Origin of the sequence: Microbacterium sp. A84, assembly GCF_051842815.1 — a bacterium.
Taxonomy (GTDB): Bacteria; Actinomycetota; Actinomycetes; order Actinomycetales; family Microbacteriaceae; genus Microbacterium.
Genome location: NZ_JBPXMS010000001.1, coordinates 1,070,265 through 1,124,820, shown reverse-complemented (window position 1 = coordinate 1,124,820; position 54,556 = coordinate 1,070,265). Strand labels below are relative to the sequence as shown.

Genomic DNA, 54,556 nt, shown 5'->3' with positions numbered 1-54,556 from the left:
TTCGCGGAGCACCTGGCCGAGAAGGGCGCCGAGCATGCGGACGTCCGCACGCATCTCGTCGGGAATCCCGCGTCCGGCTTCGAAACGGCCGATAACGCGGATGGCCTCTGTGTTGGTGGGCTCGGGGGTCACCATTCGAGGTTATCCCCGGGCAGAGGGGGCTCCTGACCATGTGAAGGCCCGAAATGGTGTGATCGGCGGGCATAGCATGGGGGAGATGTCTGAATCCAGAAACCTTCTGCGCACCCAACAGTTCCCTGCGGTGCTGCTTCTGCTTGCCGCAGCGCTCGGGCTGCTTCTCGCGAATCTGCCGACTTTCGGCCCGATCGACGCGGTACTCGGATTTCACATTGCGATCCCGGGTGTCGGGATTGACCTGTCGGTCGCGCACTGGATCTCAGACGGCCTGCTCGCGATCTTCTTCTTCGTCGTCGCCATGGAGCTGCAGTACGAGCTGACCCGTGGTGAGTTGAACTCCTTCCACAAGGCGCTGCAGCCGGCGATTGCTGCTGCCGGTGGTGTGCTCGTCCCGATCGGCATCTACCTGATGATCGCTGGCGGCGACCAGACGGCATCGGGCTGGCCGATTCCGACGGCGACCGATATCGCCTTCGCTCTCGGAGTGCTCGCGGTGTTCGGTAAGGGGCTGCCGCCGGCCGTGCGCGTCTTCCTGCTCGCGCTTGCGATTCTCGACGACATCATCGGCATCATTTTCATCGCGGTGCTTTTCGCACACGACCTGAACTGGCTGTATCTCTTGCTCGCAGTGGTCGGTGTGGCCGTCTTTGCGGTGCTGTCGAGGACGCTGCCGACCAAGCGATCTTGGATCGTCGTGGCGGCGATGATCGTCCTGGGGGTGTTGGTGTGGGGGCTCGTTCTCCTGTCCGGCATCCACGCCACCATCGCGGGCGTGATGTTGGGGCTCGCCATGGCGCAATCGCCGGCGATGCCCACCCGTCACGTTCTCGAACCCTGGGTCAACGGCGCGATCCTGCCGATCTTCGCGTTCGCTGCGGCGTTCGTCGTCATTCCGGCTCTCGCACCCACTGAGCTGTCTCCGGCATTCTTCGGCATCGCCGTGGCGCTCCCGGTCGGCAAGATCATCGGAATCACCCTGTTCGGCTGGATTGCGATTCGGATCGGATCCCGGGGCCGCAAATCTGAGATGCGCGTCTTGGATCTGGTCGCGGCAGGAACCCTGGGCGGTATCGGATTCACGGTCTCGCTGCTGCTGGCGAATCTCGCGTTTGCGAACGACGCGGCCACCAAGGACCAGGCGATCCTCGGTGTTCTCGTCGGATCGCTGATCTCTGTGTTGCTGTCGGCAGTCGTGGTGTCGTCGCGTGCGGCGTGGCATCGTCGGGTGACGGCCGCGAGTTCCTGACGGGTCCTGAGGGGGAACGATGACCGATCATCCTGACGCGCTGCGCGAAGCGGCCGAGACCATGCGGGCTGTGCGCGAACGCTGCGTCTGGTCGCAGCAGATCACGCACCGAGACCTCGTGCCGTATCTGATCGAGGAATCGCACGAGGTGATCGATGCCGTCGAGAACGGCACACGAGCAGACCTGCGTGAAGAACTCGGCGATCTACTCTGGCAGGTGCTGTTCCACGCGGCGATCGCCGCTCAAGATCCGGACGATCCGTTCGACATCGACGATGTCGCAGACACTCTCACCGAGAAGATGGTGCGTCGGCATCCGCATGTGTTCGCTGATTCAGTCGCGAACACCCCGGAAGAGGTGCTGGTGCACTGGAACGCTGCCAAGGCCGCCGAGAAGCGCTCACGACTCAGTGTGCTGGACGGTGTGCCGAGGGGAATGCCGGCGCTCGCGCTCGCCCAGAAGCTCGTGGGGCGCGCCGCTTCCGTGATTCCGGCACCTGGGTCTGTCAAAGGGGTCGCACCGGCATCCGAAGCTGAACTCGGCGACGCGCTGCTCGCACTGGCCTCGCACGCCCGAGCCAACGGTTGGGATGCCGAGCGCGCTCTCCGCGAGCGCCTGCGGCTGCTGGAGTCAGAGGTCCGCGCGGCCGAGGTGGGGTGAGGCGTGTTCGGCACGGAACTCGGGCCGGCTCAAGACCTGGAAAGATAGAGCCGTGGCTACTGTGAACCCGCCGCGCGGCATGCGCGACATCCTCCCCGCCGACAAGGCCCGCCGTGAGCGTGTCCTCTCCGTCATCCGTGGACGCTATCGCGCGCATGGCTTCGACGAGATCGAGACGCCGGCGCTGGAGGAGTACTCGCGTCTGCACGCAGGCATCGGCGGCGACAACGAGAAGCTGGCCTACAACGTTCTGCGTCGCGGGATGGATGCCGAGGCGATCCGTGCGGGCGCAGATGATGCCGCCGCGCTTTCCGATCTCGGGCTCCGCTATGACCTGACGGTTCCGCTCGCACGGTTCTACGCGAGCAACCGCGGACAGTTGCCGGGTGTGTTCCGTGCGATTCAGATCGGTCCGGTCTGGCGTGCTGAGCGTCCGCAGAAGGGGCGCTATCGCCAGTTCATGCAGTGCGACATCGACATCATTGGGGATGACTCCGCGCGCGCCGAAGCGGAGTTGATGGTCGCCTCGCTCGACGTCGTCGATGCGCTCGGGCTCGAGGGCGCGACGGTGCGGATCAACGACCGCCGCGTGCTCGATTGGATGCTCGACACATTCGGCTTCACCGAGGAAGAGCGCCCCGGCGTGCTGATCACGATCGACAAGCTCGACAAGATCGGCCCGGACGGAGTTGCGAAAGAGTTGCGCGAACGCGGTGCAGCGGCATCCGCTGTCGACGCTTTCGAAGCATTCCTGAACCGCCCGCAGACCGACGAGCTCAATCCATTCGGCGAACGGCAGATCCTTAGTGCGCTGCCGGAGAATGCGCCAGACGAGATCGTCGCGCACCTGGTCGGCATTGGCGAGGCCGTTGCCGTGGGCCGGGCGATCGAGGGGGATATCCCGCTGACATTCGATCCTTTCCTCGTCCGCGGCATGGGCTACTACACCGGCACAATCTTCGAACTTACGCATCCGTCCGTTGATTACTCGCTCGGCGGTGGCGGACGCTACGACGGCATGATCGGTCGATTCCTCGGGCAACAGGTCTCTGCGGTCGGCTTCTCCCTCGGATTCGAGCGACTCGTCGACCTCGTTGCCGAAGAGGCCGGCGACGCTGCGCGGGCCGTTGTGCTCGTACACGATGCCGACGTTCCTGTCTCCGAACTCATCGCACACAAGGCTGCGCTCGTTCAGGATGGCGCCCGTGTGCGCTTGGAGCGTCGGACGAAGAACTTCAAGGCGCTTCTTGAACGTTCGGCAGCCGACGGATACACCGGTTTTGCGGCCATTTCGGCGGGCGCGGCAGTGGGTTCCCTGGAGATCAAGCCACTGAGCTGAGCACTTCCATCGGCCGAGTACACCTGTCGGCGAGAATCACACCTGTCGGTTGAAACCAGGAGTTCTGACAGGCATCCGTGAAAATCCACTGACAGGTGTACCGACGTTCATGCCGTGTTCACGGTCGAGCGATCGAATGGGTCCATGCCTCGGGTTCGCGTTGCCCTCGTAGTGGGAGCGGCGTTCGTAGCCATCGCGTTCGGAGGACACACACTGCTCACCCGCCAAGCAGCGATTGCGCGTCGGCGCATTGGCAAGCCGCTCGGCGAGGATTCTCTCGACGCCGACCGAGTGTGGACGCGTTCGCTGAACGGACAGCCGGTGGAGTTGTTGCTGCTCGGCGACTCACTGGCCGCAGGTCTCGGTGCTGAGCATCGAAAAGAGACGCTCGGCGGGCGCATAGCGAAAGCCACAGCCAAGCGGATGCAGCGGCCGGTGCGCCTGCGAACGGTCGCAGTCGTCGGATCGGAGTCATCGGCGCTCGCCAGTCAGATCGATGCTCTTTCCGACGACTACCGCGCCGACGTGGCGGTGATCGTCGTCGGCGGTAATGACGTCACGCACCTGATTCCGCCCTCCGTCGCGGCCGAGCAACTCGAGCAGGCAATCACCCGGCTTCAGGATGCCGGCACTGCCGTCGTGATCGGCACGTGCCCTGACCTCGGCACCCTGCAGCCGGTGCCGCAGCCGCTGCGCGCGCTGCTGTCGCGGATGTCACGACGCCTCGCCCTCGAACAGACGAGAGTCGCGTGGCGCACCGGTGCGGTGCCGGTTGATCTGCGTGAGGCGGTGGGGCCCGCGTTCCGCGAGCAATCGGAGGAGATGTTCAGCTTGGACCGCTTTCACCCCAGTGCGGCCGGTTACCGCCGTACGGCCGAGGCACTGCTGCCGGCGGTGGTCATGGCGCTGGAATCTCGGCCGCAGCTTCTTCAGAAGGTGCTCCTGCAGCGCTGAACACGGCGGCCCACTCCTCGACGCGCTTGGCGCTCTCTGCCGGAGACAGGTCCTCGACGCGGCTCATCAGAGACCAGCGCACGCCGAAGGGATCGCGGATGCTCGCGAAGCGATCACCTGAGACAAAATCGGATGCCGGTTCGCGCACGTGAGCGCCCGCCGCGACGGCGCGCTCGACGACAGTGTCGACATCGGTGACATAGAGGCCGAGCGAGTAGCAGTCGTCGTCGCCTGTGGGTGGCGGCACGAGCTTGTAATCCCGGGTGGGCTCGCCGATCTGGAGCAACCCGAGCCCGAAATCAAGATCTGCATGGACGACGACTCCACCCATCTCTGTGACGTCGATGACCGTAGCGCCGAAGACATCGCGGTAGAAACCGACCGCCTCGGCGGCTCCAGGGATCGCGAGAAAAGGGGTCAGAGAAGTCGCGTTGTTCGGGCGTCCGTTCGTGGTGTGAGTGCCGGTGAGGCCTGATGTCGTGTTCATGCCTTCACGCTACGGATCGGGGCCCGTGCTGCGCTTGGAGATTCGCGACACGATGTCGGACGCGATGACTATCGTCAGAGGATGATCGATGCGTGGCGGGGAATTCTGTACCCGGCGCGGCTGCCTCAGTTTCACTGGCTGCTGCCGCCGGCGGAGGCTGCGGAACTCGTCGAATGGTTCTGGATTCCGGAGTGGAACATCGAACCCGGGCGCACATCGCGTCAGCACGTCGTCGCGTACCCCGCACTCAACATCGTGGTGGACGCGGGCGGCGTCGAGCTCACTGGAGCATCCACCCGCGCATCGCATCGCGATCTCACCGGTCGAGGGTGGGCAGTTGGTGCGCTGCTGAAACCGTCAGCCGTTGCCGCTCTCATCGAGGACCCGTCCGCGCTCCGTGACCGCTCGACACGATTCGATGCGCGCGATCTGCACAGTGCTGTGGCCCAGGCGATGGATGAGGGCGGAGCTGTAGGTCGTGAACATGCCGTGACGGCTTTCAGCGCGTGGCTCCTCGAGCGTGTCGGCGAGATCGGGCCTGTCGCGCGCCAAGCCAATGAGATGTCTGCTCTGCTGATGGCTGACTCCGCGATCACCCGCGCTGAGGAAGCCGCAGCGCGGCTGTCGATGTCTGTGCGCACCCTGCAACGTCTCGCTCACCGATACGTCGGCTTGCCACCAGCGGCGCTGATCAGACGCCGACGACTGCAGGAAGCGGCTCAGTGCGTGCGGGAGCATCCGGGAACCGACCTGTCGACGATCGCCGCAGAGCTCGGCTATGCCGACCATGCCCATCTGACGAACGACTTCCTGACTGTGCTGGGCATCGCGCCCAGCGCCTACCGCGCGTCTTGACCTCGGTACCGCGGCCATGCGTGCCTGCACGCCTGCACACCTGCAGGGCGATCGTACGGATGCATGGCCATCCCGCGGCGTGTCGCCCTGCGGGTGTGCATCGGCACTGCAAGTGTGCCGGCGGGCGCCAGTCAGCGGGCCACGCGCAGCCGCAGCATCCGATACGCGACCCCGATGATCACGACTCCTGTGCCGATGAGCGACGCCAGGACCGGCAGCGTGTTCACTAGCACCAGGCAGCCAAGCGCGCCGATGACCGGGACGAATCGCGGATAGCGGCGCGCAGCTCGCTGCTGCCGGAATGCGGAGGCGTTCGCGATCAGGTAGTACAGCAGCACGCCGAAAGATGAGAATCCGATCGCATTCCGCAGATCCGCGACGAGCACGATCCCGATGACGATCAGGGCGATGACGATCTCCGCGCGATATGGCACCTGCCAGCGGGGATGGACGACCGCGAGGAAGCGGGGCAGATCGGACTCCCTGGCCATCGCCAGCGTCGTCCGCCCGATTCCGGTGAGCAATGCCAGCAGGGCACCGAGGGATGCCGCGGCCGCTGCCACCCGCACGACAGGCGCCAGGGCAGACCAGCCAGCGGCATCCACAACAGCCGCCAGCGGCGCGGTGCTCGTCGCCGCATCAGCGCCGAGCGTGAGGATCACGACGATCGCGATCAGGACATAGACGATCAGAGCTCCGGTGAGGGCAATCGCGATCGCCCGCGGAATGTTTCGTGCGGGGTTGGTCACCTCTTCGCCCATTGTCGCGATGCGGGCGTAGCCGGCGAACGCGAAAAACAGCAGACCCGCGCCCTGCAGCACGCCGTAGAGGGTGAGATCGGGCAGAGGCGCAGGTACGGCGGAGGGCGCGGCGGTGAATCCCGCGGCTGCCACGATGGCCAGACCCAACAGCGAGGCGACGACCAGGATGCGGGTGAGAAGAGCCGTGCGTGTGACGCCAAAGCAGTTCACGGCGGCGAGCGCACCGACGGCGACGATCGCGACCGGGAGTTCCCAGCCTGCAGGAGCGGCATAGGCGGCGAACGTCATCGCCATTGCGGCGCAGCTCGCGACCTTGCCGATCACGAAACACCAGCCGGCAATGAAACCCCACCAGGGGCCGATCTCTGCGCGGGCATAGGCGTAAGTGCCGCCGGCGACCGGATGCACGGCGGCCAGCTGGGCGGAGGATGCCGCGTTGCAGTATGCGACGACAGCGGCGATCGCGAGTGCGATCAGCAGGCCGGAACCGGCGACCTCGATCGCCGGACCCCACACCGAGAAGACGCCGGCGCCGATCATCGAGCCGAGGCCGATGGCGACGGCATCCGTGAGCGTCAGGCGACGAGCGAGTTCCATGCCGTCATCGTGGCACGTGCAGGTGAACGGATGGTGCTCAGCTCTGGCGAGCCGCGGTGACGCGCTTCTTCTCGCGGATGTACACCTCGCGGCGCACCTTCGCTACGACATCGCCGTCGCGGTCGGTGATCTCGGTCTCGAACCACTCCAGTACCTTCGCGCCGCCCTTGGCGCGCTCGCGGAGTTCGGCGGCTTTCTCTGGCGAGACGTGAAAGTGCGCGGTCAACATGCCGCGCCCTGGTTTGATGAACTCGATTTCGCCGCGAGTGTCCCACACGACGTAATCACGGCCGAGCTGGTGCATCACGAGCATGAAGAAGTACGGGTCGGTCATCGCCGACATCGACCCGCCGAACGCAGTTTTCACGAAGTTGCGGGTGATGAGGTTCACATGCAGCTCGACGGTGGCGTGTGTCCAGTCGTGACTGAATCGGCGGATGCGGATGCCGCTGAAGAAGTTCGGAGCCCACAGGCTCATTCCGGTCGCAAGGCGTCGGGGAGTGATCTTCATCTCGCCAGTGTGGCGGAGAGTGCACGTCGCGACAAAGTCGGTGGAGGGTTGTGACAGTTGTTCTAGTTAAACTAGAATTAGTAGAAGTTCGAATGGAAGGGAGAACGATGCTGATCAAGATCGACGTCGAAAGCTCCCGCCCGCTTTTCGAACAGGTCGCCTCCTCCGTGCGCACAGACATCGTGGCTGGGCGCCTGGCCCCGGGGCATCGGCTTCCCTCTGCCCGCGAGCTCGCTGAGGCACTCGAGATCAACCTGCACACCGTGTTGCGTGCCTACCAGCAGCTGCGCGACGAGGGGCTTGTTGATCTTCGCCGGGGGAGAGGCGCTGTCATCTCGGCATCCGCCGCTCCGCTTGCCGAACTCTCACACGACATCATCGCCCTCGTATCCCGCGCTGCGGGACTTGGGATATCACCGACCACTCTCGCCGCTCTCATCAAGGAGACACCCGTATGACTGACGACGTCCGCAGAGCCCGCGCCGCCTTTCTTTGGGTGGGGGTGATCGTGCCTCTGGCGCTCATCGTCCTCGCCACGGTCGTGATCGCTGCGTGGTTGCCGGAGATCCCGGAGCCGGCGGCCACGCACTGGGGGACAGACGGCGTCGATGGGTACGGCCCAGGCTGGACCTATCTCGTGATGCCTATCGGAATTGGCGGCGGTATTGTGGTGCTTTTTGGGGCGATGGCGCTGTTCAGCCATCGGCTACCACCCAAAGAATCCGATCGTGCGCAGGCGTGGTCGCCCCCGAGATTTCTGGGTGGGGTGAGCCTCGGCACCGCAGGCATGATCTCGCTGCTCTCGGTGGTGAGCGTCGGAGTGCAGCGAGGACTGTCGGATGCTGCAGACGCTCCCGGCATCGGCTTGTGGATCGTGCTCGGATTCATCGTGCTCGTCGGCTTCACAGTGCTGGGTTGGTTCCTGCAGCCGAAGTCGCCTCGCGTCTTCGCCCCGAACGGAGCCGCCGCGGAGCGAATCCCCCTCGCTGCCGGAGAGAAACTCGTCTGGGTCGGCACAGCGAATATGAGCCGTATCGGCGTCGTGGTGCTCCTCGCGGCCGTCGCGTTCCTGGCCATCCGGGCCGCGATGCTGATCGCCGAGAGCGACGCCGGTTGGTGGATCTACGGTGTCGCCACGGTCGTGATCGCTCTACTCGTCAGCAGCACACTGACCTTCCGTGTCCGAGTGAACGCCCGCGGCCTGTCGGCACGCTCCTTGCTCGGCTGGCCCCGCACGCAGATTCCGCTGTCTGACATCGAGCGAGTTGAAACAGTCGAAATCGATCCCTTCCGAGAGTTCGGCGGCTGGGGCTGGCGCCTCAGCATGGATGGCCGCCGAGGAATCGTGCTGCGCACAGGTGAAGCCCTGCAGGTCACACAGTCCAACGGACGCGTGTTCGTCGTCACGCTCGACGGGGCATCAGAGGCTGCCGCAGTACTCGAAACGCTCCGCACCGAACCCACTTCTTCGATGAACAAGGAACACTCATGACTCGCATCCGCCCGATCGCCACGATCGCCTTCGTCGTCCTTGCACTGGGGCTCGCCTGGCTCGTCGCCCTGCCACTGTGGCTGGACAGCGGGCTCATGAACCCGCTGGCCGGAATTCTCATTCCAGTGATGATGTTCACGCCGGCGCTGGCTGTGGTGATTGTCATGCTCGTCTTGCGCCCAGTGCCGAAGGGGGAGCGGCTGCGTTTCCTTGGGATCTGGCCGCTGCGTCCTGCCAAGCGCGTGGTCTGGATGATGGTGCTCGGTCTGTTCGGCCCCGTCGTCGTCGTTGCCGCGAGCGTCGCCGTCGCCGCGCTGTGCGGCTGGGTCACCCTCGACCTCGTACACTTCTCCGGCTTCGCCGAGCAGCTGGCAGCTGGCCTTCCTGCCGGTGTTGAGGCGCCGCCGGCGATCGTCGTCATCCTCTCCCAGCTGATCGCGATTCCGTTCGCTGCCGCGACGATCAATGCGTTCCTCGCCTTCGGAGAAGAGCTCGGCTGGCGTGGATTCCTGCTGCCCGCGCTGCGTCCACTCGGCACCTGGCCGTCGTTGCTCATCAGCGGTGCGGTGTGGGGACTGTGGCACTCGCCGGTCATCCTGCTCGGCTACAACTTCGGCCTCACCGACATCACCGGCGTTCTGCTCATGACAGCAGGATGCGTGGCGTGGGGCGTGCTGCTCGGCTGGCTGCGACTGCGCTCGGCGTCGCTGTGGCCTGCCGTCTTCGCCCACGGTGCAATGAACGCGGCCGGCGCCATGATCTTGTGGTTCTATGCGGCGGGGACGACTTTCGACATGGCACTTGCGGGCCCACTCGGAGTCGCCGGCTGGATCACCTGCGCGATCGTCGCGGTCGTGCTGGTTCTCACCGGGCAGTTCCGTCGTCAGCCGGAACTGGACGGCGCTGTCGGACGGATGCTCTCGGCACCGCGCCGCTGAGAGGCATTCCGCCCGGACCCGCGGGTGACTAGTTTTGGTGACACCGAACTCCGGGAGGTCGCCATGGCACGCACCGCGTCACGCGCATGGCTCGTCGCCTCTGCGATGGTGTCATTGATGCTGCTCAGCGCCTGTACGTCGTCGCCCGAGCGTAACGCGCCGGATGGCGTGACTGTCTCGCTCGTCCAGGGACGCACGGACATCGCCAGCGGACTCGTGTCGATACGGGTGCAGAACGACGGTGAGGAGACCGTTCGTGTGCTGACGGCTTCGTATCTTGACCCGCGTTTTGCAACGGGTGCGGAATGGGATCGCGCGACCGACATTCCGGCAGGAGCCGCACGGGCACTTCGCGTCGAGGTGCCACCGCCCGACTGCGACGTGGGCATCGAGTCGGCGTCCGGCACGGCACAGCTGACATTCTCGACATCCGAGGGTGAGACGGTCGCCGCCTATGACGTCACCGACCCGTTCGACTTCGTCTCCCCGTACATCGAGGCTGCGTGCTTCGCGAAGCAGCTCAGCGAGACGGCGACCATTGCGCTGGAGGGTGTGATGGTCGAAGCAAATGGCGAGGGCGCCGTGCTCGAGATGCGCGTCACGGCGAATTCTGAGGATGCTGTGGTGCTCGATTCGGTCGACGGCACGGTGCTGCTGGCGCCCGATGGCGGCGACGAGGCCTGGCATCCGCAGGTCACGGTCACGCCGGGAACGTCCGCGTCGGTCGAACTTCGAGTGGTCCCCACCCGGTGCGATCCCCACGCGGTCGTCGAGGACAAAGTCGGCACGCGCTTCCCCGCGTCCATCACGATTCTTTCGAGTACGCCGCGGACCGGCGTGTTCGTGATCGTCGCCGATGACGCCCAACGCGCCGCGCTGTACGGGTACGTCACGGGGCACTGTGGGAACAGCCCCTGACTGGGTAACGTGGGGCTCATGACTGAACCAACGGTGGAGAACTGGCGCCGCGCTGACGAGTTCCTCTCCGACACGCTCGTCGGACACGACCCGGCGCTGGATGCCGCCCTCGCCGCCCAGCGCGCCGCCGGTCTTCCCGACATCGAAGTCGCCCCAGTCAGCGGCAAGCTGCTGAATCTGATGGCTCGGATCAGCGGCGCACGCCGTGTGCTCGAGATTGGCACACTCGGTGGGTACTCGACCATCTGGCTCGCCCGCGCGGTCGGTGAGGGCGGCACTGTGACCACGATCGAAGCAGAGTCGGGAAACGCGGCGATCGCACGGGCCAGCATTGATGCGGCCGGTATCGGCGATCGAGTCGCGATCCGCATCGGTCGCGCCGCAGATGTGCTGCCCACGCTCGAAGGATCCGAGCCGTTCGATCTTGTCTTCATCGACGCTGACAAAGAATCGAACACCATCTACCTCGACTGGGCTGCACGGCTCGGACGCTCTGGTGCTGTGGTCATACTCGACAACATCGGCCGCGAGGGTGAGATCGTGCGTGAGGACACCACCGATCCGCGCGTCATCGGAACGCGAGACGCACTGCGGATGCTGGGGGAGGACTCGCGCTTTGACGCCACAGCTCTCCAGACAGTCGGCATCAAGGGGTGGGATGGCATCGCGCTCGCAATCGTCATGTGACGAACGGATGCCGCGGTCTAGACTGAACACGGATCGACGACGCTCCACAACCACCTTTTCTCTGAGCAAGGAGCACATACGTGGCACTCATTGAGGCTGTAGGCGCACGCGAGATTCTGGATTCACGCGGCAACCCAACCGTCGAGGTGGAGGTGCTCCTCGACGACGGCATCGTTCAGCGCGCAGCCGTCCCCTCCGGAGCATCCACTGGCGCATTCGAGGCGTACGAGCTTCGCGATGGAGACAAGAGCCGTTACGGCGGCAAGGGTGTCCTGAAGGCAGTCGAGGCTGTCATCGACGAGCTCGGCCCGGCTATCGAGGGTGTTGAAGCCAGCGAACAGCGCATCATCGACGGGATCCTCAACGAGACCGACGGTACCGAGAACAAGCAGCGCACCGGGGCAAACGCCATCCTCGGCGTCAGCCTCGCTGTCGCCAAGGCCGCCGCTGACAGCGCCGACCTGCCGCTGTACCGCTACCTCGGTGGCCCGAACGCGCACGTTCTGCCTGTGCCGCTGTTCAACGTCATCAACGGTGGCGAGCACGCCGACAATGGCATCGACATGCAGGAGTTCTTCATCGCACCGATCGGCGCGGAGAGCTACTCCGAGTCGCTGCGCTGGGGCGTGGAGACCTACCACGTACTGCGTGGCGAGCTGAAGGCTGCCGGCTACGCCACTGGCCTCGGCGACGAGGGTGGCTTCGCTCCCGACCTGCCCAGCAACCGTGAAGGTCTCGAGTTCCTGATCAAAGCAATCGAGAAGGCTGGCTTCACCCCGGGCAAGGACATCGCCCTCGGCCTGGACGTCGCGGCGACCGAGTTCTTCAAGGATGGTGTCTACCGCCTTGACAACAAGAACTGGTCAGGCCCCGAGCTGATCGAGTACTACGTCGGCCTGGTCAACGACTTCCCGATCGTCACGATCGAGGACGCGCTCGCCGAGGACGACTGGGACAACTGGAAGCTCCTCACCGATGCCCTCGGCTCGAAGGTGCAGCTCGTTGGCGATGACCTGTTCGTCACCAACCCGACACGTCTGGCCGACGGCATCAAGCGAGGCGTTGCCAACTCGCTGCTGGTCAAGGTCAACCAGATCGGTACGCTCACCGAGACGTTCGACGCTGTCAGCCTTGCCCAGCGCTCGGGCTACACGGCGATGCTCTCGCACCGTTCAGGCGAGACCGAAGACACCACGATCGCCGACCTTGCTGTCGCAACGAACGCTGGCCAGATCAAGACAGGTGCGCCCGCCCGCAGCGAGCGCGTCGCGAAGTACAACCAGCTTCTGCGCATCGAGGAAGACCTCGCTGAGGCCGCGGTGTTCGCCGGCCGCTCGGCGTTCCCCCGTTTCCAGGGCTGAACACTGACTGCGCAGAGCGACTGAAGAACTGAGACGAGAAGGGGGAGCCATGACGAGACGTCCGGCTTCCCCTTCTGGATCACAGGCTTCTCGATCACAGGCCTCTCGATCACAGGCTTCTCGACCTCAGGTTGACGTTCGGGAATGGGCCTCCGGCATCCGGCTGTCGGGATTCATGGTCATCATGCTCTCGCTCGTCGTGTTGGGCGCATGGGTACTTGTGCCGACGCTGGGCACCTACATCGATCAGCGTCAGAAGATCGCGGCGCTCGAAGCGTCCGTGCAGGTGAGTGCTGGCGAGATCAAGGCGCTCGAGCAGGAGCGCGAGCGCTGGGAAGATCCGGCGTACATCACCACTCAAGCGCGCGAACGCCTGTACTACGTCAAACCGGGGGAAGTGGTCTACCTCGTTGACAATGACCTCGATCCGGCGGCCCTGCCTCAAGAGCAGGCTCCGGTGAGCGATGAGCTCACGCAGACACCGGCCGATTGGATGCCGCAGCTTCTGCGCACGATCGCAGGCGCGGGTCTCGCCCAGACCGCCAGCGAAGCGCCGTAGGGGTTTCCACAGGATCATCTCCCGTAGGCTTGGATCGTGACGACACCGCCTTTCGACCCTCCCACATCTGCCGAGATCGACGTCGTATCGGCGCAGCTCGGTAGGCAGGCGCGCGGTGTGATCGGTATCGCTGCGCGGTGCGTCTGCGGCAACCCCACGGTCGTCGCCACGAGCCCGCGTCTGCCAGACGGCTCGCCGTTTCCGACGTTCTATTACCTGACTCACCCGGCAGCGACTGCCGCGATGTCGACGCTTGAGGCCACCCTGGTGATGCCTGAGCTCGCAGCCCTCCTTGTAGAGGATGAGGCGGTCGCGGCCGCCTATCATGCCGCGCATGAGGCGTACCAGGCAGACCGCGCGCAGTTCGGTGAAGTGCCCGAAATTGACGGCATCTCCGCCGGTGGCATGCCCACACGCGTGAAGTGCCTGCACGCACTTGCCGGCCATGCACTCGCGGCCGGTCCCGGAGTGAACCCGATCGGCGATGCCGCGCTCGAGCGTTCCTCGTGGTCTCCCGAGCGCTGCCAGTGCGATGAGCCAGGGGCAGCGATCGCATGACGCTGATGCGGACGCTGCGTGGCACCGTCGCGATTGCGGCAGTGGCGGCATCCGTCTTGCTCACTGGTGCTGCCGGCACACCTACGCCCGAGCCGTCTCCCACGCCGACGCCGACACCGACAGTGGCACCACCACCCGTCGCTGACGACCCGTCCGACCCAGTGCGCGCGAAGGAGTACTGGCTCGACGGCGCTGGTTTCCGCGAGGCCTGGTACACGACGCGCGGCAAGGGTGTGACGATCGCGATCATCGACACCGGCGTCGGCAAGGTACCGCTCACCTTCGGTGAAGCTGTCACCGGGGGCATAGACGTCTCCGGAAGCGGCACGCCAGACGGACGCTCGGCCGTCGGCGCCGTAGACCCCGACCACGGATCCTGGGTCGCCTCGCTCGCGGCAGGCCGAGGCAAAGCCGACGGCACCGGAATGATCGGCGTTGCACCCGAGGCGAATCTGCTCTCGATCTCGGTGGGCTTCGGCGACGCAGCTGTCGTGCCGTTCGTCGAACAGGTGGCAACCGGCATCCGCTGGGCTGTCGACAACGGTGCAGACGTCATCAACATGTCGTTCACGACGAACACGTTGGACTGGGACCAGAGCTGGGACGAGGCGTTCATGTATGCCTACGAGCACGACGTCGTCGTCGTGGTCGCGGCAGGCAACCGCGGTAGCGGCACCTCGGTCGTCGGCGCCCCCGCCACCATTCCCGGTGTGCTCACCGTTGGCGGTGTCGACCAGACCGGCACAGCAAGTCGTGAGGCCTCCACCCAGGGCATCACGATCGGCATCTCGGCACCCAGCGAGGGACTGCTCGGCATCTCCGCTGACGGCACTCTGAAGCCGTGGTGGGACGGCACGAGTGGCGCCGCCCCGATCGTGGCGGGTGCGGCCGCGCTGGTCCGGGCTGCGCACCCAGAGTTGGATGCTGCGAACGTGATCAACCGCATCATCAAGACGGCGATCCAGGTGGAAGAGATCACGGAAGTTCCGGACCCGAACTACGGCTATGGACTTCTGGACGCCTCTGCTGCGGTGTCAGCATCCGTTCCCCTCGTGGACGCGAACCCGATGGGGGATCTCGCGGAGTGGATCCGGCTGTTCCGCCGCGCGGACGCAGAACCGCAGCCAGACCCCGAGATCACACCTGTCGAAGTCGAGGCGCTTCCGGCGGCTGAGCCGCCCACAGAGCCGGGTTCGCCGCTGCTTCCGAGCGCTGAATCTTTGCGATACGGTACCCTGCCGCTCATTGCACTCACTGTGCCTGGTATTCTTGTGGGGCTAGGCGTCACCGCAGCTGCCCGGCTCATCCGATCGGCGCGCAGTAAACGCACGCCAGCAGCCTGACTAGGAGTTATCCCTCTGTGCCTGAGAACAGCACTGTGCCCAAGATTCTGATCGTCGGCGGCGGCTACGCGGGTTTCTATACAGCGTGGAAGCTCGAAAAGCAGCTCCGCAAGCGTGAAGCCGAAGTCACCATGGTCGACCCGCTTCCGTATATGACTTACCTGCCCTTCCTCCCGGAGGTCGCAGCAGGATCGATCGAACCACGGCACGCGGTGGTTGCTACTCGTCGTCACCTCAAGCGTACGAATGTGGTCGCCGCGAAGGTCACCAAGATCGACCACGCGAACAAGGTTGCCACCATCACCCCGGCTGAGGGCGCGGCATACGAGTTCGAGTACGACCAGATCGTCGTCACCGCAGGGTCTGTCTCTCGTACCTTCCCGATCCCTGGCATCGCCGACAACGCGATCGGCATGAAGTCGATCGAAGAGGCCGTCTGGGTTCGTGACAAATTGCTGTCGAACTTCGACAAGGCAGCCGCAATGCCTGCTGGCCCCGAGCGCGAACGACTGCTGACAGTCGTGGTCGTCGGTGGTGGCTTTGCTGGCATCGAGACTTTTGCCGAGCTGCGATCCTTCGCTTCTGCTCTCCTCAAGCGCTACCCGCAGCTCTCCTTCGAGGAGACGCACTTCCACCTCATCGAGGCCATGGGGCGCATCATGCCCGAGGTTTCGCAGCAGACCAGCGAATGGGTCCTCAAGGACCTCGCCAAGCGCGGCGCCAATGTGCATTTGGACACTCAGGTGACCGGAGCTGTCAACGGTGACGTGCAGATCTCCACCGGCGAAGTCATCCCGAGCGACATCATCGTGTGGACGGCCGGAGTCATGGCCAACCCGCAGGTGGTACGTGCCGGCGATCTGCCCACAGAAGAACGCGGTCGCATCCGTGCCGAGGCCACGCTGCGCGTCATCGACGCTGACGGCAAGGTTGTTGAAGGCGCGTGGACCGCGGGTGATGTTTCGGCTGTTCCCGACCTGACCGGCGGCGGCGTCGGCGGCTTCTGCGTTCCGAACGCACAGCACGCCGTGCGCCAGGCCAAGCGTCTCGCCAAGAACCTCATCGCTGTGCTTCGCGGCGAAGAGCCGGTGAACTACGTGCACAAGAACCTCGGCGCTGTCGCAGGCCTCGGCCTCGGTACCGGCGTCTTCCAGTCTGGGAAGTTCGCGCTCAAGGGCTTCCTCGCCTGGATCGCACACCGTGGCTACCACGGCCTGGCCATGCCGACGTGGGAGCGCAAGTTCCGCGTGCTGTGGGGCTGGTGGAACAACCTGTGGCTCGATCGCGACATCGTGAACCTTGAGAAGGTTCAGGAACCGCGTGCGTTCTTCGAGGAGTTCGCTTCGCGTCCGCGCCCGGCATCGGATGCCTCGGCACCTGCGAAGCCTGCTGAGGCCAAGCCTGCGGCCGCGAAGCCCGCTCAGGCGAAGCCTGCTGCGGTGAAGGCAGACGAGAAGCCTGCTGAGAAGAAGCCGGTTGCTAAGAAGCCTGCCGCGAAGAAGGCCCCCGCCAAGAAGGTTGTGGCTGACAACGCCGCGGCATCGACGGCGGAGAAGGTCGCACCGGCGAAGAAGGCTCCTGCCAAGAAGCCCGCTGCGAAGACAGCCGCCGCAGAGTAACTTCCAAAACACGCAATCCGCCCTTCCCTGCACACGGGAAGGGCGGATTTTGCGTTCTCGGCGGCGTAAGCCGGTGTAGAGCGGTGTAAGACTGTGGTGCCCCCACTGGGACTCGAACCCAGACTGAAGCGATTTTAAGTCGCCTTCCTCTGCCATTGGGATATGGGGGCGTGCATTCACCAGCCTATCTGCGCAGGAGATCCTGTGACGTCGTCCCGTGACGTCGTAGGGTGGGGGAGTGCTTGACCTCACCGCGACATCGACGTCCGCAGACACCCGCTCCTGGGAACATCCTGGCCGCTGGTGGCCGCGACTGACGGATGCCACCTCTCACCTCGCGGCGCCCGTCGCCGTCATCGATCTTGATGCGCTTCGGCACAACGCGATGGATCTGCTGGTGCGCTCCGGAGGCATCCCAATCCGCGTCGCATCAAAATCTGTGCGTGTTCGCGGGGTGCTCGACGCGGTGCTGAGGATCCCCGGGTACCACGGCATCCTCTCCTTCTCACTCGCCGAGGCGCTCTGGCTCTGTGAGGCCCACGATGACATCGTGCTCGGCTATCCGACGGTCGATCGCGCGGGCCTTGAGCGACTTGTTCATGACGAGGTCGCGGCGTCACGGATCACACTGATGGTCGACGACGTGGCGCACCTCGATTTCATCGACAGCATCGCCGCTGCGGGCCAGCGTGAAACGATTCGCGTCGCCATTGATGCTGATGCGTCATGGCGATCGGCGGCGCTCGGGCACATCGGTGTGCGCCGTTCGCCCCTGTTCACCGCTGCCGAGGTCGCCCGCTTCGCTCGGATGATCACGCGGCGTCCCGGCTTTCAGCTGGTCGGTCTGCAGATGTACGAGGCTCAGATCGCCGGTCAGGGCGATAACGGTCCGGACGCGCCGCTCATTCGGATGGTGCAGGCTCGCTCCCGCAGTGAGCTGCGCACGCGCCGCGCCGAGATCGCAGACGCGCTCACCGAGATCGCGCCGCTGGAATTTCTCAACGGCGGTGGTACCGGCTCGCTGGAGTTCACCGGCAGCGATGAGTCGGTCACCGAGGCATCCGCTGGCAGCGGCCTGCTCGGCGGGCATCTGTTCGATGGTTACCGCTCGTTTCGGCCAGCGCCGGCGACCGCGTTCGCCTTTGACGTTGTGCGCCGTCCGACAGAAGACATCGCCACGGTGCTCGGCGGAGGGTGGATTGCCTCCGGCCCCGCCGTCGCCTCGCGACAGCCGTTGGCAGTATGGCCCGAGGGGCTGCGCGCACTGCCCAGAGAAGCGGCGGGCGAAGTGCAGACGCCGTTGCAGGGCGCCGCAGCACGCCATCTGAAGATCGGCGACCGGGTCTGGTTCCGGCACTCCAAGAGCGGTGAGCCCGCCGAGCACATTAATGCGTACCACCTTGTCTCCGGCGCCGAGGTGATCGACGAGCTGCCCACCTATCGCGGCGAAGGAAAGGCTTTTCTGTGACACGACCCGGCGGTACCTGGCAGAACTGGGCCCGCTCGGCCCGCGTCCGACCTGCTCGCATAGAACGTCCGCGCTCACCAGAAGGCGTGCAGCGCGCCGTGCACGCGGCGATCGCGCACAAGCTACCGATCAAGGCTGTCGGCGCGGGTCACAGCTTCACCGGCATCGCCGTGGCACCCGGTGTGCTGCTGGAACTTGATGACATGCAGGGACTGGTGTCTGTCGACTCCCCGCGCGCGCGTGTGACGCTGCTCGCCGGCACTCGCCTGCATCGAATCCCGGGACTGCTCGCTCCGCATGGGCTCGCGATGCAGAATCTCGGAGACATCGATCGCCAGTCGATATCGGGTGCGATCTCCACAGGAACGCACGGCACGGGTGCGAGGTTCGGGGGACTTGCCACACAGGTGGTCGCGGTGACCCTGATCACAGCCGACGGTGAGTTCCTAGAGATCAACGAGGAGGAGAACGCGGAGCTGCTGCCTGCCGTGGCGCTCGGGCTCGGCGCCCTCGGCATCCTCGTCGACGTCACGCTGCAATGTGTACCGGCGTTCGTGATGCACTCGATCGACGAGCCCGCGCCCATCGAGGATGTGCTGGCGACGTTGGATGAGCGTGTCGCAGCGTCCGATCATTTCGAGTTCTACTGGTTCCCACACACCGATGTCGCGCTGACGAAGCGTCAGACGCGCCTGCCGGAATCGGCCCCGCGCCATCCGCTGCCGCGCGTCGGACGCTGGATCGATGAGACTCTGCTGTCCAACGGCGTGTACCGGGTGGTGTGCGCGGCCGGGCACGTGGTTCCGGCGATCACGCCGCCATTCAGCAGGCTGGCAGTGACACTCACCGGAGATCGCGATTACACCGACCGTTCACATACGGTGCTGACGCAGAGTCGCACTGTACGGTTCCGTGAGATGGAATACGCCCTGCCTGCGGAGAATGTCGTTCCGGCGTTTCGCGCAGTGCAGAAGCTGATTGCCCAGCGTGGTTGGAAGATCGAGTTCCCGATCGAGGTGCGCTTCGCCGCTGCGGATGATCGATGGTTGTCCACTGCGCATGGTCGTGCCAGTGGCTACCTCGCGGTGCACAGATACTGGCGCGCTGACCCGACGGAATATTTTGAGGCCGTCGAACAGATCTGTCTCGAACACGGTGGGCGCCCGCACTGGGGAAAGCTGCACACGCTGAACGCGGAGCAGTTGCGCGAGCGCTATCCACGCTTCGATGACTTCGTGACGCTGCGCGACCGGATGGACCCCGAACGCCGGTTTGCGAACCGATATCTCGATCGAATTCTGGGTGCGTGACGCGTCACCCAGTTCACATGCAGACTGCGTGGATAGTATGAAAAGAAATTCGGCTCTAGGGGGTTACGCGCCATGGAATGGCTCATTCCGGTTCTGATTGTCGTTGCAGTACTGGTGCTCATCGGCATCTACTTCTGGGCGACGTATAACTCCCTCGTGCAGCTGAACGTCCGTGTCGACGAGGCCTGGAGCGGCATCACGGTGCAGCTCAAAAGACGAGCCGACCTCATCCCGAACCTCATTGAGACGGTCAAGGGATATGCCTCGCACGAGAAGGCCGTATTCGAGAACGTTACGCGCGCCCGTGCAGAGACCCTGTCCGCGGGCAGCCCCGGTGAGGCAGGCATCGCCGAAGGCCACCTGCAGCAGGCGCTCAAGAGTCTGTTCGCAGTTGCCGAGGCATACCCGCAGCTGCAAGCCAGCCAGAACTTCCTTCAGGTGCAGCATGCCCTCGTCGACACCGAAGACAAGATCCAGGCGGCTCGCCGCTTCTACAACGGCGGCGTGCGCGAGTTGAACACGAAGATCAAGGTATTCCCGAACAACCTGTTCGCCAGGGGCCTCGGCTTCAACGAGCGGGAATTCTTCGAGGTTGCAGACAGCGCAACAATCGCCGAGCCGCCGCGCGTACAGTTCTAGTTCCGCCCGTCACCACACAGACAGCACGATGTCGTCAGCGGTGAAAGTCACGTCACCGCGCAGCGCCCACGTCAGGGTGCGGTAGGTCAGCGACTTCGCCGAGCCATCGAGCGCTGTGCCGGTGACCGTCGCGACGAGTGCGCCGCCATCTGCGTGGAATGAAGTCGGTGTGAGCGCAATGGTCGGTGTGTGGTCGATGCGGTAACTGATCTCGCTCACCGCACTGAAGTCTGCAGCCCAGGGGATGACCATGCCGCAGGATGCGGGAACGTGTGCAGCGGTTGCCGTGCAGATTTTCAGATAGTCGTCGAGCTGCGCTTGCGCCAGTTCAGTGGCCTCCGGTCGAAGAGCTGCGTGCAGCTCGATCTCCTGTGAGCTCCCGGGCAGAATCTGGAGCGCGGCGTGTGCGTCCAAGAAAGCGGCAGGAACCGCGACGACCGCATACTCGGCGGGTAACAGCGACACCGCAGAATCGGCCGTCAACGCGGCATCACCGATGCTGACCGGCACGTTGAACTGCACGGCGCCCAGCGCGGACGCGGCCTCCGGCACCCATCTGCCGGCCTGGTTGATCATCGAGAGCTCGGCGGTGAACTGCTCGTCACCCAACACGTACGAGACCGTGACGAGCGTCGACGATTCATCCTCGGCCGAGGATTCGACGGTGGCCTCGCTGAGATGCGCGCTGGCGGCGAGGAAAGCGGATGCCGCCTGCTCTGACGTCTCGACACCGGAGGCCTGCACGGCCTCCAGATCGCCGTCTGCGAGCGCGTGGAAGTATGCCAGGGCCTGGTCCTCAGCGCTGCTGCCGCGCGGCAGCAGAAACCAGACCAGCGCCGCTAGTGCCACGACAGCCGCCGCCGCAGCTGCGACGATCCAGATCGTGCGCCGCTTCATGCTGACTCCCGTGCGTGTACATGGCGTTGCACGCCGCCGCGTGCGACGTGCAAGGCTGCTGCCACGGCCTCCGCCGCGTCTCCCCACCCAGATACCGACACATTCTCCAAGCCCTGCCACGTCGCCGCGAGCGCGAGCTCACGCGCGATCGGCTCGGCGTCGCCGGGGCGAGCCTGCGGCTCCCACCAGGCGGACTGCACCTGCAGCGTGGACGACGCCCGATCAGCCTTGAGATCGACTCGTGCGACGATGCGATCGCCGACGAGTACCGGCAAGGAGTAGTAGCCGTAACGGCGTTTGTGCGCCGGTACGTAGATCTCGATGCGGTAGTCGAGAGCGAATGCGCGCAGCGCCCTCTCCCGGAACCAGACGACAGGGTCGAACGGGGTAAGGATCGCGACGGCATTCACTTGGCGGGGGAGCACAGCGTCTCGGTGCAGCCATGCGGGAACCGGTCGACCGCCTCGCTCCCACCCGCGCACATCCACCGGTTGAAGGTCCCCACTGTCGACGAGCTCGTCGACAGCCTGTCGAACGGCCTTGCGATCGCGGATGCGATAGTAGTCGGCGAGATCGGATTCGGTGGCGACGCCGGTGGATCGCGCCGCGCGGTGCACGAGTTCGCGGATCGCGTCGTCGCGGGGAACCACTCGCTCGCGGGCTTCATCGGGGATCACCTGCTCTTCGAGTGCGTACTGCCGCTCGAACCCGCGGCGGCCGCTGATGGCGACGTCTCCGGTACGCCAGAGGTGCTCGAGCGCGAGCTTCACGTCATCCCAGTCCCACCAGGTGCCACGCTCGCGAGGTGCGTCTGCCCTCAGCTGCGCCGGACGCAACGGCCCACGACCACGCAGCTCGTCCTTGACCCATGCGAGTGTGCGGGCGTTCTGACTCATCCACGACTCCGGATCGGCTTCCCAACGGGAGCGGAACGCGTCCATTCGGAATCGCCAGAGCGCCCAGTCATCGACCGGCACGAAAGTCGCCTCATGGGCGAGGTACTCCACGTAATGGGTGGTGCGAGCCAGGAAGACGCGGTCGAGAAGTGCCGGATCATAGCTGCCAAGGCGCGAGAACAACGGGAGGTAATGGCTGCGTGCGAAGACGTTCACCGAGTCGATCTGCAACACGCCGAGCCGCTCCATCGCCCGGTGCATATGACGCGCCGCCACCGCGGTCGCCGGACGGCGTCGGGTGAATCCCTGGGCAGCAAGAGCAACACGACGAGCCTGTGCGGCGCTGAGGGTATCGGACACCTGGTCAGCGTATCGCCCGGTCCGGACAACGCGACTGCCAGCAGTCACAGCGAGCACTCAGTACCGCCATTAGACTGACGACATGACGGATGAGCAGCGCCCTCGCAAGCGCGATCTTCTGTGGGGTCGTATGCCGACCGAGCGCACGGTCTCGACAGAAGCCGACAACGCTGTGCCTCTCGCTTTGCGGATCACCGCGAGCTACGCCTGGCGACTGCTCCTGGTCGCGGCGGCGGCAGGGGTGATCATCTGGCTGGTCATTCAGCTGAAGCTCCTCGTGATCCCGATACTGATCGGCATCCTCATCACAGCGCTGCTGTGGCCGGCCTTCGATCTGATGTTACGTAAGCGCTTCCCCCGCTGGCTCGCGATCGTCATCGCCCTGCTCGGAACACTCGCAATCGTGGCCGGGCTGCTCTGGCTTGTCGGTTGGCAGGTTGCTCGCGAATGGCCCTCGGTGCAGGAGAGCACCCTGCGAGCCGTCGACGAGTTCCGGCAATATCTGATGAGCGGCCCGCTGCACCTGTCGGCAGATCAGATTCAGCAGTACATCGACCAGGGCTTCGCGCTGATCCAGCAGCAGGCCGAGCTGCTGTGGTCCGGTGCGCTCGCGATCGGCTCTACGGCCGGGCATGTGGTTATCGGTACTCTGCTGACCGCCTTCGTCCTGATCTGCCTGCTCGCAGACGGCGGTGGCATCTGGCGTTGGACGACGAAGCTGTTCCCGCGCGACGCGCGACCGGCGGTCGACGCCGCGGCACGCAATGGCTGGCGGACGGTCGTCAACTACGCGAAGACTCAGCTGCTGGTCGCCACAATCGACTCGATTGGCATCGGACTCGGTGCGTTTCTCCTCGGCGTCCCCCTGGCGATTCCCGTGGCAGTGCTGGTCTTCCTTGGTGCGTTCATTCCGATCGTTGGTGCGGTGGCCACTGGTGCGGTGGCGGTATTCCTCGCGCTCGTCTACAACGACCCATGGAACGCCTTGTGGATGCTCGTCGTCGTGATCGGCGTGCAGCAACTCGAGGGTCACGTTCTGCAGCCGATCCTGATGGGATCCGCGGTGAAGGTGCATCCGCTCGCCGTGGTTCTGGTAGTCGCCGGCGGTTCGATGGTCGCAGGCATCCCCGGCGCGCTGTTCGCCGTGCCGCTGGCCGCGTTCGTCAACGTTGTTGCCGTCACGATCAGCAGTGGTTCATGGAAGACCGGCAGGCAACCTGCCGGTGATCTGATCTGGAGTACAGTGCCGCGGGAGCGGCGACGGAGGAATACATGAGTGCAGTCCCCAGTCTGGCCGAGTTCGAGGAAGCCGCACGGGGGCTGGCGGGCGTGATCTCCCATACGCCGACGCTGCCGTCCAGGGCGCTGTCTGACATTCTCGGTGAAACCGTCGTACTCAAGATGGAGAACCTTCAGCGCACCGGCTCGTTCAAGATTCGCGGGGCTGCGTACCGACTGTCGCAGCTCACCGAAGAAGAACGCTCCCGGGGTGTGGTCGCGGCATCAGCCGGCAACCACGCCCAGGGCGTGGCACTCGCGGCGCAGGCGCTCGGGATCGCGGCGACGATCTTCATGCCGTTGGGCGTACCCGTGCCGAAACTGCTCGCGACTCGTGGCTACGGCGCCGAGGTCGTGCTGGAGGGCGAGACCGTCGCGACATCTCTGCGACTCGCCGCGGAGTTCGCCGAACGCACTGGCGCGGTGATGATCCATCCCTTCGACCATCGCGACATCGTGATCGGGCAAGGTACGCTCGGCCTCGAGCTGATCGAGGATGCTCCTGATGTCGACACGATCCTCGTCGGCATCGGCGGGGGAGGCCTCATCGCCGGGGTTGCTGCGGCGGTGAAGGCTGCGGCGGCGAAGATCGGCCGCACGGTGCGGATCATCGGTGTGCAGGCAGAGAACGCCGCCGCGATGCCGTTGTCGCTTGCGGCGGGGCATCCGATCGAGATCGTGACGCAGCCGACCATCGCCGATGGCATCCTGGTCTCTCGGCCCGGCGACGTGCCCTTCGAGATCATCAAGGAGCTCGTCGACGAAGTCGTCACAGTGACCGACGATGACATCGCACGGGCGATTCTTATCCTGCTCGAGCAGGCCAAGGTCGTCGCCGAGCCCGCAGGGGCGGTCGGCGTCGCCGCGATCCTCGCCGGGAAGATCTCCGGCACCGGAAAGACCATGGCAGTGCTCTCGGGAGGCAATATCGACCCGCTGCTGCTGCAACGTGTCGTGTCACACGGGCTGGCAGCATCCGGTCGTTATCTGACCATCCGCATCCCGCTGCCCGACCGCCCCGGTCAGTTGGCACGCGTCTCTGAGCTCGTCTCGCAGGCAGGTGCCAACGTGATGGAGGTCATGCACACCAGGCACGGGCAGGGCCTGCAGATCAGCCAGGTGAGCCTGCAGTTGAGTATTGAGACAAGAGGGGCGGAGCACACCGAGCTGACGCTCGACACGCTCCGCCACGCCGGTTACAACCCGGAGGTCATCCCGGATTAATCCCCACGCCCACTCCAGACATCGCTACGCGCTGCCTGGAGCCTCTGGGCGCGTGGCCCCTCTCCGGGCAGACGTGTCGTGTTCGATCCTGGTGCGGGGTGTCAGCCGGAGAAGGTGTCGACCTTCACAACCTCTACCGCGATCGGCTTTCCGCTGGGAGCCTCGTAGCTGGTCTTTGCGCCGACCTTCAGGCCGAGAATGGCCTGGCCCAGGGGGCTGGCTTCGCTGTAGACATCCAGGTCAGTGCCACCGGCGATCTCGCGGCTGCCGAGCAAGAAGGTCTCTTCGCCTCCGGCGACGATAGCCGTGACGACGGTTCCCGGCTCGACGATGCCACGGCTCGCGGGCGCGACGCCGACCTTAGCGGTCTTGAGGAGCTGCTCCAGAGTGCGGATGCGGGCTTCCTGCTTGCCCTGCTCATCCTTTGCAGCGTGGTAGCCGCCGTTCTCCTTGAGGTCGCCTTCTTCGCGAGCCGCTTCAATGCGTTTCGCAATCTCGTCGCGACCGAGCGTGGAGCGCTGCTCGAGCTCGGCGACGAGTCGATCGTAGGCTTCCTGCGTGAGGAACGGTACCTGAGCGTCTGTGGACACAGCGTGCTCCTTTTGTGCGAACGCCCTTCAGGGCGGTGGGGGATATGCCAAGACGCCCCGGCAATGGGCCAGGGCGTCGGTCGTCTTAGGGGATTCTACGCGATCCAGCAGGTGTTCACCAAACCTGTGGTCGCCTCTGACACAGTCGGAACGGTGGTGCTGAGCTGCTGCGTATGGCTGTCGCCGCCTGGGATCTCCACGACCTTCCAGCCGACAACGCCGAACTCCTCATCCAGTGCCTCGACCGCGCAGACGACGTCTTTTCCCTGCGTCGCGCTGACCTGGAAATGCACTGTCACGCTGTGCTCGTCGACCACTTCGTAGCCGAGATCGTTGGCGCCGACGGAGTTCATCGATTGGCTGACGGTCATCCACCCGGCGATGGCGACCACGGCCAGTGCGATTACTCCGCCGATGATCCACGGCATTCGCCGTTTGCGGCCGCGACCGTATCGCTTGTCGAGTTCGAGTGCGGTCGTCACGTGGTGGGTCTTTCGGTCGTTAGGCTGGTAGTTCCAGGGTACGCGACCTGCGAATGAGAGGTGGACACTTGATGGTGATCTTCGCTGCAGAGACTCCGATTCCGACGCCGTCGATGACCGTCGACCCGAACTCTGTCACTCCAGGGCCTGCCGGGTTCGCTGTCATCATCATCGTGCTGATTGCCGTCATCTTGCTCATCTGGGACATGAACCGCCGTATCCGCCGTGTGCGCTACCGCGAAGAGGTGCGCGAAGAGCTGGATGCCGAAGAAGCAGCCAACGCCGCCGCGCAGGGCACGGATGCTGTCGCATCCGAAGACGCGGCATCCGATGATGCGGCATCCGATGACGCGACATCCGATGAAGGAAAGCCGCCCGCCTGAGCCAGGCTCAGTGCATTGTCATGCCGCCGGTGACGTTGAGTCCCTGGCCGGTCATGTAGTTGGCCAGATCACTGGCGAGGAAGAGGGCAACACCCGCGACGTCCTCGGTCGTACCGGTGCGCCCAAGCGGCACCTGCGAACGATCCTCCGCGGCGACCTCCTCAGCGGTCATGCCGCGAAGCGCACCGCCTTCGACGCGTTCACGGTGCTTCATCGGCGTCTCGATGATGCCAGGGCAGATCGCGTTCACCGTGATGCCGCGGGGTGCGAGCTCGGTAGCCATCGTCTTCGTCACGCCCATCACCGCGTGCTTCGACGCGACATAGGCGGTCATCCCGCGGTAGCCGTTCTTTCCGGCCTGCGATGAGATGAAGATGATGCGTCCGGTGCGGCTCTCGGCGATGAGCCGGCTCGCCACGCCTCTGGCGACAAGAAACGACCCCTTCGCGTTGACGTCGAGATTGCGGTCCCAATCCGCCCCTGTGGTTTCCGTCGCGAATCCCATGGTCGAGGTGCCGGCCGCCGTCACCGCGATATCGATCGTGCCTACGGCCTCGGAGACAGCATCCAAAACGCCCTCCACGGCAGCCTCATCGCTGACATCGAGACGTACCGACCAGTGGCGCTCTCCTGACTGCTGTAAGCCTTCAGGCACGCTCAGATCGGCGCAGACGACCGTTGCACCCTCGGCGAGGAAAGCGTCGACGATGCCCGCCCCGATTCCGCTGTTGCCTCCGGTGACAAAGACGATGCGGCTGTGAAGTTCGTCGAACATCACACACCCACGCGTGTGAACGCGTCGAGGCTGATGCCCTGCTCGAGGATGCGCTTGGACCACTCGCGGGCGCTGTGCAGGCTGTGGTCGCGGTAGTTGCCGCAGCTGATCGCGTCGACACCTGGCACATCGTCCCAGGTGATGTCCTCGGCGATTGCGGTGAGTCCGGCGCGGACGGCGGCGACCACATCGGCGACGCTCGGCTCGCCCCAGACGATGAGGTGGAAACCGGTGCGGCAACCGAACGGAGAGATGTCGATGACACCATCCAGCTGATCGCGCAGCCGGCTGGCGAGCACATGCTCGATGGTGTGCAGGCCTGCGGTCGGGATCTCGCCCTCGTTGGGTTGCACGAAGCGCACGTCGAAGTTGGAGATCGCGTCACCCTTGGGGCCAGATTCCACCGCAATGCGGCGAACGTAGGGGGCGTGAACTGCAGTGTGGTCGAGTGCGAAGCTTTCGACGTCAGCCATGGTGTTCTCCTTCGGCGTTGCTCACTGGGGTGCAGAGAGAACTTATCCGCGGATGTGTCCGAACATCACATCCTGTTACGCACCATTGCTCAGCGGTTGGACTCGTGTGCCAGATCAGCCCGGCAAACCGAGCGAAGGCGAGTACGGCGCGAGGGAAATTAGCAGACACGCAGTCCAGTGGCACAGGAATGCGAGGACAGTGCACAGATGGAAGATCTCGTGAAAACCGAAGTGGCCGGGCCACGGGTTCGGCTTCTTCATCGCGTAGACGATCGCGCCGCCGGTGTAGAGCAGACCGCCCACGCAGACCAGCACCATCATCGCCACGTTCGCCTGCAGCAGGTCGGCCATGTACATCACTGCAGCCCAGCCGAGCACGAGGTACAACGCGACGTACAGCCAGCGCGGTGCGTTGATCCAGAACACCCGGAACAGGATGCCGAGCGCTGTACCGCTCCAGACCAGGATGAGCAGCAGCGTCCCCTTGTCGGGGAGCAGCGCGTTCACGGCAAGAGGCGTGTAGGTGCCGGCGATGAGCAGAAAGATGTTCGCGTGGTCAATGCGTTTGAGGGTCAGCTTTGTCTTCGGACTCCAGTTGAAGCGGTGGTACAGCGCAGAGATGCCGAACAGCAGGAGCGAGCTCGCCATGAACACGGCAGCGGCCCACTTGGCGGGCGCGCCCTCAGCGAGCAGGATGAGCACGATGCCGGCAACGATCGCGATGGGGAACGTCCCCGCATGCAGCCAGCCCCGCCACGTCGGCTTGATCTCGACCTGGGCATCAGCCTGCGCAGCCTTCAGCAGCGGCAGTTCTGGCACGGGAGTGGCGTTTGCGTCGGGTGTGCTCACGTGCTCACTCTAGATCCCGGCCCATGCCGTTACATGCACGTATCCGGAGCCATACCCCAGAGAAAAGCGGAAGGCGCGGTAGCGTAGACACGTGAAAGCACGCACGAGCGAGGGCCGAGGGCCGCTGTACTGGCTGTACGGCAATCGGCTTCGACGCCAGCTGGATCCGGCATCCGTTCCGCACCACGTTGCGATGATGATTGACGGCAACAGGCGCTGGGCCCGTCAATTGGGCTTTGACTCTCCGGCGGACGGTCACCGCGCCGGCGCTGCCAAGATGCGTGAGTTCCTCGGGTGGTGCGACGACATCGGTGTGCGCGTGGTCTCGTTGTATCTGCTCTCCAGCGACAATCTGATCAAGCGAGACTCGAAAGAGATCGAAGACCTGATCGAGATCATCGCTGAACTTGCCGAGGCACTGTCTCAGGAGGGTGGCTGGCGCGTCAAGCACGTCGGTCGCACTGACATCATCCCTGATGAACTCGCTCGAGTGCTGCACGATGCGGAGGAGCGCACCAAGGAGCACACCGGCCTGCACGTGAACCTCGCGGTCGGCTATGGCGGGCGTCACGAAATCGTTGATGCGGTGCGGTCAATCATCGCGGAGCAGGACGCCTCCGGCGGCACGATGGAGAGCCTCGCGGCTCACCTCACTCCGGAGATGATCGGCGAACACCTCTACACCGGCGGTCAGCCCGACCCCGATCTGGTGATCCGCACCAGCGGCGAGCAGCGGCTCAGTGATTTCCTGCTCTGGCAGAGCGCGCACAGCGAGTTCTACTTCGTGGAGGCCCTGGGACCCGATTTGCGTGAGGTCGACTTCCTGCGAGCGATCCGCGATTACGCCGATCGGGATCGTCGCTTCGGCCGCTGAACTGCGCTCTTATGCAGTTGCATGGGACACTCATAGGGTGAGTACTTTCGATGACTACCTCGCCACTTTCGATGGTGACCCCGGATATCTCGACTGGGCAGCCTTCGGGCCGATATCGCCCACCGTCCGCGCCGAGGTCTTCGCCGACGCCGACCTGCTCGGCAGCGGGCGCCCCTCATCACGTGCGCTGATCGCCGAGCGCGTCGACCAGGCACAGGAATTCGCGGCCGAACTTCTCGACATCGACATCGACAAGGTCACCCTGCAGCCGTCGGCAACGCACGGTCTGATGCACGCGTTCTACGGGCTGAAAGGCACGGTGATCGCCTCTTCCGCAGAGTTCCCGAGCATCAGCATGACGTTGGAGCGCGCTGCGCAGGCATCCAATGGTGAACTCGCTCCGCGTTGGATCACGCCCGAGCACACCTTCGTCACTCCGGAGGCCGTCGCCGAGGCGTTGGACGATGACGTGACCGCGCTCGCTGTCAGCCACGTCGACTTCCGCACCGGCTACCGTGCCGATCTTGCAGCGCTGCGTGATGTTCTCGGGCCTGACCGCCTGCTGATCGTGGATGCAGTGCAATCCTTCGGCATCCTCGAAGAGGACTACTCCGTGGCGGATGTCGTCGTCGGACATGGCTACAAATGGCTACGCGCAGCGCGCGGGACCGGATTCGCGTCGTTCTCAGCGAGGGCCAGAGAGCGCATCGCACCGGTTCTGTCGGGGTTCGGAGGGGTCGAGGGTGGCCTTCCATTCGATGACCTGCCTGCGCCTGCGGCATCCGCTCGCGCCTATCAGATCAACGGCGCGGATCAGCTCTCCGTCGCTCGTCTCGCCATCGGTCTGCGCGACGTGCGCGACGCCGGGGTGGCCACGATCGAAGCGACGATCCGTGACCACGTCGACAGGATCTTCGAGATCGCCGATCGCCACAGCATCCCGGTACTCACGCCACGTGACCCCGCGCGCCGCGCAGGCATCGTCGCACTGGCGCCCGAGGCACCCGCCGCGCTCGCCGCAGCACTGACCAACGCCGGAATCGTCGCCACCACGCGGGGGTCAAGCGTGCGTGTCGCGCCGCATGCGGGCACGAGCGACGAGACGCTGCGGATGCTTGATGAGGCGATCGGAACCGCTGTCGTCCCCGGCGTCTGAGCGCGTTCAGCGGCCGTTCACAGAGGCTTAACCCTGCGTGGTGCGTGTCGCTCGCAGGCATCGGCCCGGTCAGTCGTACCTTCGAGGCATCGGGCACGGTGTCCGGTCGAGTCGGCCCTCAGGTCCGCGACTCGTGGCCCCAGGTCGACTCGTGGCTTAGCCGGGAATCATCCCGGGTCGGGAGTGGGTCGTGACCACACGTACAGCGCAGCAGTCCACCCGTCAGGTCTCGCGTCGGGCATCCTCAGGGAAACCCGATCAGGACCTCCGCACCTATGTGCTCGATACCTCGGTGCTGCTGAGTGATCCGCAGGCGTTCTTCCGTTTCGCTGAACACTCGATCGTTCTTCCGATCGTCGTGATCACAGAGCTGGAGGGCAAACGCCACGATCCAGAGATTGGCTACTTCGCCCGGCAGGCTCTTCGCCACCTCGATGATCTGCGCATTGCGCACGGCCGGCTCGACTTCCCGGTGCCAGTCGGCGAAGGCGGCACGCTGCGCGTCGAGCTGGGCAACACCGACGGATCGGTGCTGCCCAGCGGTATCCGGCTCGGCGACAACGACAGCCGCATCCTCTCGGTCGCCATGCACCTTGCCGAAAACGGCCAGGATGTCACGATCGTGTCCAAGGATCTGCCGATGCGCGTCAAAGCGGCCTCGCTGGGTCTTGCGGCGGAGGAGTATCTCGCGGAGCAAGCCGTGGACTCCGGGTGGACCGGCATCGCCAATCTCAACCTCTCCGGCGATGACATCAGCGACCTCTACGAGAGCGAAGTTGGTATCAGCGAGGACGCCAGGGGGCTTCCGGTCAACACGGGACTCATCATCCATTCCGAGCGCGGTTCGGCGCTCGGACGCGTGACAGGCGACGGCGAGTATCGACTGGTGCGTGGCGACCGCGAGCTGTTCGGGATGCATGGACGCTCGGCCGAGCAGCGCATCGCGATCGACCTGCTCACGGACCCGGATGTCGGAATCGTGTCTTTGGGCGGTCGGGCCGGGACAGGAAAGTCGGCCCTCGCGCTGTGTGCCGGACTCGAGGCGGTTCTGGAGCGGCAGCAGCAGAAGAAGATCATCGTGTTCCGGCCGCTGTTCGCCGTAGGCGGGCAGGAGCTCGGATATCTTCCCGGCGACCAGGGCGAGAAGATGGGCCCGTGGGGGCAGGCGGTCTTCGATACGCTCGGTTCGGTCGTCTCGGGCAATGTCATGGAGGAGGTCGTGGAGCGCGGCATCCTCGAAGTTCTTCCCCTCACGCACATCCGCGGTCGTTCGTTGCACGATGCCTTCGTGATTGTGGACGAGGCCCAGTCGCTGGAGCGCAACGTACTGCTGACTGTGCTCAGCCGCATGGGCCAGAACTCTCGCGTCGTGCTCACCCACGACGTCGGACAGCGCGACAACCTGCGGGTGGGCCGCTACGACGGCGTCGCTTCGGTGATCGAGACGCTGAAGGGGCACGACCTGTTCGCTCACGTGACGCTGATGCGCTCGGAGCGGTCGGCGATTGCCGCGCTGGTGACCGAGTTGCTGGAGGGTCGGGAACTTTCTTAGCCCGTTACACCAGTCGGAGATTGTTACACCCGTCGGAGGTTTCTTGGAGAAAACTCCGACGGGTGGAACGTCCTCCGCTGTCCGTAACGTTCACGCGTGGTCGCGGAGCCGAATCAAAGCCCCGATGATTGCCGATTGCACTGTCGGCCAGTCGTAGATGAGCTGCGCATAGTCGAAGTGCAGGGTCTCGTATCCCTGGATGGATGCCGCGGCATCCCGCTTCAGATCCTTATGGCGCATCGTCGTACCGTCGTGATTCTCCTTGCCATCTGCCTCGATGATTAGACTCCCACCGACGACGAAATCGACCCTGCCGACACCGGGTATCTTCACTTGGCATTCGAGTTGGATGCCGATGAGATGCAGCCGGAGCCGCAAAAGAGACTCCAGCCCGCTCTCCGCGTCGGCCCGTGCGAGCTCAACCAGCCAGCGAGCGGATGCCGGCAACAACGCCCGTACTCGGGCTCGGGCCGCGCGGGAGATTAGGCGCTGATTCCATGCCGATTCGAAAGCGGCGAAAAAGGCCTCCTCGCCCTGGCATCGGTACAGATGCAGGAGCGCTTGCTCTATCGAGGCGCGACCCAGCGGAGGTTCGCCCTGGTAGTAGTGGCTCACGCACGCACAGTCCGCATGTGCGCGAGCCTTCCCGGACGTGCCCATCCAGACGTGCGCCTCGGTGCCATCGTGAAGAACCCACACCTTGTGCATGCGCAGGACCGACGTGCAGGTGAGGGCGCCGCCATGGGCGATCGCATCGTGCACGATCGGCGGGAGCGATGGCACGGCGAACACTCCGCTGCGAATACGTTCGATGTTGCCTCTGGCGACGTGCCGAGACAGCATCATGCGCGTGACGCCGAACTTCTGCAGGCGTGAGCCCTTGGCCACGCCGCCGAACTGGGTGATGAGGTGGGCTGGATCGATCATCGATCCAGGGTCGTCATTTGTGTGCGGTTGTGGGGGCCGCGGCATCTGAATGTGGACAAAATCGCGGAATCCGGAAATGTGCAGAACAAGTCAGGGTGTGCCGACTAGCGGGGCCTGTTACGGAGGCCGGAGGTTTTGGCCCATGAACTCCGACGTGTGTCACAACCTCCGCCGTGCGTAACGGAGCGGTTGATCGGACGGCCGATACGATGTGCGGATGCCGGAAGAAAAAAGTCTCCTGTCGGAGAAGGACCTGCCCGTATCTGAGTACGGGTTTCCCGGTGCGCTGCGGGATCAACTCGTCGCCGCCATCCTCCGCGGAGAGAAGACCGCGACGACCTCTCTCGCCGTCGAGTACGAGATCGAGGGTGAACCGTTGCCCACTGTGGGCGATCGCGCCTTCGTGATCGACTCGGACGGCGAGCCTGTATGCATCGAGGAAATCGTGGGCGTACGGGTGGCGCGGTTGGCGGACGTGGACCTCGAACACGCGATCGCGGAGGGCGAAGGGTTTACGGCCGTTGCTGAGTGGCGCGTTGGGCATGAAGGATTCTGGCACGGCGCCGAGTACCGTGCGGCCATGGGCGACCCGACGTTCGCCGTCAATGACGAAACCACGGTCGTTTTGGTGCAGTTCCGTACGGAGCCGCTGCCTCAGGTGTGACACCTGGCGGGGCCTGTTACGGAGGCCGGAGGTTTTGGCCCAATAACTCCGTCGTGTGTCACAACCTCCGCCGTGCGTAACGGGCAGGGGTGTCGACGGGCACGGCCGACGACGGGCAGGGCCGGCGGCCAAGACCCCCAGAAATACGGATGCCGCGAGGGCTGAGCCCCGCGGCATCCGTGTCAGTCAGGCGTCAGCCCGGGTGGGTCATGCTCAGCAGGTCGAGCTTTTCGTCCAGCTGCTCAAGGGTGATCGCGCCATTTTCCACGTATCCGAGGGCAATGACGGCGTCGCGCACTGTGATTCCCTCAGCAACGGCGTACTTGGCGATCTTGGCGGCGGCCTCGTAGCCGATGAGCTTGTTCAGCGGCGTCACGATCGACGGGCTCATGCCCGCGAATGCGGCGGCGCGCTCGGTATTGGCGACAAGTCCGTCAATGGTCTTGTCGGCGAGAACACGCGAGGCGTTCGCGAGCAAGCGGATCGACTCCAGCAGGGCGGTGCCCATCACCGGGATGGCGACGTTGAGTTCGAATGAACCGGATGCTCCGGCCCACGCCACGGTTGCATCGTTGCCGATGACTCGAGCACACACCATGAGCACGGCTTCCGGGACGACCGGGTTGACCTTGCCGGGCATGATCGACGAACCGGGCTGCAGGTCGGGGATGTGCAGCTCACCGAGGCCGGTGTTGGGGCCAGAGCCCATCCAGCGCAGATCGTTGTTGATCTTCGTGAGCGAGACAGCGATGGTGCGAAGAGCTCCGGATGCCTCTACCAGGCCGTCACGGTTGGCCTGAGCCTCGAAGTGGTCCTTCGCTTCGGTGATCGGCAGCTCGGTCTCCTCTGCCAGCAGTGCGATGACCTTCTGCGGGAAGCCGAGCGGCGTGTTGATGCCGGTGCCGACGGCCGTGCCGCCGAGGGGAACCTCAGCGACGCGGGGGAGAGCCGACTGCACGCGCTCGATGCCCAGGCGAATCTGCCGGGCGTAGCCGCCGAACTCCTGGCCGAGGGTGACGGGGGTCGCATCCATGAGGTGCGTGCGGCCCGCCTTGACGGCATCCTTCCACAGCACAGCCTTCGCCTCGAGAGCCACAGCGAGGTGGTCGAGCGAAGGGATCAGCGTGTCGATCAATGCCTGCGTCACGGCGATGTGCACCGACGTCGGGAACACGTCGTTCGACGACTGCGATGCGTTGACGTGATCGTTCGGATGCACGGCAGAGCCGAGGATGCCGGTCGCCAGGGTCGCGAGCACCTCGTTCATGTTCATGTTCGATGAGGTGCCAGATCCGGTCTGGTAGGTGTCGACGGGGAACTCTGCGTCGTGTACGCCAGAAGCCACCTGGTCGGCGGCCTGAGCGATTGCATCTGCGATGGAACCGTCAAGTGTGCCGAGGGCCTTGTTCGCGAGCGCCGCAGCCTTCTTGATGCGTGCGAGAGCAGCGATCTGCGTCGATTCGAGCCCCTTGCCGGAGATCGGGAAGTTCTCCACAGCACGCTGCGTCTGCGCTCCATACAGCGCATTAATGGGCACGCGAACCTCGCCCATGGTGTCGTGTTCGATGCGGTATTCGGTATCGGTCACTTCGATCCCTCCTGGCTTGTGGGGACGTCTTTGATCCCCGTGTCGATTCCAACAGTGATGGCGGGCACCGCAGTGCCCTCGGAAAGTCGGTAGTTGGCGCCCACGATGCCCAGGCGGCCCTCAGTGACAGCGTCGCTGATCAGCTCGGAGGACTGCAACAGGTTGGCGACCGTGTTACGCAGGTGTTCACGACCGACCTGTTCCGCGTCGATGTCAGCGGGCGATGTTCCGCCGTTGGTGGCGAACACCTTGCGAGCGGCGGGGATGATCGGCGCGATCAGCTTCCAGATGTGCGGCGGCAGCGGGGCTGCGTCGATCGCGGTACCGTCGATGGCAGCGCGCACGGCACCGCATTCGTCATGTGCGAGCACGACGATCAGCGGGACCTTCAGGATCTCGACGGCATACTCCAGGCTGCCGACGATCGATTCGCCGATGACCTGTCCGGCGTTGCGCACGACGAAGAGGTCGCCGAGGCCGAGGTCGAAGATGATCTCAGCGGCCAGGCGCGAGTCGGAACAGCCGAACAGGGTGGCCACCGGATCCTGCGTGTGGGCGAGATCGTGTCGACGCTCGACATCCTGGTTGGGATGCCGGGGCTCCCCGCTCACGAATCGACGATTGCCGTCCAGCATCTGCTGCCACGCCGCCGTCGGGGTGAGAGGGGTCATGAGTTCTCTGCAATCTCTTCGATCTGTGGGATGAGCGACTCAGCGAGCTCAGCCGTCGATTCAGGGGAACGCGAGCCGTACAACAGCACGTAGTCGTCCCCTGCCTGCGTACCGATCGCGTACGAGACGTTGTCTGCCGCGTCGCGGTTGAGCGTGTAAACGTCCCACTCCAGGCCACCGATCTCAGTGGTGTCTGTTGCCGCGGTGCCGTTCAACATCTGAGGTGCCCACGCGGCATCGGCGTCGAAGGCCTGGGCGATGCGGATGAAACCGCGCTCGTCGTCGGCGGCGGGGGCGAGCGTGATGTTCCAGACGACCGTCGCTCCGCCCTGGAGTTCTGCCGCGTTGACACGCCAGAAATCATCCAGTTCAGGGACGATGGCCGGGCTCTCCATCGTGGATTCGACATCGCTGGCGATGCGCGCCACGTCGATCGCCTTCTCGGATGCCGGTGTGCCACGCGGCACGGCGAAGACGATGATGACCACGACTGCCACCGTGATGATGAGCGCCGCGACGAGATTGCGGAATGTCTGACTTGCCCGGTAATTCTTGCTGAACTCCGCCTTGCGGGCCGCGGTCTCTTGCGGTGTCTCCGCGCGGCCGAGCTCGGCGACGATGGGAGCGGGCTTGTTCATGAGTCGTCCTCATCGGATGCCGCGGTGCGTGCCTGTTCGAGACGGCGCTTCGCGCCCAGCAACCACTCTTCACAGCGTGCAGCGAGAGCCTCGCCTCGCTCCCAGAGAGCGAGCGAGTGCTCGAGGGTCGGCGCGCCCTGCTCGAGCTCGGCGACGACGCGCACGAGTTCGTCGCGAGCGGCCTCGAATGACAGTGTTTCCACGGGGGCGTCGGTCGAAGCAGTCACATCTTCCATTCTACGACCCCGCGCCGACGTCGCCTGGCCGTCCGGCCACGGCGATCATTCTGCCTCCGGAATCTCGCCTTCGGACCGCGCGCTAAGCGTCCCACGGTCGACGGTGATGGTCAGTGCGCTGCCGGCCGGAGCATCCGCGGCATCTCGCAGAATCACTCCGCCCTCAAGGTGAGCGATGGCATAGCCGCGCGCGAGCGTCGCCGCAGGGGAGAGGGCGCGCAGAGACGCGCGCAGCTCACTAGTCTTGCGACCGTTGATGTCGAGCAGGCGAGTGACCGTCTCGCGGCCGCGAGAGAGCAACAGCCAGAGCTCCTGTGCGCGGTCGGCGATGATCGGATCTGGCGAGCGCAGCACCGGGCGGGAACGCAGCTGTTCCAACTGTGCGATGTCGTGAGATATCCGCTGCGTCAGACGCGTGGTCGACCGTGAGCGCAACTGCCCGATGAGTGCACGTTGCTCGCCGACGTCGGGGACGACGCGTTTCGCGGCATCCGTCGGGGTCGAGGCGCGGAGGTCGGCGACGTCATCCAAAAGTGGGTGGTCATTCTCGTGTCCGATGGCCGAGACGATGGGTGTGGATGCCGCGGCCGCGGCCCGCACGAGCCGTTCATCGCTGAAGCCCATCAGAGTCTGTGGGTCGCCGCCGCCGCGGGCGATGATGATGACATCGACTTCGGGGTCTGCATCCAGTGCGGCGAGTGCGGCGAGTGTCTCTGGCACGCAGCGCTCACCCTGCACAGCGACGTATTGCGTCCGGAAGCGCACCTGTGGCCAGCGCAGCTCGGCGTTGCGGTGCACGTCTTTCTCAGCATCCGAGCGTTCGCCGGTGATGAGTCCGATGACATGGGGGAGGAACGGCAACCGCTTCTTGCGCGACGCGTCGAACAACCCCTCCTGGCGCAGCTGCGCGCGCAGCTTCTCGAGCTTCTCGAGCTGGTCCCCAAGGCCGACGTGCTTCATCGATGAGACGGTGAAGCTGAAATCACCGGCCTTGACGAAGTAATCGGCCTTGACTGCGGCGACCACATGATCGCCGACTGCGAGGTCTGCCGGGATGCGACCACGCACGCTCGACCAGATGCGGATCGAGATCTGGGCGTCGGACTGGGTGTCCTTGAGCCTGCCGAATACGTTTCCGCCGCGGACGTTCCAGGACGTGATCTCGCCTTCGACCCAGACGGCGTTCCAACGCGCGATGAAGTCCCGGATCGTCCCGTTCAGACGCGCCACGGAGGTCGGAGCATCCGCGGTCGAGTCACGCGGAGCGACAGCATCCGCCGGCGGAATGTCGCCTTGCGCGGATGATGCTTCGAAGACCGTCATCGGGGCCCCTTCATACTTGTGCGCCTGAGCGCTCACACAGGCCTGTCATCGGCGTTCAACGGTAGGATCAAAGGGTGAGCCAGGTCACCGTACATCTTCCCGTTCCCCGCATTCCTCGATCGCGGGCGACGCGGCTTCAGGATATCCCGATCGAAGGACACAAGCGGATTCTGCTTGCTGCTCCTCGCGGCTATTGCGCCGGCGTGGACCGTGCTGTCGTCGCTGTCGAGAAGGCTCTGGAGCGCTATGGCGCACCGGTCTATGTGCGCAAACAGATCGTGCACAACATTCACGTGGTGACCGAGCTCGAGGAGAAGGGCGCGATCTTCGTCGAGGAGGTCGACGAAGTGCCGGAAGGCGCGCACATCGTCTTCAGCGCACACGGAGTTTCGCCGGCAGTCGTGAGTGCGGCATCCGACCGAGGACTGCACGCGATCGATGCGACCTGCCCGCTCGTGACCAAGGTGCACAGGGAAGCAGTGCGCTTCGCGCGCGACGACTTCGAGATCCTGCTCATCGGGCACGAAGGACACGAAGAGGTTGAGGGCACCGCCGGCCACGCACCCGAGCGGGTCACCATCGTCAACTCGCCCGATGAAGCCGACACTGTCGTGGTCAAGGACCCGTCCAAGGTCGTGTGGCTCTCGCAGACGACGCTGTCGGTTGACGAGACGATGGAGACAGTGAATCGTCTTCGTGCGCGCTTCCCCGAGCTGCAGAATCCGCCGTCGGATGACATCTGTTACGCGACGCAGAACCGTCAGGTGGCGATCAAGAAGGTCGCCGCAAACGCGGACCTTGTGATCGTCGTCGGGTCATCGAACTCGTCGAACAGTGTGCGCCTGGTGGAAGTCGCTCTGGAATACGGTGCCAAGGCGGCGTACCGTGTGGACTACGCCGAAGAAGTCAAGCAGGAGTGGCTCGATGGCGTCGCCACCGTGGGAGTGACGAGCGGGGCCTCCGTGCCGGAGATCCTTGTTGAAGAAGTCCTCGAAGCGCTCAGCAGTGCAGGGTATGGCGACGTAGAAGAAGTTCGTACCGCCGAGGAGGATCTGATGTTCTCACTTCCCAAGGAGCTGAGGCAGGACGCATCGGGACAGCGCGATGAGCGCGCGTTGGGTGGGCGCAGCACGCACTGATCCAAACGGCCGACCGATGGTGGCCGACAAAGGTGGCACGGAGCAATATCCTGGCAGGGAGATGAGCGATGTCGACATCCACAGAACGTGAGCAGACGCTGATCGCGTCGGTGCAGCGTGCGCTTTCCCTCGTGGACATCGTCGCCAACTCGGCGCGTCCGGTGCAGACGAAGTCGCTCGCTCAATCCGCCGCTCTCACCATGGGGACGACATATAACCTGGTGCGCACTCTGATTCACGAGGGGTATCTCGTGAGTCAGCCGGATGGACTCGTCCTCGGCCCGCGCTTCCCCGGATTCGCGCCGGGGCAAGAAAGCAGGGGCGTCTTCCTTGCGCACGTGCGCACCGCTCTGAACACGGTCACTGACCAGACCGGCGTCACGGCGTATCTTTCGCGCTTCTCCGATGGGGAGGTGCATCTGATCGATATCGTCGATGCACGTCGCAGTCCGCGCGTTGAACTCTGGGTCGGGCTACACGAAAGCGCGCACGCCACGGCACTCGGCAAGCAGATTCTCGCCGAGCTCCCGCTGGAAGAACGTCTCGACTATGTATCCCGTCATCCGCTCGGTGAGCTGACTCCACACACGATCAGCGATCGGCGCGCGCTGCTCACGGTGCTGGAGCGTCCACGCGAGTGGATGACCGATCGTGAGGAATATGCGATCGGGCACACCTGCATCGCCGTGCCGGTCACCGCTCCTGGCATGAATGCGTCGCTCGCCGTCTCTGTGCCGACAGAGAATCGTGACGTGAACACCGAGGATATCGCTCGACGCCTGAGATCTGCGGCGAGTCGGCTCTCTTTGCAGCTCGGTGCGGAGAAGTTCGGTCAGGCCTGAGGGCATGGCAGAATCGTCGGCCGATTCGAGTAGCAGTTCACTATCTGAAGAACAACCCCTCGCGTTTTCCTGGACAGTTGTCTAATCTATTGCCTGTAGCCCCTGTATCACGGTGCTGCAGATGGAGGAAGCGCCCCCAGCGCTGATTCATCTTTGGTCTGAGCGTCCCCAGCGCTCAGTGCCAGCGGCCCCCGAGGAATCCCCATTCCTCTGGGGCCGCCGCTTTGTTTCGAGACCCGTGCCTGGCAGCGGCCCCGTTGGGAGTCTGTTCAAAGGCGTGAGAGTTAGCATGGCATGATGACCGATCAGCGGCCCCAGTACGGCGAATACGCGACTCCGGAGGAGCAGCGACGACTCGCAGGGCTGCCGCCATTGGATGCTGTGGTCGAGGCGCAGGTGTCGGCTGAGGCCGTGCACGCTGCGCCCGCCACCCTGACTGCACCGGCGCCGGCGGCACCCAAGCCGCGCTCGTGGGACCGGATCATCACGATCGCAATGCTCGCCTATGGCATGGTGAGCGTCTTCATCACGGGTATGGCGTACCTCGATCTGCCGACTCTGATGAACGAGAGCATGAAGATTCTCGGCGTCGAGGGGGAGTTCACGAACTTCGCCCAGGGCAAGTTCTGGGGCACGATTGCCGCTGTGATTCTGGTTGCGGGATGGGTTGCGACTGCCTGGATCTCGCTCAGACGCCTGCGCACGGGCAAGCTCACCTGGTGGGTGCCGCTGGTCGGCGCCGCGGTCACCATGATCATCGTGTCGATCTGCCTCGCGGTGCCGATGATGAACGACCCCGCCTTCGTGAGTTACCTTGACGGGACTACGCAGCCGTAGCAACGCTCAGCCCCAGACCGCGCGGGCACCGGAACCACGCCCACGGCAACGCGGCGACGACGAACAGCGCGATCGCCCAGGGCAGCAGCATCCGCCCCCACGATTCGTGATGCACGACGAGGGAGCGGATGGCGGAGTGAGGGTTCGGGCTAACCGCAGCCGATTAGGCTTAGGCAGTGAACAATTTCGGCGTCCAGCTGTCCTATGCCTCCGTCGATCGCGGCGACGGGTCTGATCCGCGGGCGGATGCTCGAGGGGTCCTGACGCGTCTGCGGGTGCCTGCCGGCCTGTTCGATGGCGATGGAGAGTGGGATGACTCCCAGCAGGAGGCTGTCGTCACGATCCCGGTGACCGACGCCGGTCGGGTGCTCACCCTGACAGCCGAGGACACCATCGCCACGACACTGACCGTGCCGCAGCTGCGCAAGGAATTCGCGGATGCCGGGCTGACGCTGTGGATGCAGTCAGGAGACGATTCTGACGATGACGAGTGCTGTGGCGAAGGCTGCTGTCGTGCGGACGCGGACGGCGATCTTGTCGAGCCTGCTGCTGCTGAGGCTCTCGTTGCGGACCCGGTGGAAGAGGCATCCCTCGACGAATCGGCGTTCGACGCACCGCCCGTCCATATTTCGGTTTTCTCGCACCGCGGGCCGTTCGCCGGTCGGATGATCGCCCAGTTGAACGGTCTGGAGGTCCAGCACGTCGAGTCCGGCTCCTGGTCGCTGCTGCGTTTCGAGTCTGACGATTCGACCAACGCGGGGATTGCGACGAAGTCGGAGATGCCGGTCATCGAGCTGAATCGCGTGGATGACGCCGGAGACTGGTTCGAGGTCACCACGAACGGTGGCGTTCACCAGTTCTGGCCTGGGGCCGAGCGTCACACCGTGCCGGTTCTGGATCTGGATGCGATCACCGTGCCGGAGACGGCGGAGATCTGTCGCCGGCTGATAAGCGATGGTGACGGCAGTCGTGACGAGCTCGCCGAGGTCGCGACACACTCGAGGGTCGATGTCTCCGCTGCGCACCGCGCGCTGCAGCCTGAGGCGCTGGGCGGAGTGGTTGGTATGCGCGCGCGTCAGGAGGCGTTCCTGGCTGCCTTCGGCATCCCTGCAGATCTCATTGCGGCCGCCTTCGATGACGCTGACCCCGCCCAGACCGATCTTGCCCAGACCGATCTTGCCGTGACCGATCTTGCCGTGCAGCGCTTCGAGCCGACGAGCTGGGGTACGGCGATACTCGAGACTCTGATCGACGGGATACCGGCAATGACACCGCTGACGCGTCGTGATCGTCCGCTGGCACGTATGGCAGATGCGCTGCGCCGTAACCCCGCGCTTGCAGCGGCGCTCAGTGTGAGCGAACTCGCACTCGGTGTCGCGGCATCCCGGCGCCGCGGGTTCGGACGGTTCCTCGGCATCCTGCTCATCATCGATGCGGTGGCCGATCTGGTCATCTGCGTCGTGCGTGCGCGTCGGCGCTGACCCGCTCCCGGCCCGGCCCGGCCCCGCCTCGCCTCACCGAGACGACAAAACCACGCCGAGACTACGTCATTTCGACTTAGTCTCGGCGTGGTTTTGTAGATTCGAGAGGGTCAGCTCTTGGACTGGCCGTGCGAGCCGAGCTGGCGGGTCGACTCGATGACGCGAGCGGCCATGGCCGTCTCAGCGACCTTGCCCCACGCGCGCGGGTCGTAGAACTTCTTGTTTCCGACCTCGCCGTCGACCTTCACGACGCTGTCGTAGTTCTTGAACATGTAGTCGGCGATCGCACGCGTGTACGCGTACTGCGTGTCGGTGTCGATGTTCATCTTGATGACGCCGCTGGCGACCGCGAGCGCGATCTCCTCATCGCTGGAACCCGATCCACCATGGAAGACGAGGTCGAGGGGCTTCGCGCCAGTGTTGTACTTCGCGGCGACCTGCTGCTGGATCTCGCCCAGCAGTTCGGGACGCAGCTTCACGCCACCCGGCTTGTACACGCCGTGCACGTTGCCGAAGGTGAGGGCGGCGATGTAGCGGCCCTGCTCGCCGAGGCCCAGAGCCTGGACGGCCTGGTCAACATCGGCAAAGGTCGTGTAGAGGGCGTCGTTCGAACCCTCGTGCTCGACGCCGTCTTCTTCGCCGCCGACGACACCGATTTCGACCTCAAGGATCGCGTTGATGTTCTTCATGCGGGGGAGAAGTTCCTGGGCGATCTCGATGTTCTCCGCGAGCGGCACGGCAGAGCCATCCCACATGTGCGACTGGAAGATCGGGTTGCGGCCGGCCTTGACCTCTTCCTCAGAAGCGGCGATCAGCGGCTCAACGAAGCCGGCGAGGGCATCCTTCGGGCAGTGGTCGGTGTGCAGCGCGACGGTGATCGGGTAGTTCTTGGCGACCTCGGTGGCGAAGCGCGCGAAGGCGAGGGCGCCCGTGGCGCGGGCCTTCACGGTCTGGCCGGCGAAGTAGTCGGCGCCGCCAGTGGTGACCTGGATGATGCCGTCAGAGCCGGCCTCGGTCAGGCCCTGGAGGACGGAGTTGATGGTCTGCGAGCTGGAGACATTGAACGCGGGATACGCGAAGGAACCGGCCTTTGCGCGGTCGAGCATTTCTGCGTACTGGTCCGGTGTGGCGACGGGCATGAAAACTCCTGCGATAGATGAGCCGGGACAGCCTCAACTCTATCGCTGGCGGCGAGCGGATGCCGTGAGGTCCGGTGCTCGTCAGGAGGGGGCGTCCTGCGCTCCTGTTAAGAAAAGCGATTCCTTCACTCGATTCGGTGTGAAACACCGCCTGTTTCGAACGACCCGGTGGATAAGCTGACCACATGGTGAGTCTGACGGCCGATATGAGCCCATTGCGTCCCGATCGAAATCTTGCGTTGGAGCTGGTGCGGGCGACCGAGGCCGCATCGATTCGGGCCGTGCCGTTCATCGGCCGAGGCGACAAGGAAGCAGCTGACGGCGCCGCCGTTGATGCGATGCGTGCGTTCCTTGGCACCGTGAACTTCCAGGGCCGCGTCGTGATCGGCGAGGGGGAGAAGGACAACGCTCCCATGCTCTTCAACGGCGAGGTCGTCGGTTCGGGCAGAGGTCCGGAATGCGACATCGCCGTCGACCCGATCGATGGCACATCGTTGACCGCGGCCGGACGACAGAACGCGCTCTCAGTGATTGCGGTTTCTGATCGCGGCACGATGCTCGATGCCTCCAGCGTCTTCTACATGGACAAACTCGTCACGGGCCCCGCTGGCGTCGGCATCGTCGACATCCGACTCCCCGTCGGTGAGAACATCCGACTGCTGGCGAAGGCCCTCGGTAAGCCCGTCGATGAAATCGTCGTTTCGGTGCTGAACCGCCCGCGTCACGAGCGGCTGATCGAGGAAATCCGCGAGGCCGGCGCAGGCACGCGTCTGATGAGTGATGGTGACGTCGCCGGTGGCATCAACGCGGCACGGCACGGTGCGCGCACGGACATGTGCGTCGGCGTGGGTGGCAGCCCGGAAGGTATCGTCACGGCCTGTGCGATCAAGGCACTCGGCGGGCACATCCAGGGCCGGCTCTGGCCCCGCGATGATGATGAGCGCCAGCGCGGCATTGATGCGGGCCTCGCCATGGATTACGTCTACGAGGCGAACGAGCTCGTCAGGGGCGACAATACGATCTTCGTTGCAACCGGTGTGACCGACGGGCAACTTGTCGACGGCGTTCGCCGTGAGGGCAACTACGTTTACACCGAATCTGTCGTGTTGCGCGGGGCTTCCGGAACGCTGCGTCGCATCGCTTCAGAGCACCTCGTCTCCAAATGGCTGTAAGTCGATCGTTACCGACCCGGTACTGCAGCTGAGCCGCGCCTGCCGTTGTTCTCAGGCTTTGCTGGCACAATAGAGCCTGGATTCGTCGCCTTTGCAGGCCCCCACCATGGCGGCATCCGGGAGGGTGAGATGACCACGCAGCAATCGCGGAGCGATAAGAAGTCCGTGCCAGTCAACATGGTCACCACCAACACCGGGCGCATCCTGCGGATCTCTCCTCAAGATGAAGCCGCTCGCGCCGCCGCTGCTGCGGCAGCGACCGTGGCACCAACTCACGCTGATCCTGCTCGTCGCGCTGACGTGCTCTTCCGAGTGCGTCGTGCTGAGGGGCATGAGCTCAGCTCCTGGTGGATGATCGGCGCGTTCGTCGTCACATCGGGTCTCGTGATCGCTCTGCTCAGCTGGGTGCCGTACAGCGCCTGACGTTCGAGCAATGATGTTCGGGCTCTGATGTTCGGGCTCTGATGTGTGAGCTCAGTGCTCGTCCAGCCGCTCGCGCACCGCGCCCAGGTCGGCTTCGATCTCTGCGGACTGGGCACCTTCGACGAGCTCTGGCGCAGTGAATCGCCGTGCCGGTGTCGTGATCGTGGAAGGTGTCGTCTCGAGTGCTGACGCATCGATACCAGGGAACTGGCGAGCGGTGACGAGCACCCGATTCTCCAGCGACCCTGCGAACTTGTTGTAGCTGTCGACAGTGCGTTCCAAAGCGCGACGCAGGTCGTCAGCGTGACCGGCCAGAGTTCCGAGTCTGTCGAGCAACTGCGTGCCGAGGTTCAGCAGCGTGCGTGCCTCGGTCGAGACCTCATGCTGGGTCCACGTGAAGGCGACGGTCTTCAGCACTGCCCACAGATTTACGGGGGACGCGAGGGCTACTCGCTTGCTGAACGCATAGTCGAGCAGCGTCGGGTCTTCGTCGATTGCCGCCGCAAGCAAGGATTCACTGGGCAGGAAGCAGATGACGAACTCGGGGCTCGCGTCCAGCCCCGACCAGTAGGCCTTCTTCGCGAGCGCGTCGACGTGTGCGCGGACAGCCTTGACGTGCTTCTGCATGTACTGCCGGCGCAGCCCTTCATCAGCGTCGCGCCCGGCGAGGGCGCTCGCCTCGAGATACGCGTCGAGTGGAACCTTCGCATCGACCGCGATCGAGGTTCCGCCAGCCAGGCGGATCACCATATCGGGGCGCCCCTGGCCTCGATCGGAGGAGATCGTGGACTGCAGGTCGAAGTCGACGTGTCGCATGAGGCCGGCCGCTTCGACGACCCGCCGCAACTGCGTCTCGCCCCACACGCCGCGCGCTGAAGTCGAGCGCAACGCACCCGCAAGAGATTCGGTGGTGGCGCGCAACGCCTCGTCAGACTCCTGTGCGCGGCGCAGCTGCTCGGCGAGAGAGCCGAACTGCTCATGTCGCTCCTGTTCGAGCGTCGCCACCTTGTTCTGCATCTGCTGCAGAGACTCGCGCACCGGAGCGAGCGCCGTGAGCACTGCGTTCTGTTGCTGCACTCGTTGAGCTTCGGCCCGCTGCTCGGTGCGGGCGTGCTCAACAGCATCCCGATACAGGTCGTATTGTCGATCGCGGTCATCCCGCGCTGCCTTCAGCTCTGCCTCTGCGCGGGCAAGGTCAGTGCTGCTGCGCGAGAGCTCGGCAGCGCCGCGCGCAGCGCGCGCGAACCATCCCACCGCAACGCCCAGAGCGAGGGCTGCGATGGCGAGAAGAACGATCAGTGGAGCATCCATACCTTCATGATGCCGAAGGCCTCAGACATTGCGGGGATGCGCGAAGCTCAGTGGCTGGAGTACTCGTCGAGAATCGTGCGCATTCCGGTCAGTGCGAACTGGTCGGCGATCGCCGCAGCGGATAGGCCGCCGGCGTTCGGATCGGCACCAGCATCCAAAAGCATGCGCAGCAGCGTCTCGTTCTTGCGGAACACCGCACACGAGACAGCGGTCTGACCGTTGGCGTTCGACGCATCCAGATCGGCACCGCGGCGCACCAGATCAGCGACCGTATGCTCCTGTTCGGCATACGTGGCCACGGTCAAGAACGTGTCACCGCGCGGGTTACGTACATCGATCGGCACGCCGGCATCGATCATCTCGCCGAGCGGGCCGGTACGCCCCTGCCGGGCGAGGTCGAAGGTGCCCTCAATGACCTCGAGGCTGACGGGGGAGTCGCCGGATGTGTTCGTCATGCTCCCATTGTCGCGCGATCGGAGCACGGATGCGCTCAGGCGGCGCGCTCACGTTCCACGACCACGGGCGGGTCTGTCACGCGCAGGCCGAGCGTTTTTGCCAGGGCTTCGACATCGTCAGCACCGGCCCGATGGGCGGCGTCGATGACGATCTGGGCGCAGGCGCGAGCATCCGCCAACGCATCGTGGTGCGCGAACTCGGCAAATCCGGCCGCGGCGGCGGCCTTCGGCAAACGATACGACTCGAGGTCGTATGTCTTGCGGGCCACCTGCAGACTGCACAACGAGCGGTACGGAGGGCAGTCCAGGTCGGTGACCTCGGATGCGGTGCGCAGTACCTTCAGATCGAATCCTGCGTTGTGTGCGACGAGGACGTCATCTCCGGCGAAATCGCAGAGGAAATCGAACTGTTCGGGCCACGTGGCTGCGGTGGCAACATCCTGCGGGTAGATGCCGTGGATCTTGATATTCCATTCCTGGAAGTCATCGTGCCCTGCTGGTGGCCTGATCAGCCAGCTGTCGGTGGCGACAACTTTGCTGTCGCGGACGCGGACGAGTCCGACTGAGCACGCTGAGGCGGGGCTGGAATTCGCCGTCTCGAAGTCGATTGCGGTGAAATCCAAGGGCACCTGTCCACCTTCTCTCCAGGCTCGCGGGAGACGTCGGAGACTCGCCGTAGGCTGGCGATATGAGTGACGCGAAGGCGACTTCTTTCGGTGCGGCGGCAGACGATTATGAGGCTGCGCGTCCCGATTATCCGTTCGAGGCGGTTGCCTGGATGCTCGCGCAGTTGCCCGACGGCGCGCGCCGAATCGCTGATGTCGGCGCGGGCACCGGAAAGCTGACGCGGGTGCTGGCGCAGGCTCCGGATGCTCAGGTCGTCGCGATCGACCCCGACCCGGTGATGCTCGCGAAGCTGCGCGAGACGGTACCCGGTGTGTCGACATTCACCGGAACGGCCGAAGAGCTGCCGCTGTCGGATGCGAGCCTCGACGCCGTCGTGCTCGGGCAGGCCTGGCATTGGGTGGATCCGGTTGGGGCATCCGCGGAAATCGGTCGCGTCATGCGACCCGGCGGAACCCTCGGGCTCATCTGGAACACTCGCGATTCCCGGACCGGCTGGGTGCGTCGCCTGACCGCGATCATGCACGCGAGCGTGGCGGAGGTTCTCTTGGATACGACCGGCCCGGCTGTCGCCGCACCGTTCGGCAGGCTGGAGGCCAAGGAATGGGAGTGGGTGCGGCCGATGACGCGGACGCAGCTGCACCGCATGGCAGATTCGCGCAGCCACCTCATCACGGCATCCGTTCCCGATCGTCGCCGTATTCATGACGACATGGATGCGCTCTTCGACGAGCTGGGGCTGACATGGGAGCAGACCATCGAGCTGCCGTACGTGACTCGCGCATTTCGTGCGGTACGCGGCTGAGCCTGGTTGTCTGCCCTCCCCAAATCAGGAGGTTGTCCCCAGGTCAGGAGATTTAGCACGAAACGTCCTGATCTCGGGCGGTCGTCCTGTTCTCAGGTGGGGATGCTGGTGCCCGGTAGACTATTGCCCCGTGGCTCTAACTATCGGAATCGTGGGCTTGCCCAACGTCGGCAAGTCGACTCTTTTCAACGCACTCACCAAGAATGACGTGCTCGCGGCGAACTATCCGTTCGCGACGATCGAGCCGAATATTGGTGTGGTCAACCTGCCAGATTCGCGGCTTGCGAAGCTTGCTGAGATCTTCGGTAGCGAGCGGCTTCTTCCTGCTGCGGTGTCGTTCGTCGATATCGCCGGGATCGTGCGCGGCGCGAGCGAAGGGGAGGGGCTCGGCAACAAGTTCCTCGCGACCATACGAGAGGCCGATGCTATTGCTCAGGTCGTGCGTGGCTTCGCCGATAGCGACGTCGTGCACGTTGACGGCGCGATTAACCCCAAGGACGACCTGGAGACGATCAATGCCGAGCTGATGCTTGCTGATCTCCAGACGGTGGAGAAGGCGATCGTCCGCCTCGAGAAAGAAGTGCGCGGCAAGAAAGCTGAGCCCATCGTTCTCGAGACCGCCCTTGAAGTGAAGGATGCCCTCGATCGCGGCATCCTCCTGTCGGTCAGCGGCATCGATCTCGATCCCATCAAGGAACTTGGCCTGATGACGGCCAAGCCCGTCATCTTCGTCTTCAACGTCGACGAGGCAGTGCTGACGGATGCTACACGCAAGGAAGAGCTCGCCGCTCTCGTCGCGCCGGCGAAGGCGATCTTCCTCGACGCGAAGATCGAGTCGGAGCTCATCGATCTCGAGCCGGAGGATGCTGCGGAGCTGCTGGCATCGACCGGCCAGGACGAGTCTGGCCTCGACCAGCTCGCCCGTATTGGCTTTGACACGCTGGGGCTGCAGACGTACCTGACCGCAGGCCCGAAGGAAGCTCGCGCATGGACGATCCCCAAGGGAGCTAAGGCCCCGCAGGCTGCCGGCGTGATCCACACTGATTTCGAAAAGGGCTTCATCAAGGCCGAGGTCATCTCCTTCGAGGATCTCGTCGCGACAGGTTCCGTCGCCGAAGCTCGTTCCAAGGGCAAGGCGCGCCTTGAGGGCAAGGAGTACGTCATGCAGGATGGCGACGTGGTGGAGTTCCGTTTTTCGAACTAAACCTTTGGTCTGCGATGAGGTGGATGCTGCACCGAACATCGGCGGTGTCTAGGTGGTCCGTGCCCGAGGAGCGCGACCAGCCTATCCGCCTAGACTTTGACCTTGCCCTGTGGGGCAAGGTTTAGCGTCGACGGTGGAGGTGATGAGATGCAGATCGGTGAGCTCGCGAAGCGCTCGGGCGTGACAGTGAAGGCTGTGCGCTATTACGAGAGTCTCGGGTTGATCCGGCCAGACCGGCTGTCCAACGGATATAGGGATTACCGCGAAGAGGACATGCGCGCGGTGATTGAGGTTCGCGAACTCGCCGTCGCGGGGATCACGGCGCGTCAGGCGATTCCGTTCCTGAATTGTCTTTCGCTCGGCCATGAGCATGGAGATGACTGCGCATCCTCACTGGTCGCATACCGGGACGCTATCTCTGAGATTGATCGTGCCATCGGATCCCTCCGGGCAAAACGATATGAGCTCGTGCAGCGCCTCGACCAGAGTGCGTCCCGCACGTTTACGGAGGAGTCGACCATGGCCGATTTGAACACACTGCCAGAGGGACTGCCCATTCCGGTTGATGACGGAGCTGCGGATCACCTTCCCGGTGTTTCGATGCCTGCTCTGACGCTTCAGACCAGCGACGGTGATCGCGTGAACCTGGGCGAGCTCGGTGCAGGGCGCACGGTGATCTATCTGTACCCACTCACCGGGCGGCCGGGTGCCGACCTGCCAGACGGGTGGGAGTCGATTCCCGGCGCTCGGGGATGCACCAGCGAGGCCTGTGACTTTCGTGATCACTTCGACGACCTTCGATCGGCTGGAGTGAGTGCGGTCTATGGATTGTCGAGTCAGAGCGTCAACTATCAGGCGGAGGTCGCGAAACGACTTCGCTTGCCGTTCACAATGCTCTCTGACGAACTATTCCAGGTGGCCGATGCCCTGAGCCTGCCTACCTTCATCGCGCCTGGCGAAGGTCGGCTTTATTCGCGGCTGACGCTGATCGTCAAGCACGGGCAGATCGAACATGTCTTTTACCCGATCTTTCCACCGAACACTCACGCTCAGCAGGTACTCGCGTGGCTGCATGAACACCCATGAACGTTGAGCTCGCCGCATCTTGCCTCTGCTCGATAGCGGTCAGTCGTCGAGACGTTGGTATCTGCGGCGACGCGGTCGAATTTTGGTTCAATAACTAGTCGCGTTTCGCGCTCTTAGGCATAATTTCCCCGCTCGTTGAGTGAGCGCCGCGGGGCGATACGGCTAAACGACGGTTGATTGTCGCGACTATTGTGGTGTTGTGATCTGGACGAGCTCCGGTCCGGAAGGGTTGTTGACGAGAATGTTGCCTACGAAGATGCCGCGGCTCGACGGCGGCTCGGTACATCTTCGCCCGTTTGAGCAGCGTGACGTGGAAGTGGTCGTGTCTGTGGCAGCCGATCCTCTGATTCCGCTGATCACAACAGTTCCCACCAGCGGCACTCGCGAAGACGCTATTGCGTACATCGAGCGGCAGCATTCCCGACTTGCCTTAGGAACCGGATACTCGTTCGCGATCGCCGATGCCCACTCTGATGTAGCCATCGGACAGATTGGACTATGGCTGCATGACATCGGTGATGGCCGAGCTTCTACGGGATATTGGATTGCCCCGCAGTCTCGGGGCAACGGCTCTACACGAGCGGCTCTGTCTGCTTTGACTGCCTGGGCGCTCAGCTTGGGTGAGGTGTGCCGGTTGCAGTTATATGTCGAGCCCTGGAACGAAGGTTCGTGGAGGGCGGCCGAGTCGTGCGGCTACGAGCGGGAAGGCCTGCTGAGAGCGTGGCAGCAGGTCGGCCACGAGCGCAAAGACATGTACGTCTACAGCATCCTGGCATGAGTCTCAGCCGACGTTCGACGCGTTCGCCTCTTCAATACCGAGTAGCGCCCGATGAGGTTGGTACGTGCGGCGACGTGGTGGAATTCCGTTTCTCGAACTGATCCTTAGCGGGTGAAGCGTCCGGTGGAGGCTCGTGCTGCCGCCGTCGAGAGATTATGTGATCGTTGGTTTGCTGGGGGCACCGGTCGACGGCGGTGCCGTATCGTGACAACGTGGTGCACTACGAAAGATCGATGACCGGCTCGCAGAGCTCGCGACTGATAGTCATTCGGGGAAACTCGGGAAGCGGAAAGTCCCTCCTTGCCCAATCGATCAGGGCGGCGCGGCCGCGTGGAGTCGCGTTGCTGGGGCACGATACGTTGCGCCGGGAGATCCTTCACGTTCGGGATCGTCCCCACGCCCTCAGCGTGGCTTACATTGACTTGTCGGCTCGCTTCGCTCTCGATAACGGTCTGGATGTCGTCGTTGAGGGGATTCTTCACTCGGAGATATACGGGGACATGCTCACCCAACTCCAAAGGGATCATCGCGGTGTTACGCGCACGTTCGTTTACGAGCTCGGGTTGGAGGAAACTCTGCGGAGGCACCGCACGAAAGCTCTCGCTACTGAAGTATCGGGAGAACAAGTCTCGTCTTGGTTCCGCGAGTCCGACAGGGTTCCCGAACTGGAGGAGATCGTGTTTGATGCTGACGCCAGCGCGAGTGATGCGCTTGCTCAAGTGCTTACTGAGGTTGGGTGGGGAGAAGTGGAATGACGATCGAGAGCATGAGTAGACGTTCGGTCAAGAAGGCAGTCGGGTACGTCGTCCACCGAGAGAAGCTACTCGTCTTTACGCATGACGATTTCCCGATGGAGATCACCGGTGTGCAGGTGCCCGCTGGGTCGATCGCCGAGGGCGAGTCGCCTGCGGATGCCGTCGTGCGCGAGGTGGGGGAGGAGACCGGCCTCACGGCCAGGATCGTCCGCTCGCTCGGCGTCGAATCGTACGACATGTGGCCCGCAAAGCCCGAGGTTCACGAACGGCACTTCTTCCAACTCGAGCTGGTAGATCCCGACGTTCCGGACCGCTGGAAGTGCGGCGAACAGGACGCATCCGACGGAGGCCAACCCGTCAGCTGGACGTGCTGGTGGATGGCGCTGACGGATGCTCACGTTCTCTGCGCGGGCTTTGGCGCACGTCTCGGAGGCGTCGAAGCCGATGGTGATCTCTGAGGTTGGTACGTGTGGCGACGCGGTCGAATTTAGGTTTAACGTTTAGTCGCATTCTGGTTTAACCTCTCGTCTGCCTTTACATATCGGGCCTCAGCTCGGCTCCGTGTCTTCGGACAGGGGATCGAAGAGTTCCTCGATCCTGCATTTGAAAACCTCAGCCAGGCGGAAAGCTAGCGGCAAAGATGGGTCAAACCGTCCGCGTTCGATGGAGATGACTGTTTGGCGGGAGACGCCGAGCTCTTCGGCGAGGCGCTGTTGCGACCATCCGAGGTCCTGCCGGCGTTCGTGCAGCGAGTTCTTCACAGTCAGCCCCGCTTCTTCGCCATGAGGTACCGCACAACTGTGCTGAAGAAGGCAACCCAGACGACGCCGATGAGCGCCCAGGTGACATCGAGTTCGAAGCCCGTGATGACGAGAGTCGCAAGCGCGAATCCTGTCAGCATGATCGTGTCGCTGAGCGCACCAGCCATAGCGGCTTCCAGCCACTTTGACTCGATCGATTCATCTGGCCTGTCGAGTGCTCCCCGCAGGCTTGAGCGATCCACGACTAGGACCCAGATGAGGCCGATGAGCCCCCCGGACATGATGAGGGCGAACACGCCGGCGATGACCAAGGCTTTGTCTCCCTGGGAGACTTCAGTCAAAAGTGTGAGCGCACCAACTCCCGCGGCCAGGATCAGCCCGGCCGGGATCGCAACCGCCATGGCGGGGACGCGCCCTCCGGCGAACTTGATGCGGCCCCAGCTCGTTGGGGTGTCGGTTCGTGGTTCGGTGCTCATAGTCTCTCCGTTGTGAAGCTCGTTTGACATGTGAAGCAAGCTTGACATGTACAGCTCGCTTTACGCAAGTTGACGATTCCGAGTGACGATTCCGAGTTTGTCGTGCCGGCGCATGCGCTGGTCCGTAGCCCCCTCACGTGAGATTGGTATCTGCGGCGACGTGGTGGAATTCCGCTTTTCGCTCTAGAGCCCGGACTTGAGGAGAGCCCCGAAGCGCGCTTCCGGACCTGTCGAATTCGTGCGCCCTTCAAGCATCAGCCTTCGCGCGGTTGAGGCCCATCGAGACATACGCGGAGAACCCAGCTCGCTTCGCGAACTTTATGCGTCGTCGCTGCGTCTCGGTGAATCCGAGCTTGGCGTACAGTCCAAGGGCGGGGGTGTTGGTGTCCTTGATATCACGCAGCACGAACTCGTCGGAGGGCAGCTCCAGGAGCCGACGCATCAGCGCAGTGGCTACGCCTTTGCCCTGATGCTGCGGCGCTGTCGTGACGAATGCAATCTCCGTCAGACCGTCGCCGGCACCGTCGTCGGCCCCCATGAATTGGCTTCGGATGATCCGATAGCTGATCATCCCGTGTATTGGGCTGAGCACGCGCTGGAGCTCGTGCCGATCCGGCTTGAAGCACTCCTGCTCGCCTTCGGTGACGACCGCGACCGCGGCGGGCTCGCCGTCGACGAGCGCGATGTGGAAGCGCTCCAGGATGAGCATCGGGGCGAACGCGTCGGCGAGTACATCCGCGTTCTTGGAGAAGAAGGCGAAATCCTCGGCGAACCCTTGCGTGAGAACTTCCGCGATCTGGTGTCGGTACTCCTCCCCGAGTTCGTCTGCACGTGTGACTTCGATCTTCATCGGGGTCCTCTTGTGAATACTCGTAGGATCAGGTCGACATCGGGCTCCGCGGATTCCTCCCCCAGAGCAGCGTGCAACGTTGTGATGCCGGTTAGCATGGCGAAGTAGTGAGCGGTCAGTCGGGCGGAGTCTCCCTCGGCG

63 protein-coding genes and 1 tRNA gene (2 of these 64 only partly in view) are annotated in these 54,556 nt (G+C 64.2%); 37 read left to right on the top strand and 27 right to left on the bottom strand.

The window, feature by feature from the left end:
• Nucleotides 1-54 carry the beginning of a phosphoenolpyruvate carboxylase gene (locus ACSU04_RS05660; protein ID WP_439289432.1) on the bottom strand. 2,544 nt of this gene lie to the left of the window's left edge, so 54 of the gene's 2,598 nt are visible here — the first part of the coding sequence; it begins with the start codon at nt 52-54; its stop codon lies beyond the left edge, outside the window.
• Nucleotides 55-217: 163 nt separating this feature from the next.
• Between ACSU04_RS05660 and nhaA the strand changes: the two genes are divergently transcribed.
• From nhaA to ACSU04_RS05640, 4 genes are all read left to right on the top strand, one after another.
• Nucleotides 218-1,384: a Na+/H+ antiporter NhaA gene (nhaA, locus tag ACSU04_RS05655; protein ID WP_439288706.1), complete on the top strand. Its 1,167-nt coding sequence runs from the start codon at nt 218-220 to the stop codon at nt 1,382-1,384.
• A gap of 19 nt (nt 1,385-1,403) precedes the next feature.
• On the top strand, nt 1,404-2,045 hold the full coding sequence (locus ACSU04_RS05650) for a MazG nucleotide pyrophosphohydrolase domain-containing protein (protein WP_439288705.1): 642 nt from the start codon (nt 1,404-1,406) through the stop codon (nt 2,043-2,045).
• Nucleotides 2,046-2,124: 79 nt separating this feature from the next.
• Nucleotides 2,125-3,384: a histidine--tRNA ligase gene (gene hisS / locus ACSU04_RS05645; protein WP_439289431.1), complete on the top strand. Its 1,260-nt coding sequence runs from the start codon at nt 2,125-2,127 to the stop codon at nt 3,382-3,384.
• Nucleotides 3,385-3,528: 144 nt separating this feature from the next.
• A complete protein-coding gene (locus ACSU04_RS05640; RefSeq protein ID WP_439288704.1) occupies nt 3,529-4,338 on the top strand; it encodes an SGNH/GDSL hydrolase family protein in 810 nt (269 codons plus the stop codon).
• Here ACSU04_RS05640 and ACSU04_RS05635 read toward each other — a convergent pair.
• On the bottom strand, nt 4,283-4,825 hold the full coding sequence (locus ACSU04_RS05635) for a VOC family protein (protein ID WP_439288703.1): 543 nt from the start codon (nt 4,823-4,825) through the stop codon (nt 4,283-4,285). The two genes, ACSU04_RS05640 and ACSU04_RS05635, sit on opposite strands and share 56 nt — an antisense overlap.
• Nucleotides 4,826-4,906: 81 nt before the next feature.
• On the opposite strand from ACSU04_RS05635, the gene ACSU04_RS05630 reads away from it, so the two are divergent.
• Nucleotides 4,907-5,680 (top strand): helix-turn-helix domain-containing protein, encoded by a 774-nt coding sequence (locus tag ACSU04_RS05630; protein ID WP_439288702.1) that lies wholly within the window; start codon nt 4,907-4,909, stop codon nt 5,678-5,680.
• Between the two features lie 131 nt (nt 5,681-5,811).
• Here the strand turns inward: ACSU04_RS05630 and ACSU04_RS05625 are convergent, their stop codons facing one another.
• Nucleotides 5,812-7,038: an APC family permease gene (locus ACSU04_RS05625; protein ID WP_439288701.1), complete on the bottom strand. Its 1,227-nt coding sequence runs from the start codon at nt 7,036-7,038 to the stop codon at nt 5,812-5,814.
• Nucleotides 7,039-7,075: 37 nt separating this feature from the next.
• On the bottom strand, nt 7,076-7,549 hold the full coding sequence (locus ACSU04_RS05620) for a DUF4442 domain-containing protein (protein WP_439288700.1): 474 nt from the start codon (nt 7,547-7,549) through the stop codon (nt 7,076-7,078).
• A gap of 107 nt (nt 7,550-7,656) precedes the next feature.
• Here ACSU04_RS05620 and ACSU04_RS05615 point away from each other — a divergent pair, with 107 nt between their 5' ends.
• The 10 genes from ACSU04_RS05615 to ACSU04_RS05570 all read left to right on the top strand — a co-directional run bounded on the left by ACSU04_RS05615 (nt 7,657) and on the right by ACSU04_RS05570 (nt 17,024).
• On the top strand, nt 7,657-8,007 hold the full coding sequence (locus ACSU04_RS05615) for a GntR family transcriptional regulator (RefSeq protein ID WP_439288699.1): 351 nt from the start codon (nt 7,657-7,659) through the stop codon (nt 8,005-8,007).
• Nucleotides 8,004-9,041, top strand: coding sequence for a DUF1648 domain-containing protein (locus ACSU04_RS05610; RefSeq protein WP_439288698.1), 1,038 nt, complete (start codon nt 8,004-8,006; stop codon nt 9,039-9,041). Before ACSU04_RS05615 ends, ACSU04_RS05610 begins: the two co-directional genes overlap by 4 nt.
• Nucleotides 9,038-9,979 (top strand): lysostaphin resistance A-like protein, encoded by a 942-nt coding sequence (locus ACSU04_RS05605; RefSeq protein ID WP_439288697.1) that lies wholly within the window; start codon nt 9,038-9,040, stop codon nt 9,977-9,979. The genes ACSU04_RS05610 and ACSU04_RS05605 overlap by 4 nt, the downstream gene beginning before the upstream one ends.
• A gap of 63 nt (nt 9,980-10,042) precedes the next feature.
• Entirely contained in the window at nt 10,043-10,897 is an 855-nt protein-coding gene (locus ACSU04_RS05600) for a hypothetical protein (RefSeq protein ID WP_439288696.1), read from the top strand.
• Nucleotides 10,898-10,915: 18 nt separating this feature from the next.
• The gene (locus ACSU04_RS05595; RefSeq protein ID WP_439288695.1) at nt 10,916-11,584 is read left to right on the top strand and encodes an O-methyltransferase; all 669 of its coding nucleotides are present in this window, start codon (nt 10,916-10,918) and stop codon (nt 11,582-11,584) included.
• Between the two features lie 80 nt (nt 11,585-11,664).
• On the top strand, nt 11,665-12,945 hold the full coding sequence (gene eno / locus ACSU04_RS05590; protein ID WP_439283673.1) for a phosphopyruvate hydratase: 1,281 nt from the start codon (nt 11,665-11,667) through the stop codon (nt 12,943-12,945).
• 175 nt (nt 12,946-13,120) lie between these two features.
• Nucleotides 13,121-13,504 carry an FtsB family cell division protein gene (locus ACSU04_RS05585; RefSeq protein ID WP_439283672.1) on the top strand — a complete coding sequence of 128 codons (384 nt, stop codon included), beginning with the start codon at nt 13,121-13,123 and terminating at the stop codon, nt 13,502-13,504.
• A 36-nt stretch (nt 13,505-13,540) separates the two neighbouring features.
• Entirely contained in the window at nt 13,541-14,062 is a 522-nt protein-coding gene (locus ACSU04_RS05580) for a DUF501 domain-containing protein (protein WP_439288694.1), read from the top strand.
• Nucleotides 14,059-15,405: a S8 family serine peptidase gene (locus tag ACSU04_RS05575; RefSeq protein WP_439288693.1), complete on the top strand. Its 1,347-nt coding sequence runs from the start codon at nt 14,059-14,061 to the stop codon at nt 15,403-15,405. The genes ACSU04_RS05580 and ACSU04_RS05575 overlap by 4 nt, the downstream gene beginning before the upstream one ends.
• A gap of 35 nt (nt 15,406-15,440) precedes the next feature.
• Nucleotides 15,441-17,024 (top strand): NAD(P)/FAD-dependent oxidoreductase, encoded by a 1,584-nt coding sequence (locus ACSU04_RS05570; protein WP_439289430.1) that lies wholly within the window; start codon nt 15,441-15,443, stop codon nt 17,022-17,024.
• 94 nt (nt 17,025-17,118) lie between these two features.
• On the opposite strand, the gene ACSU04_RS05565 is transcribed toward ACSU04_RS05570, so the two are convergent.
• Nucleotides 17,119-17,194: transfer RNA gene (locus ACSU04_RS05565), tRNA-Leu, on the bottom strand.
• Nucleotides 17,195-17,262: 68 nt separating this feature from the next.
• Between ACSU04_RS05565 and ACSU04_RS05560 the strand changes: the two genes are divergently transcribed.
• From ACSU04_RS05560 to ACSU04_RS05550, 3 genes are all read left to right on the top strand, one after another.
• Nucleotides 17,263-18,492 (top strand): alanine racemase, encoded by a 1,230-nt coding sequence (locus ACSU04_RS05560; protein WP_439288692.1) that lies wholly within the window; start codon nt 17,263-17,265, stop codon nt 18,490-18,492.
• Nucleotides 18,489-19,802, top strand: coding sequence for a D-arabinono-1,4-lactone oxidase (locus tag ACSU04_RS05555; RefSeq protein WP_439288691.1), 1,314 nt, complete (start codon nt 18,489-18,491; stop codon nt 19,800-19,802). Before ACSU04_RS05560 ends, ACSU04_RS05555 begins: the two co-directional genes overlap by 4 nt.
• A gap of 72 nt (nt 19,803-19,874) precedes the next feature.
• Entirely contained in the window at nt 19,875-20,441 is a 567-nt protein-coding gene (locus ACSU04_RS05550) for a LemA family protein (protein WP_439283664.1), read from the top strand.
• A gap of 9 nt (nt 20,442-20,450) precedes the next feature.
• Here the strand turns inward: ACSU04_RS05550 and ACSU04_RS05545 are convergent, their stop codons facing one another.
• Together ACSU04_RS05545 and ACSU04_RS05540 are read right to left on the bottom strand one after the other, a co-directional pair.
• A complete protein-coding gene (locus tag ACSU04_RS05545; protein WP_439288690.1) occupies nt 20,451-21,338 on the bottom strand; it encodes a hypothetical protein in 888 nt (295 codons plus the stop codon).
• Nucleotides 21,335-22,594: a winged helix-turn-helix domain-containing protein gene (locus ACSU04_RS05540; RefSeq protein ID WP_439288689.1), complete on the bottom strand. Its 1,260-nt coding sequence runs from the start codon at nt 22,592-22,594 to the stop codon at nt 21,335-21,337. The genes ACSU04_RS05545 and ACSU04_RS05540 overlap by 4 nt, the downstream gene beginning before the upstream one ends.
• Nucleotides 22,595-22,676: 82 nt before the next feature.
• Here ACSU04_RS05540 and ACSU04_RS05535 point away from each other — a divergent pair, with 82 nt between their 5' ends.
• Nucleotides 22,677-23,870: an AI-2E family transporter gene (locus ACSU04_RS05535; RefSeq protein WP_439283660.1), complete on the top strand. Its 1,194-nt coding sequence runs from the start codon at nt 22,677-22,679 to the stop codon at nt 23,868-23,870.
• Nucleotides 23,867-25,096 carry a threonine ammonia-lyase gene (gene ilvA, locus ACSU04_RS05530; protein WP_439283659.1) on the top strand — a complete coding sequence of 410 codons (1,230 nt, stop codon included), beginning with the start codon at nt 23,867-23,869 and terminating at the stop codon, nt 25,094-25,096. The genes ACSU04_RS05535 and ilvA overlap by 4 nt, the downstream gene beginning before the upstream one ends.
• Nucleotides 25,097-25,197: 101 nt before the next feature.
• On the opposite strand, the gene greA is transcribed toward ilvA, so the two are convergent.
• Nucleotides 25,198-25,686 carry a transcription elongation factor GreA gene (greA, locus tag ACSU04_RS05525; protein ID WP_439283658.1) on the bottom strand — a complete coding sequence of 163 codons (489 nt, stop codon included), beginning with the start codon at nt 25,684-25,686 and terminating at the stop codon, nt 25,198-25,200.
• 95 nt (nt 25,687-25,781) lie between these two features.
• Complete coding sequence (locus ACSU04_RS05520) at nt 25,782-26,168, bottom strand: DUF4307 domain-containing protein (RefSeq protein WP_439288688.1); 387 nt, start codon at nt 26,166-26,168, stop codon at nt 25,782-25,784.
• A 71-nt stretch (nt 26,169-26,239) separates the two neighbouring features.
• On the opposite strand from ACSU04_RS05520, the gene ACSU04_RS05515 reads away from it, so the two are divergent.
• Entirely contained in the window at nt 26,240-26,551 is a 312-nt protein-coding gene (locus tag ACSU04_RS05515; RefSeq protein WP_439288687.1) for a hypothetical protein, read from the top strand.
• A 7-nt stretch (nt 26,552-26,558) separates the two neighbouring features.
• Here ACSU04_RS05515 and ACSU04_RS05510 read toward each other — a convergent pair whose 3' ends face one another.
• From ACSU04_RS05510 to trhA, 3 genes are all read right to left on the bottom strand, one after another.
• Complete coding sequence (locus tag ACSU04_RS05510; RefSeq protein ID WP_439288686.1) at nt 26,559-27,326, bottom strand: SDR family NAD(P)-dependent oxidoreductase; 768 nt, start codon at nt 27,324-27,326, stop codon at nt 26,559-26,561.
• Nucleotides 27,326-27,799 carry an S-ribosylhomocysteine lyase gene (locus tag ACSU04_RS05505; protein ID WP_439283651.1) on the bottom strand — a complete coding sequence of 158 codons (474 nt, stop codon included), beginning with the start codon at nt 27,797-27,799 and terminating at the stop codon, nt 27,326-27,328. Before ACSU04_RS05505 ends, ACSU04_RS05510 begins: the two co-directional genes overlap by 1 nt.
• Before the next feature lie 114 nt (nt 27,800-27,913).
• Entirely contained in the window at nt 27,914-28,618 is a 705-nt protein-coding gene (trhA, locus tag ACSU04_RS05500) for a PAQR family membrane homeostasis protein TrhA (RefSeq protein WP_439284001.1), read from the bottom strand.
• Between the two features lie 121 nt (nt 28,619-28,739).
• Between trhA and ACSU04_RS05495 the strand changes: the two genes are divergently transcribed.
• The 3 genes from ACSU04_RS05495 to ACSU04_RS05485 all read left to right on the top strand — a co-directional run bounded on the left by ACSU04_RS05495 (nt 28,740) and on the right by ACSU04_RS05485 (nt 32,230).
• The gene (locus tag ACSU04_RS05495) at nt 28,740-29,522 is read left to right on the top strand and encodes an isoprenyl transferase (RefSeq protein WP_439285655.1); all 783 of its coding nucleotides are present in this window, start codon (nt 28,740-28,742) and stop codon (nt 29,520-29,522) included.
• 37 nt (nt 29,523-29,559) lie between these two features.
• Nucleotides 29,560-30,678: an aminotransferase class V-fold PLP-dependent enzyme gene (locus tag ACSU04_RS05490; RefSeq protein ID WP_439288685.1), complete on the top strand. Its 1,119-nt coding sequence runs from the start codon at nt 29,560-29,562 to the stop codon at nt 30,676-30,678.
• Nucleotides 30,679-30,955: 277 nt separating this feature from the next.
• Nucleotides 30,956-32,230, top strand: coding sequence for a PhoH family protein (locus ACSU04_RS05485; RefSeq protein WP_439285877.1), 1,275 nt, complete (start codon nt 30,956-30,958; stop codon nt 32,228-32,230).
• A gap of 90 nt (nt 32,231-32,320) precedes the next feature.
• On the opposite strand, the gene ACSU04_RS05480 is transcribed toward ACSU04_RS05485, so the two are convergent.
• Nucleotides 32,321-33,157, bottom strand: a complete 837-nt coding sequence (locus ACSU04_RS05480; RefSeq protein WP_439288684.1) for a DUF559 domain-containing protein — start codon at nt 33,155-33,157, stop codon at nt 32,321-32,323.
• A 217-nt stretch (nt 33,158-33,374) separates the two neighbouring features.
• Between ACSU04_RS05480 and ACSU04_RS05475 the strand changes: the two genes are divergently transcribed.
• Nucleotides 33,375-33,821: an ASCH domain-containing protein gene (locus tag ACSU04_RS05475; RefSeq protein ID WP_439288683.1), complete on the top strand. Its 447-nt coding sequence runs from the start codon at nt 33,375-33,377 to the stop codon at nt 33,819-33,821.
• A 193-nt stretch (nt 33,822-34,014) separates the two neighbouring features.
• Here the strand turns inward: ACSU04_RS05475 and ACSU04_RS05470 are convergent, their stop codons facing one another.
• From ACSU04_RS05470 to xseA, 5 genes are read right to left on the bottom strand one after another with little or no spacing between them, the layout of a single operon-like run.
• Nucleotides 34,015-35,409: a class II fumarate hydratase gene (locus tag ACSU04_RS05470; RefSeq protein WP_439285663.1), complete on the bottom strand. Its 1,395-nt coding sequence runs from the start codon at nt 35,407-35,409 to the stop codon at nt 34,015-34,017.
• Entirely contained in the window at nt 35,406-36,080 is a 675-nt protein-coding gene (locus ACSU04_RS05465) for a carbonic anhydrase (protein ID WP_439285665.1), read from the bottom strand. Before ACSU04_RS05465 ends, ACSU04_RS05470 begins: the two co-directional genes overlap by 4 nt.
• Complete coding sequence (locus tag ACSU04_RS05460; RefSeq protein WP_439285666.1) at nt 36,077-36,718, bottom strand: DUF4245 family protein; 642 nt, start codon at nt 36,716-36,718, stop codon at nt 36,077-36,079. The genes ACSU04_RS05465 and ACSU04_RS05460 overlap by 4 nt, the downstream gene beginning before the upstream one ends.
• Nucleotides 36,715-36,954: an exodeoxyribonuclease VII small subunit gene (locus ACSU04_RS05455; protein ID WP_439285668.1), complete on the bottom strand. Its 240-nt coding sequence runs from the start codon at nt 36,952-36,954 to the stop codon at nt 36,715-36,717. Before ACSU04_RS05455 ends, ACSU04_RS05460 begins: the two co-directional genes overlap by 4 nt.
• 45 nt (nt 36,955-36,999) lie before the next feature.
• Complete coding sequence (xseA, locus tag ACSU04_RS05450; RefSeq protein ID WP_439288682.1) at nt 37,000-38,277, bottom strand: exodeoxyribonuclease VII large subunit; 1,278 nt, start codon at nt 38,275-38,277, stop codon at nt 37,000-37,002.
• A 74-nt stretch (nt 38,278-38,351) separates the two neighbouring features.
• Here xseA and ACSU04_RS05445 point away from each other — a divergent pair, with 74 nt between their 5' ends.
• The 3 genes from ACSU04_RS05445 to ACSU04_RS05435 all read left to right on the top strand — a co-directional run bounded on the left by ACSU04_RS05445 (nt 38,352) and on the right by ACSU04_RS05435 (nt 41,095).
• Nucleotides 38,352-39,416 carry a 4-hydroxy-3-methylbut-2-enyl diphosphate reductase gene (locus tag ACSU04_RS05445; protein WP_439288681.1) on the top strand — a complete coding sequence of 355 codons (1,065 nt, stop codon included), beginning with the start codon at nt 38,352-38,354 and terminating at the stop codon, nt 39,414-39,416.
• Between the two features lie 68 nt (nt 39,417-39,484).
• Entirely contained in the window at nt 39,485-40,258 is a 774-nt protein-coding gene (locus ACSU04_RS05440; protein ID WP_439285673.1) for an IclR family transcriptional regulator, read from the top strand.
• A 297-nt stretch (nt 40,259-40,555) separates the two neighbouring features.
• On the top strand, nt 40,556-41,095 hold the full coding sequence (locus ACSU04_RS05435) for a DUF6264 family protein (protein ID WP_439288680.1): 540 nt from the start codon (nt 40,556-40,558) through the stop codon (nt 41,093-41,095).
• On the opposite strand, the gene ACSU04_RS05430 is transcribed toward ACSU04_RS05435, so the two are convergent.
• Nucleotides 41,082-41,210, bottom strand: coding sequence for a hypothetical protein (locus tag ACSU04_RS05430; RefSeq protein ID WP_439288679.1), 129 nt, complete (start codon nt 41,208-41,210; stop codon nt 41,082-41,084). The two genes, ACSU04_RS05435 and ACSU04_RS05430, sit on opposite strands and share 14 nt — an antisense overlap.
• A gap of 61 nt (nt 41,211-41,271) precedes the next feature.
• Here ACSU04_RS05430 and ACSU04_RS05425 point away from each other — a divergent pair, with 61 nt between their 5' ends.
• A complete protein-coding gene (locus ACSU04_RS05425) occupies nt 41,272-42,576 on the top strand; it encodes a hypothetical protein (protein WP_439288678.1) in 1,305 nt (434 codons plus the stop codon).
• A 110-nt stretch (nt 42,577-42,686) separates the two neighbouring features.
• On the opposite strand, the gene fbaA is transcribed toward ACSU04_RS05425, so the two are convergent.
• Nucleotides 42,687-43,715 (bottom strand): class II fructose-bisphosphate aldolase, encoded by a 1,029-nt coding sequence (gene fbaA / locus ACSU04_RS05420; RefSeq protein ID WP_439285679.1) that lies wholly within the window; start codon nt 43,713-43,715, stop codon nt 42,687-42,689.
• A gap of 185 nt (nt 43,716-43,900) precedes the next feature.
• Here fbaA and glpX point away from each other — a divergent pair, with 185 nt between their 5' ends.
• Both glpX and ACSU04_RS05410 read left to right on the top strand, forming a co-directional pair.
• Nucleotides 43,901-44,887 carry a class II fructose-bisphosphatase gene (gene glpX / locus ACSU04_RS05415; RefSeq protein ID WP_439288677.1) on the top strand — a complete coding sequence of 329 codons (987 nt, stop codon included), beginning with the start codon at nt 43,901-43,903 and terminating at the stop codon, nt 44,885-44,887.
• Between the two features lie 129 nt (nt 44,888-45,016).
• Nucleotides 45,017-45,310 (top strand): hypothetical protein, encoded by a 294-nt coding sequence (locus tag ACSU04_RS05410; protein WP_439285683.1) that lies wholly within the window; start codon nt 45,017-45,019, stop codon nt 45,308-45,310.
• Nucleotides 45,311-45,361: 51 nt separating this feature from the next.
• On the opposite strand, the gene rmuC is transcribed toward ACSU04_RS05410, so the two are convergent.
• Genes rmuC through ACSU04_RS05395 form a run of 3 tightly spaced genes read right to left on the bottom strand, consistent with a single transcriptional unit; the run spans nt 45,362 to nt 47,705 of the window.
• A complete protein-coding gene (gene rmuC, locus ACSU04_RS05405) occupies nt 45,362-46,621 on the bottom strand; it encodes a DNA recombination protein RmuC (protein WP_439285685.1) in 1,260 nt (419 codons plus the stop codon).
• Nucleotides 46,622-46,668: 47 nt separating this feature from the next.
• A complete protein-coding gene (locus tag ACSU04_RS05400; RefSeq protein ID WP_439285687.1) occupies nt 46,669-47,076 on the bottom strand; it encodes an ankyrin repeat domain-containing protein in 408 nt (135 codons plus the stop codon).
• A gap of 35 nt (nt 47,077-47,111) precedes the next feature.
• Nucleotides 47,112-47,705 carry a 3'-5' exonuclease gene (locus ACSU04_RS05395; RefSeq protein WP_439288676.1) on the bottom strand — a complete coding sequence of 198 codons (594 nt, stop codon included), beginning with the start codon at nt 47,703-47,705 and terminating at the stop codon, nt 47,112-47,114.
• Between the two features lie 59 nt (nt 47,706-47,764).
• Between ACSU04_RS05395 and ACSU04_RS05390 the strand changes: the two genes are divergently transcribed.
• From ACSU04_RS05390 to ACSU04_RS05365, 6 genes are all read left to right on the top strand, one after another.
• Entirely contained in the window at nt 47,765-48,505 is a 741-nt protein-coding gene (locus ACSU04_RS05390; protein ID WP_439288675.1) for a class I SAM-dependent methyltransferase, read from the top strand.
• 130 nt (nt 48,506-48,635) lie between these two features.
• Nucleotides 48,636-49,709 carry a redox-regulated ATPase YchF gene (gene ychF, locus ACSU04_RS05385; RefSeq protein WP_439288674.1) on the top strand — a complete coding sequence of 358 codons (1,074 nt, stop codon included), beginning with the start codon at nt 48,636-48,638 and terminating at the stop codon, nt 49,707-49,709.
• 147 nt (nt 49,710-49,856) lie between these two features.
• Nucleotides 49,857-50,795 (top strand): MerR family DNA-binding transcriptional regulator, encoded by a 939-nt coding sequence (locus ACSU04_RS05380; RefSeq protein ID WP_439288673.1) that lies wholly within the window; start codon nt 49,857-49,859, stop codon nt 50,793-50,795.
• A 256-nt stretch (nt 50,796-51,051) separates the two neighbouring features.
• A complete protein-coding gene (locus tag ACSU04_RS05375; RefSeq protein WP_439288672.1) occupies nt 51,052-51,573 on the top strand; it encodes a GNAT family N-acetyltransferase in 522 nt (173 codons plus the stop codon).
• A gap of 233 nt (nt 51,574-51,806) precedes the next feature.
• Entirely contained in the window at nt 51,807-52,328 is a 522-nt protein-coding gene (locus ACSU04_RS05370; protein WP_439288671.1) for a kinase, read from the top strand.
• Nucleotides 52,329-52,339: 11 nt separating this feature from the next.
• Entirely contained in the window at nt 52,340-52,786 is a 447-nt protein-coding gene (locus tag ACSU04_RS05365; protein WP_439288670.1) for an NUDIX hydrolase, read from the top strand.
• 90 nt (nt 52,787-52,876) lie between these two features.
• Here the strand turns inward: ACSU04_RS05365 and ACSU04_RS05360 are convergent, their stop codons facing one another.
• The 4 genes from ACSU04_RS05360 to ACSU04_RS05345 form a co-directional block, all read right to left on the bottom strand.
• Nucleotides 52,877-53,089 (bottom strand): helix-turn-helix transcriptional regulator, encoded by a 213-nt coding sequence (locus ACSU04_RS05360; protein WP_439288669.1) that lies wholly within the window; start codon nt 53,087-53,089, stop codon nt 52,877-52,879.
• 2 nt (nt 53,090-53,091) lie between these two features.
• Nucleotides 53,092-53,565: a hypothetical protein gene (locus ACSU04_RS05355; protein WP_439288668.1), complete on the bottom strand. Its 474-nt coding sequence runs from the start codon at nt 53,563-53,565 to the stop codon at nt 53,092-53,094.
• 247 nt (nt 53,566-53,812) lie between these two features.
• Nucleotides 53,813-54,415 carry a GNAT family N-acetyltransferase gene (locus tag ACSU04_RS05350; protein ID WP_439288667.1) on the bottom strand — a complete coding sequence of 201 codons (603 nt, stop codon included), beginning with the start codon at nt 54,413-54,415 and terminating at the stop codon, nt 53,813-53,815.
• Nucleotides 54,412-54,556, bottom strand: the 3' portion of a protein-coding gene (locus tag ACSU04_RS05345; RefSeq protein ID WP_439288666.1) for a TetR/AcrR family transcriptional regulator. 461 nt of this gene lie beyond the right edge of the window; the window shows 145 of its 606 coding nt (coding positions 462-606); its start codon lies off the right edge, out of view; the stop codon is at nt 54,412-54,414. Before ACSU04_RS05345 ends, ACSU04_RS05350 begins: the two co-directional genes overlap by 4 nt.

Excerpts from the sequence above, each read along its gene's own strand:
- ACSU04_RS05380 (WP_439288673.1), top strand. The coding sequence starts at position 49,857 with ATGCAGATCGGTGAGCTCGCGAAGCGCTCGGGCGTGACAGTGAAGGCT.
- ACSU04_RS05600 (WP_439288696.1), top strand. The coding sequence starts at position 10,043 with ATGGCACGCACCGCGTCACGCGCATGGCTCGTCGCCTCTGCGATGGTG.
- hisS (WP_439289431.1), top strand. The coding sequence starts at position 2,125 with ATGCGCGACATCCTCCCCGCCGACAAGGCCCGCCGTGAGCGTGTCCTC.
- ACSU04_RS05620 (WP_439288700.1), bottom strand. The coding sequence starts at position 7,549 with ATGAAGATCACTCCCCGACGCCTTGCGACCGGAATGAGCCTGTGGGCT.
- ACSU04_RS05625 (WP_439288701.1), bottom strand. The coding sequence starts at position 7,038 with ATGGAACTCGCTCGTCGCCTGACGCTCACGGATGCCGTCGCCATCGGC.
- ACSU04_RS05400 (WP_439285687.1), bottom strand. The coding sequence starts at position 47,076 with ATGACGAACACATCCGGCGACTCCCCCGTCAGCCTCGAGGTCATTGAG.
- ACSU04_RS05615 (WP_439288699.1), top strand. The coding sequence starts at position 7,657 with ATGCTGATCAAGATCGACGTCGAAAGCTCCCGCCCGCTTTTCGAACAG.
- ACSU04_RS05505 (WP_439283651.1), bottom strand. The coding sequence starts at position 27,799 with ATGGCTGACGTCGAAAGCTTCGCACTCGACCACACTGCAGTTCACGCC.
- ACSU04_RS05435 (WP_439288680.1), top strand. The coding sequence starts at position 40,556 with ATGACCGATCAGCGGCCCCAGTACGGCGAATACGCGACTCCGGAGGAG.
- glpX (WP_439288677.1), top strand. The coding sequence starts at position 43,901 with ATGGTGAGTCTGACGGCCGATATGAGCCCATTGCGTCCCGATCGAAAT.
- ACSU04_RS05545 (WP_439288690.1), bottom strand. The coding sequence starts at position 21,338 with ATGAAGCGGCGCACGATCTGGATCGTCGCAGCTGCGGCGGCGGCTGTC.
- ACSU04_RS05375 (WP_439288672.1), top strand. The coding sequence starts at position 51,052 with ATGCCGCGGCTCGACGGCGGCTCGGTACATCTTCGCCCGTTTGAGCAG.
- ACSU04_RS05630 (WP_439288702.1), top strand. The coding sequence starts at position 4,907 with ATGATCGATGCGTGGCGGGGAATTCTGTACCCGGCGCGGCTGCCTCAG.
- ACSU04_RS05535 (WP_439283660.1), top strand. The coding sequence starts at position 22,677 with ATGACGGATGAGCAGCGCCCTCGCAAGCGCGATCTTCTGTGGGGTCGT.
- ACSU04_RS05575 (WP_439288693.1), top strand. The coding sequence starts at position 14,059 with ATGACGCTGATGCGGACGCTGCGTGGCACCGTCGCGATTGCGGCAGTG.
- ACSU04_RS05410 (WP_439285683.1), top strand. The coding sequence starts at position 45,017 with ATGACCACGCAGCAATCGCGGAGCGATAAGAAGTCCGTGCCAGTCAAC.
- ACSU04_RS05480 (WP_439288684.1), bottom strand. The coding sequence starts at position 33,157 with ATGATCGATCCAGCCCACCTCATCACCCAGTTCGGCGGCGTGGCCAAG.
- ACSU04_RS05440 (WP_439285673.1), top strand. The coding sequence starts at position 39,485 with ATGTCGACATCCACAGAACGTGAGCAGACGCTGATCGCGTCGGTGCAG.
- ACSU04_RS05460 (WP_439285666.1), bottom strand. The coding sequence starts at position 36,718 with ATGAACAAGCCCGCTCCCATCGTCGCCGAGCTCGGCCGCGCGGAGACA.
- rmuC (WP_439285685.1), bottom strand. The coding sequence starts at position 46,621 with ATGGATGCTCCACTGATCGTTCTTCTCGCCATCGCAGCCCTCGCTCTG.
- ACSU04_RS05455 (WP_439285668.1), bottom strand. The coding sequence starts at position 36,954 with ATGGAAGATGTGACTGCTTCGACCGACGCCCCCGTGGAAACACTGTCA.
- ilvA (WP_439283659.1), top strand. The coding sequence starts at position 23,867 with ATGAGTGCAGTCCCCAGTCTGGCCGAGTTCGAGGAAGCCGCACGGGGG.
- ACSU04_RS05635 (WP_439288703.1), bottom strand. The coding sequence starts at position 4,825 with ATGAACACGACATCAGGCCTCACCGGCACTCACACCACGAACGGACGC.
- ACSU04_RS05510 (WP_439288686.1), bottom strand. The coding sequence starts at position 27,326 with ATGTTCGACGAACTTCACAGCCGCATCGTCTTTGTCACCGGAGGCAAC.
- ACSU04_RS05585 (WP_439283672.1), top strand. The coding sequence starts at position 13,121 with ATGGTCATCATGCTCTCGCTCGTCGTGTTGGGCGCATGGGTACTTGTG.
- ACSU04_RS05365 (WP_439288670.1), top strand. The coding sequence starts at position 52,340 with ATGAGTAGACGTTCGGTCAAGAAGGCAGTCGGGTACGTCGTCCACCGA.
- fbaA (WP_439285679.1), bottom strand. The coding sequence starts at position 43,715 with ATGCCCGTCGCCACACCGGACCAGTACGCAGAAATGCTCGACCGCGCA.
- ACSU04_RS05355 (WP_439288668.1), bottom strand. The coding sequence starts at position 53,565 with ATGAGCACCGAACCACGAACCGACACCCCAACGAGCTGGGGCCGCATC.
- ACSU04_RS05465 (WP_439285665.1), bottom strand. The coding sequence starts at position 36,080 with ATGACCCCTCTCACCCCGACGGCGGCGTGGCAGCAGATGCTGGACGGC.
- ACSU04_RS05370 (WP_439288671.1), top strand. The coding sequence starts at position 51,807 with ATGACCGGCTCGCAGAGCTCGCGACTGATAGTCATTCGGGGAAACTCG.
- ACSU04_RS05390 (WP_439288675.1), top strand. The coding sequence starts at position 47,765 with ATGAGTGACGCGAAGGCGACTTCTTTCGGTGCGGCGGCAGACGATTAT.
- ACSU04_RS05475 (WP_439288683.1), top strand. The coding sequence starts at position 33,375 with ATGCCGGAAGAAAAAAGTCTCCTGTCGGAGAAGGACCTGCCCGTATCT.
- ACSU04_RS05640 (WP_439288704.1), top strand. The coding sequence starts at position 3,529 with ATGCCTCGGGTTCGCGTTGCCCTCGTAGTGGGAGCGGCGTTCGTAGCC.
- ACSU04_RS05650 (WP_439288705.1), top strand. The coding sequence starts at position 1,404 with ATGACCGATCATCCTGACGCGCTGCGCGAAGCGGCCGAGACCATGCGG.
- ACSU04_RS05350 (WP_439288667.1), bottom strand. The coding sequence starts at position 54,415 with ATGAAGATCGAAGTCACACGTGCAGACGAACTCGGGGAGGAGTACCGA.
- ACSU04_RS05610 (WP_439288698.1), top strand. The coding sequence starts at position 8,004 with ATGACTGACGACGTCCGCAGAGCCCGCGCCGCCTTTCTTTGGGTGGGG.
- ACSU04_RS05605 (WP_439288697.1), top strand. The coding sequence starts at position 9,038 with ATGACTCGCATCCGCCCGATCGCCACGATCGCCTTCGTCGTCCTTGCA.
- ACSU04_RS05595 (WP_439288695.1), top strand. The coding sequence starts at position 10,916 with ATGACTGAACCAACGGTGGAGAACTGGCGCCGCGCTGACGAGTTCCTC.
- ACSU04_RS05515 (WP_439288687.1), top strand. The coding sequence starts at position 26,240 with ATGGTGATCTTCGCTGCAGAGACTCCGATTCCGACGCCGTCGATGACC.
- ACSU04_RS05550 (WP_439283664.1), top strand. The coding sequence starts at position 19,875 with ATGGAATGGCTCATTCCGGTTCTGATTGTCGTTGCAGTACTGGTGCTC.
- nhaA (WP_439288706.1), top strand. The coding sequence starts at position 218 with ATGTCTGAATCCAGAAACCTTCTGCGCACCCAACAGTTCCCTGCGGTG.
- xseA (WP_439288682.1), bottom strand. The coding sequence starts at position 38,277 with ATGACGGTCTTCGAAGCATCATCCGCGCAAGGCGACATTCCGCCGGCG.